Below are 57,671 nucleotides of genomic sequence, written 5' to 3' on the forward strand. Positions count from 1 at the left end.
AACTTTGTCGGCCTGCTCGTCGCTTGGTCACCCTCGCAAAGCCCCCTCAGATATCGTCAGAAGATTTGGAGTCCAGTTCTGTAAGGAGCGAAACAGAGTTGACAGTTCTCACCACACCCGCTGCTATCCGAACAAGCGCTGGTGCTATAACCCAATACACTCAATACAATTTAATATTTGATACACCATGCCCATCAGCGCTGATCGGTTCGAGACAATTGACGATGGCAACGATAGTCCAAGTCCAGGGACAAACGCCTACAAAATTCTCTCATTCTTAGAGCAGAATGCTGACCAAGCCTTCACACAAGGCGAGATTGTCGAGCGGACATCTGTCAAATCTGGGTCGGTTGGCCCGACTCTCGTCAGGCTTAGAGAACGAGGTCGTGTCGAGCATCGAGGTAAGTACTGGCGAGTTAGTGACCACGTCTTGATCCTTGATGCTGCAGCCAACCATGCTGCTGCAACTGCAGCTAGTCGCGAAGAAGAACCATCCGAGTACGACGAATGGCAAGAACACGCCGTTGACCCACGAGAACAGCGTGACTGATACACTCGATTCAAGAAAGGCGACGTATTCTGGGCACCGGATCCATTCCGGCGTGGGTCAAACCCACGGATCTGGTTAATTCTTGCCGCTAGCTCACTTCCGTACCCTGAAGAAGAGTATATGTGTGTAGCTCTGACGACGAGTAATATTCCGCGGAACTTCGAACTTGGAGATAGCTGGGTTAGTGGTAAAGACCCAAGCAAGACCTCGTATTGCTCCCCATGGGTCGTCGCTACAATCAAACATGATACAGTCGTCAACCCACAGAGACAAGTGGCTGAATCATTTGCCAACGAGATGATTGCAGGGTGTAAGCGGTATCTCGGCCCACAGTGAACTGCCTCGGGGTCAAGTGGTTCGAGACGCGAAGCGTCTCGTCATCACGGAAATCAAAGATTTCCGTACGACCCCGAGGCTTCCCGTGGATTAGTCGGATACCCCCACTCGACCATCGGCCTGATAGCCTCGAACGGTCGGTTGGGTCACGGTCGGGGCGTCCACAGCCCCCGATGCCTGCCGTCTCAAAGTCACAGAGTGACTTTGCGGGCTGCACAAGAGCGCAGCTCTTGTGAACGTCGCACCTTCCGAACAACGGGAAGGCTGTTGAGAGCAGGCACATTCCAATCGAGTTTCTTGATGCCTTTCACGGCGATGTTGACGCTTGCACCACGGTCGCTGTGGTCTTGATGCTCACAAGACTTGCACTTGAACCGCTTCTTGTTGCGGTTCGCTCGCTCTGTGTGTCCGCACATCGGACACCGTTGGCTCGTGTACGCGGGGTCAATCCACGCAGTCGGGATGCCCTCGAACGACGCCTTGTACGACGTATAGAACTGGAGGGCACGGAACGGGAGGTGGTGCAAGCGTCGATTCATCCGCGTACCGTAGTCGATACTGTTGCGCATCTCTTTGAGGTCTTCAAAGACGATACACGGTTTCTCGAACTGCTGGCTCCACTCCACGATGTGACGGCTCACCTTGTGGAATCGGTCACGGACGAACCGTTCCTCACGCCCTTCCAACGTATCGTGGATGCTGTCCTTCCCCGCGTTCTGCACGCGCTTTCGCATCGTGAAGTAACGGTGGCGCTCGAACTTGATTTCAGGGAATTCGATGACCAACGTATCCTCAACGCCACCCTCGGAGAGCGCGGTGAGAGCCACGTTGTCCTCGTTCACGTCCACACCGACGACCGTCTGCGAGTCCTGCTTGTCACGGACAGTTTGCTCGGTGTTGGTGACGTTGACGTGCAACTCAGGGTTGTCGTTGTGGAAAAGAGCTTCTGCCGTCCCAATCTTCCACTCGTCGCTTTCGAGTGCGGTTTTGAGAATATTGAGGTGGGCGTCACTCCCTTTGAGGACGCCCTTGACGTGCTTGTACGGCTTTGCACTGATTCGGAACGCCACGTCGCCATCGTCGGTGAGCGACAGGTTGTACCCCTCCGTGAAGTTCGCTCGGAGCGGGTACGCACCGTCCTTGGTGTGACTCGGCTGGTTGAAGTCGTCGTACTCGTAGTAGTTCTCCATCGCGCCGAGTGCCTTCGCAACAACGCGCTGTGTCGTGTTCTTCACGAGGTTGGCGTCGTCGGCTACTCGGTCGGGAATCACATCCCAGTCCACGCCTTCTTTGGCGAGGCGGATGGTTTCGTTGTACACCGAGCGGGATTCGAGTGTGGCGTCGTACAACAGGCTCTCGTTGTCACTCTGGATGTCGAGTTGGAAGTCTAGCGTCTTGACGAGGGCCTGCGCGTCGGTCATTCTTCGTCTTGTTCGGTGGGTTCTGTGGTTCGGACGACTTTCACGTCGGCTCCACGCCAGCGTTTGGGGACGGTGACGTGGGCGCTGTTCCCGAACGGTTTGACTTCACCGTCGAGAACTTCCTCGCCGTCGATTTTAAAGTGATTCGCCATATCTGTGTATATCCCTTGGATATACCTGACTGTGTTGGTGGAGTGGGTACGATATGGGCGAGAAGCGGTCGAACCACACGGTGTACAACGTCAACTACCACTTCGTGTGGTGTCCCAAGTACCGACACGCCATCCTCGAACCAATCGAGAACTCGTTGGAAGCGAGTTTCCGCGACGTATGCGACGAGTACGGCTACGAGATACTGTCGTCGTCCGAAAATCTCCGATTTTCGCGATCACGAGAGACGAAGTCTCTCGAACGACTCCACATCTCACCCGACCACGTACACCTGTTCCTGTCAGCCCACCCGAAGCACGCACCGAGCGAGATTGCACGGACGGTCAAGAGCATCACGGCGCGGGAGATGTGGGAACAACACGAGTCGTACTTGGAGGAGTATCTGTGGGGCGGTGGGTTCTGGGAACAATCGTACTACATCGGAACGGCTGGTCAGGTATCCAGCGAGACGATTGAACAGTATATCGAACGTACAGAACACGTTTGAGTGTCGGCTTCACCCTCGGGGTCAAGCCCCGAGGCACTCGCCTCGCTTTCTCTGTAGAGTGGACCTCCGAGTGCTCGTACCATCCACCCAGTCTCGAGCCCTTCTGCGCTGTGGGCAGTAAGTGAATTTGTATTCTCTCCTATCCAATAATACCAGTGGACCTCGATAGACCTCACTGTTTTCGGAGGAAAATTTCCGGCACTCAGCCGATTAATCCAAGCGGTTCAATCTCGTCGCTGAGGACCTGAATCGCCTCACGTGCAAAGTCCATCCCCAAGCACACCAAAGTTCCCAACGTCAAACCCAAAGGGACGTCCAAGTCGTTCAACTCTCGTTCACCTCTCCGCTAGACACTCTCCGTGTTTGAACAGTCGAAACTTGACCACTCGGAGCAACCAATGCGGTTACCTCAACCACACCAACTATCACATTTCGTATATTTGCAGCAGACCTGCCACTTCTAATTACAGTACGGAGGTATGGTTCGATATTTTTCTAATCAACTCGATAATCACGCCACAGTGGTGCGATTGATGGGGTTCATAATCACTCCCCGAAATTGGCGCTGAATTCTCCGTAATTACACTACGGCATCGAGATACGGCCAGTCGGTGATCACATCGCTAATTACAGTACGTCCCCCGAGTTCAGGGATGTTGTAATCAAACTGCTCCAGCAGAGGTTGCCACTACAACTGGACTTCGACCGGTAGCTAATTACTGGACGGCGGTTGGTTTGACACCACTAGTAATTACTCACCTAATCACGGTACGGGGTTGTGATTTGAGGGGTTCGTAATCAGCCACGTTCTCAGCGACAATCACACCGGTAATTACCATGCGGCGTGGTGATTCGCATTCTCTGTGATTACTCTTGATCCCACCGGCCCAATTTCCTAATCACAACACGGGGACGCGGTTCGGGGGATCTGTAATCAGGACAAACCACCGCACGATTCTCCCTGATTAGGCTATTACGGTGCGATAGGTCTTTAGGGATCCTCTAACATGGTCGAGAATCGCTCCTGATTAGGCTCGACAGTTTACACAAATAGGCCCAAGGGAAGAGCCTACACAGGGGTAGTCACGTAGTGGGGGGTTCAGGCGGAGCCGAGGGGAGGCAGGGATCAAGTGGAGAGCATCGAAAGGAATTACTACCAGACTTCTTACAGGTATGAAGGACAAGAGGTGATCTGCGGGGACGGCACGACAGTATCAACGACGACCAGACATGAGCGACATCAGCGGTTGCGGCGACGGGGGTCAGGAGCGAGACACAGGAGGGGAGCTCGGGATGGGACGCGATGGGATGGAAATCGGGGTTGCGTTTCATCTCGCAGACGAGCTATAACGACAATTTCGTCGCCCCTGTCTACAACTTGGACGGCGGCAGTCAGCTCATCACTGTCAATAAGACCAACATCTTTCGCTCGTGAGATACTCACGAGTGCTGATGACCCAGTTGAAGTCACAGACAGACGGTCCAGCGCAATTATCGCCCCTTTATCAGGTATGCTGAATCCTGCCGAATATGGGCATCAAAAGTCCGTTGGCAAATCTGAATCACTGACTATCGGTCAATGCTGCCGATACCGAAGAAGGGCCCCCATTGCGAGTGAGGGGGGTGTCTGCGAGTGTACCCTCTTCTGCGAGTGAGGCAGTGGCTACAGTATAAAAACACCCCCATTGCGAGTGAGGGGGGTATCTGCAAGTGTACCCCCCTTCTGCGAGTGAGAAATAACACACCCATGCAGAATCGATTCCTCTGAAAACCGGTTTTGTGACATCCCCGGACTAAACTCTGGGCTCACCGAGTTCATTTGTCTAGTTTGGATAATTACTACTCACCGTTTGTGAGTTCAAATGGAGCGAACAGAGTACGTCGAGTGCACTGATGTTGGGGTCTCGCTGACCGTGAAGCTCAAGTACGGAACTAGGACACGAGATGAAGACCAGATCAAAGCCAGGAGAAAGCGAAAGCGCTGGAAGACGCTCGCCAAATCCAGCCAGCAGACCTACACGAAGAGTGATTCTTTTGTCTGTTGCACAGAATTGTGTAATCATAGGATGTACGAAGTGTGCGGTGAGAAGGAACTCAAGGTCATTCTCGCGCTTGACCCAGGTGATTCCATCTCGGGCGTCGCACGGAAAATCGATGAAAACCGGGAGACGATCCGACGCGTCGTGAATCGCCTCGAAGAGGCGGGATACGTCGTGCACGACGATGGTCTCCGGCTCGTCGACCAGACAGTCCGAGACGCCGGTCTCGAGTTCCTGACGGCGGCAGTAGACATCTCACCGCCGTCGATTTCGGAGGCGTACGTCCTCCCGGAGTTCGCGGGTATGGAGTATGCATTCACTGCCATCGATGCGGTCTACGTCTGGACCCTCGGTGGCTACCAAGTTGCTCGCAACCCAGATGACTATCCGCTGTTCATCGCCGTCCACGAATCCGAACTCGACGCTTGGACGGAGTTCTTCGATCGGTTCGGAATCCCGGCTTCGGAAGAGCGCCAACCCACAGAAGATCTCGACAGCACCAACCAAATCGTTCTGAAGCCACAGTCACAAATCGATGCCGAGATGGTCGACGGACGGCCCGCCATCCCACTCGAAGAAACTGTGGCGTTCGCAAACGAACACTACGCAACCTTCCAGTCAGCGCTCGACATGCTCGACCGCATGTACGACAGCGTCGACACTGACGCGAACTACCGTCCAAACTGACCTGGAGTTCTGACAAGGAATTTCTCCGACCAAGAGGGGCCTAGCCGCTGTTTGCTGTCGCCTTGAGAGAGCGGAGGCGGACAAAAGTGAGCGACTCGTTGAATTCATCCATCGAACCAGATCGTCTCACACCGGAACAGCGTCTTGAACCGCCAAAACATTCGACCCATCAATGCTGGTATCGCGACGATTCACGACATTGAGACAGTCTGAGCCTGCATCGCCTACGAAAACGTGAACCAGCAGCGCGTCTAGATTCTCCGCTAACCTGAACGGAGAGTGCAAAAAACCGCTCACAAGAGGAGTGAACTAGCTCGTAATCGTCGTTTTTCCAAAGACTCCATTAGGTAGAGATACGATCCAGATAAGCGATTGTCCAGATATCAACCTCCGGCATCAGACAGCATTTGGAAACGGTGACCCCTCCCCGGCGTAAACGCCGGGGCTTCCCACACGGTGGGAATGCCAGTTAGTCGTCGCCAGAGTCACGGCATGGCTCTGGCTGGCCCGAAGATCACCAGTCTGTCGAACGTCACCAGAACTGGTGGTTCGGGTTGGTTTACGAGACTCATGGAAATGCCAGTCTGGGCCTTAGTTGGTACGCCCTCTATCTCGCATCCAATATGTGTCTTGACGGGTCAAACGTGGCGCCGTGGCTGTCCTGCAGGCCCGCCCCGAGGTTGATCAGTTACGGAGGCTCAGACACGAGAGGTGGGACGAATGAATCTGTTTTTCGTCCTTACAATTACAGTCGTAGCCCTGTAACTGTCTATCCGGAAATAATGCTCAGCGAGCCTGAATGCAACAGGTAGTAGAATGGTTCGCTACTATCTCCGAATCGCGTCGCATGTCACCGCTCACTCCGCGGATTCGTCATCCGTGTGTTGGGCTGCACCGCGTCGAATTGCGTCTCTGTGCTTCTTCGCAATTGGCGACACATCACTACGTGGCACTGGGCCGCTCCGCCCGGTCTCCGGTTCTTCGATCAGCGCCTCCATGCGGTCGATAATCTGTTGTGGGGGAACTTCGGGCTCGATAATCATCTTCCCGTCTGCTTCGGAAATCGTCACTTCTGTTCCAGGTGTCAGCCCAAGTCGGTCGCGGATCGACTGTGGCAGGACAATTCGACCGAGTGAATCCACCGTGACCATGGTCTGTCTCAGGACCGAACAGCAATGGATATTTTGTCTCTGTCATCCCGACCCCGCAAGCGCCGCGGGCACGAGGAGCGCAGCGGGGTTCCCGCGAGCGGAGCGAACGGGTGCAAGCGAGACGTAGTCTCGCGTGGTCACGGGATACAGAGCAGCCAAGCGTTTTCATCCAGTCTGCTCGCGTCCTCGACAGAGTCCGCTCTGTGTTGCAAAATACCGAAGCGATTTATATATTGGTTCGCTAGTATGCAACAGTATGCTCACAGAAGGCGAAGTTCGCGCCCTCACTGCCCTCCACGGTGAGCAGACGGTCTCTGAGCTCGCAACGAATCTCGATCGGAGTCTCAGCTACACCTCAGAGCTCGTCGAACGGCTCGAAACAGCAGGCCTTGTCGAGACACGCCGACAGGGGAAAACAAAGCGGATTCGACTGTCGGACGCAAAGGCCCTCGAATTACTCACGGACCTCACGCAGCAGTATTCACACATCGACTGGTCGGAGCTGTTGTCAGGGGCAGCCCTCCGTGTGTGCTACTATCTCAACACTCCACGGACAGCGACAGAGCTCGCACGTCGCGCCGATGTCCACCGAAGTACCGTTCACCGTACGGTTGCCCCGCTTCAGCATCGCGGACTCGTCTACCAAACCGACGACGGGGCGTACGCACTGAATGACGGGTTCGAACAGCTGAATGCAGTCGCTCGTGAGCTTGCCCATCACGTCCACCGCCAGACTGTCGAAGCACAGGCCGACACCTACACGATTCTGTGGGAATCTCTCGACGAGTTCCTTGTGCAGACGCCGACTGAAATCACCGACGAACACTTCATCCCGACAGGTCCAGACCAGTTTCAGCGATACGGCCTCCCGCTGTTGGCACGTGACCGTCGGTACTACCTCTATTCGGAGACGACAGGCGATCTCTCCCCGGAGATGTTGTGCTGCCATATGCTCGTGATTGATTCCGGCCCACGAACGCAGTCATACTGCCTGCTCCTGCTCAGTCACGTCGACATCAACCACGACGAACTCCGAGCCCAAGCCACTAAGTACGGCGTCGACGACGTCGTCGACGACCTCTACACGTATCTCGACACCAGCGGTGCCCAGCGGACGTCGCGACTCCCCGAGTGGGAGGACTTCCAGGAACTGGCTGAGGAGTACGAGGTGACGCTATGAGGGCGCGATTTGATAGCGCATACATTCGCTCAGAACTCGAGCGCATCGGCCAGCAGCTGGACAACCCACTTACTGTCTTCTTGATTGGCGGTGGGTCGATGGCCTTTCGCGGACTCAAGGAGACGACCAAAGATATCGACCTCATCGTCTCCTCCGGCGACGATCTGAGTCAGCTCCAGGCAGTGCTCCTCGAACTGGGATACGATATCGTCCGAGAGCCGGACGAAGAGTACGAAGAACTCGGTGCCCAGCGCATCCTCGAGAACGATGACGGATGTCGCATCGACGTTTTCAACCAGCAGGTGATCGGCAAGCTGATCCTGTCTCCAGGTATCCGTGAGCGGAGCGAACGCTATCTCGACCCGGGGAATCTCGTGGTCGAGCTCGTGAGTCCAGAAGACATCTTCCTGTTCAAAGCGGTTGCCGGTCGGGTGGACGATATCGAGGATATGTTCTCGCTGATGCAGACCGGCCTCGAATTCGACGTCGTCGAAGCAGAACTCGAGATGCAGGTCGAACTCTTGGAGCAAGAGCTGTTCGTGACGTACGTCAACGAAGCGTTGACCGATCTCACGGAACAACACAACGTGACGACACCGTTGCACGACCCCGTGGCGGAGATCACTGAGCGCGTCTACGAGGAGCTCGAAGTGCTGCACGCGCTTGACGAACCGAACTCGGTGGCTGACCTACAACAGGAGCTCGACTGGCCTGCAGCAGACGTACAGGAGATTGTGAGCCGATTGGAAGAGAAAGACGCCGTCGCCGTAATCGGTGGACGCGTAGAACGTCGCTCAACGACGATCTGACCCTAAGGATGAAGTGAGGCCCTAGGTCTTTGCTGAACTCCCCAGATTATCCATCCCGAATAATACCCAGTCACCGAGAAGAAATTCTAGGGGCGAGGACATCAGGCTTCAGTTCTGTTAGCAGCGACCTCGCGGTAGGCCTGCTTAACATCTGCCCACTTGAGGCGACTCGCAGTACGCTCTGCTGCAACGAGTTTAGCTTGGTTACTGAGTGCAGTCAGTTCAGCACCGGACCATCCGCTAGTCTTCTCTGCGAGGTGGTCAATGTGTTTCTGATTGAGATTATGGGGGACTTCGAGGACGGTCAGTTCGATAATCTCCTTCCGAGCGTCCAAATCAGGGAGGCCGATCTCAAATTCACTGTCAACCCGACCGGGGCGAAGGATTGCTTCGTCCATCCCGTCTCGCTGATTCGTGGTAAGCAAGATCAAGAAATCCTGTTCTTCCTTGGTGAGCGCCGACAGGAACATGTTGGTGACTTTTTGATCTTCAGCGTGCGCGTTCCTCGCGCTCGACCGGTCGCCGAGTAACTGTTCTGCTTCGTCGATGAAGACGACCCCGCCGATCTGCTGGGCTTCAGCAAATAGCTGCTTGATCAGCTGTGGACTCTTGTTGATGTGTTCGTGCGTCAGGTCAGCCTGCGAAAGCTCGACGAACGGTCGGTCGAGCGCGTTTGCAAGAGCACGGGCAAACAGCGTCTTCCCAGTCCCCGGTGGACCATGGAACAGGAGACCCCGAGCAGGTTCGACATCAAACCGCCTGTAGCTCTCGTTGTCAGATTGAAGCGGGTTGATGACTTGGCTTGTGAGTTCCTCCTTGGTGTCGTGATACCCACCGATATCGGCAAATCGGAGCTCTGGCGATTCCTCCCAAGGGAACATGAATTCTTCAACACTCTGGTCGTCTTCTTCCTCATCACTGGCCATGTTAGGGTTGTCGAGAGGTGAGTCATTCTCGTCACCATCTGTTGGGGATTCATCTGTTTCTGAATCGCCCAGGTTTGCACCCTGAATCACGTCGGTGTCTCCATTCTCATCCGCAGCAGATTTTTTAGATCGACGTTTCTTGGACTTCTCAGAGAGCTCGATGCTGTGTTCTAACTTGTTACTGCTAGACTTTTGCTTGGAAGACGTTTCGCTGCCGGACGGTTTACTTGAGCTCGGGTTAGATCCACTTCCCGATGTCCAGCTAGAACTCTTCGATTGCTTCTGGCTGGATTTTCTACCTCTGTGAGATCCAGTTTTGCGGTAGGGGTGGCGATCTAGCTTGATTGACGGTTCCGGTTCACGGAGTCCAGAGGTGATGAGTACCCACTGAACCGGGTGGCCTTTCCATTCGGTAAGAACTGTTGCTAAGGCCATAACAACACCAACAACTGTGAACGTTAGTATCTCTCCGCTACCAGTGACCCACTCAACCGCAGTGTAGCCATTACTCATGCCGTGGATAACGACTACCATTCCCCCGATCGCCCCAGCGACAACGCCGGAGTGAACAGATTCCCAGGCATTCACGTTCAGGTGGAGGAGAGAGCTGATCAAGACAAATCCCAGTAGAAGTGCAGGGCTGTTCGTTAAGGCGGCGAACACAGTGAGGAGCGTCAATTGAACAGCAGTTCTCCAGTATGGTGGGTACATAAATTCCTTGTCGTAGAGGAGCCACGTGTAGCACATCCACAGGTACACGATAGTGAACAGTATGAGAATCATGTTGTTATCCTCGTTGAGTCCGATTGAACAGGTCTACACTCTCTACTCGAACCGCAGGGGAGAGCACGTTGAGGGTAGCGCGTTGGGCTTTCATCTGTTCTTAGTACTGATTATTTGTTTACTGTTATAAACTTCCGCCTCTGAGCAGAATCTCTGAGAACATACCAACTCGAATATATTGTGGATGAAAGCACTCTCGTCAAGAGAGGTCAAACAAACAGGTCAATGGGACAAGAGTAAGCTGTTGCTTTCACACAGAATCCATATAGGACTCAATAACGTTAGAAGCCTTTTCGTCCGTGAGACTGTACATTCCTACGACTGCATCAACTAGTTCACTTCTCGGTTTTTTCTTGAACTCATTCGATAACCAGTCTAGGGCAGGACGAAGATATTCGGTTGTTTGGTCAACTGACAATCCATCTGGAACATAGTACTGTACTTCGTACCCACGGATTTCTCGGAAGGTTGCTGGTCTTCCAACATCCTCGGGGAGGATTTCTCCAGAGTCTAATTCAGCACGGAACACTCGAGGTTCTTCAATGACAACAGTAGGGTATTCGTGTTGGATTGCGTCGATGGCATCGAAATCAAGAGGTCCATCGCCCACTGCAGCAACCATGTTTACGTACAAACTCCGAACCGGAACAGACCAACCTTCGCTGGTCAAAATACCATGGCGTCGATATACCCTGTCTTTTCCCGGTCTCCTATCACCAAGCTCAAACCTATACAAGCCGAGCATTTTGTCTGGTGGGTCTGTTGATTCTGGGACGTTGTGGTCATCAAAAAATTTGGGCCGAGGAAGTTGGCTAGCTTCATCTTGGTCCATACTTCTCAATTATACAAAATTTGGTATAAACAAACCGCCGGAATTCTCGTTTTGTGATAACGACAGTTGGGTTCGAAGCCCACAATACGTGGATATACCTGAGACACACAGACGTCAACTGCCTCGGGGTCAAGCCCCGAGGCTTGTCAGTGGACTCCCGCTCTAACTGCGTAGTGCAGTAGGTCGGAATCGACCGTTCGCGTTCAACGTCCCTGACTTCAAAGCCAGTTGACTCGTGGCTCGTCCAGCACCAGACTTGAGCCAGTGCTGAACAAGACGCCCCCCGATGTTCCGAGCGGCGTTATAATCGCTATGCAACTGCTTCCCGCACTTCAGACACTCAAACTCATCTCCATCACGATTGTCCTCGTGCGTGAACCCGCATTCCGAGTGGCTGCACCGCTGACTCGTGTACTGCGGTTTCACATCGTCCACGTCGATACCGTGTTCTTCGGCTTTGTATTCGGCGTGACGTTGCAGTTCTCTGAACGCCCACTGCTGGAACTTCGAGGCGTTCGAGATACGCTTGCGAATATGCTTCAGGTTCTCGAACGCAATCGCCGTACAACCGTTTTCAACGGCTTCTCGAACGATTGCTTTGGAGATTCGATGCAGATAGTCAGCGCTCCATCGAGCGAATCGTGACCCGATGCTCTTGATCGTGAGGTGTGCCGACCGAGTGCCTGTCTGTTGTAGTTTTCCACGCCGACGCTCGTATTCGTCTCGTCGGTGGTTGAGGTAGTCGGCGTTGCCGAGGAATGCTCCCGTACTGGTAACGGCGAGGTATCCGTCCACGTTGAGGTCGACACCGAGAACCACTCCGTTCTCGGATTCTTCATCGCAAGAAGGTTCTACGTCTTTCTTCACGGCGACGTGGAGGTAGTACGTTCCGTCACGTTTGTGGAGCGTTGCTTCGGCTTTCCCCCATTCGTCAGTCCAGTAGTCCTCGAACGGCGTTCCTTTCTCGTTGACGGGCGTGACGTATTCAGCGGTCACGCGCTTGTCGGTTGTGGCGAGAGATACGTGGTCGTCGTTGTATGTGATGGTTCGACCGTTGTACACGACAACACTTCCTCGGAACTCGGGCTTGCTTGCGCGTTCACCGTTGAACTTACGGTCTTTGCAGTTGCCGAGTGCGGTGGCCGCGAGGTTTCTCGCGGATTGGACGAGACTGGATTGTAGGGAGAGTTCGTCACGAACGTCGGAATACGTCTCTTTGTGGAGTGTGTTCTTGGTGTCCGTGATGTTGTAGGGGTTGTCGTCCCATCCGTGGTCTGCGACGTGTTGGGCCGCTTGTCGGAACTGCTCGAACGTCTCATCGAGGACTTCAGCGTCCTCGTGGGAAACGTCGAGTTTGACTTGGATGTTCCGAACAACCTCTATACTTCATTAGCATGGAGAGAGATACTTAAACCTACATCTTGGGGTGGGAGTCGGGCTTGCTATCGAGCGTGGTTTGAGGAGGGTAGTGTCAGCTTCCTCCCCGAGGTCAAGCCTCGGGGTATCCGTCTTGAATCTGTCCAATTCTTCCCTGAAGACTGACTCCACAACAGTGAAGGAGTGGCTTAGGACCTGATCTCGAGGTAGTTTATTCAAGCATGTCTTCGTTTTCGAGTCGCCGCATCACTTGCTCGTGTTGTTGTTCAGCGGCATCTTCAGGGGTATAGCGGTCACCGCCTGTGTAATCGCTGTCTTCCCACGGCTTGTCAGGGTCAACACCGACTGGGGGCGTGTCATCGTGAGTGGTGTCACACGTGAGGCAGGTCCAGAGTGCGGCACCATCAACGTGGGTCGAAGGGTGGCCACCATCATATCCGTCGAAAACATGCTGTGTTGCCTCACTACAGTTCGGGCAGGTTCGGTTTCGAACTGTTTTGTCGGTGGTGTTGTGCTTGCGGTCGTAGAGGACTGCAGGAACTACCCAGTAGTCATGACTCTTACAGTGTGGTTGCTCGTCGAAGTCTGCCAGTTGGTCCCTATTGACGAGTCCGTCACCAGTCTCAGTGAAGATGTGCGGGTTGCTATCCGAAAGAGATGAATCAGTTACATCGCGTGACTGTTCGACAGAGAGTGTCGTCTCCCAGTCGGTCTTATCAACTGCAGTCTCGAAAAGTCGCTGCCCATCGTTAGAGTCCAGTGGAACTGCGTCGGGGATGCTACCCCACCCAGCGGTCAGTATTCGGGCAGGGTCATCGAGGTCGTAGAACAGTTCATAGCTGCTACGCGACTTGTGGCCTCCGTCTCGAAGGCGGAACGATGAACTTCCGATGGCGATCGCATGGTAGCGATTCGATGCCGGGATGACGGCGATTGCAGTCTTCGAAATCGACCACTCGTAGTCGGTGGGAGCAGCTACTCGCGGCGATGTCTCGCGGTGGCCGACACAGCGAGCGCGCGTCGGTGGTATCGACGCGGCACAGACCTCACAGCTCGCTGGGCCGGTCTCGACGTCGTAGTTCACAAATTGCCACCCATGCTGATGATACTGTCTCCCGGTGTGATTTGGTCCGCCTGCTGTGCCTGGGAGTCCCTCTCGTGGAACCCGACCTTCGTCGTCCATCAGGTTCCCATAGAGTCGGCTCGTATTTATGTTATGGACATAATATGTCCGAATAGAGTATACGTATTGATATTGAACCAATTCCAATGCCACCGAGTGATGACCACGATATTGGTGACTCACCCCCAGTTCCCTCATGGGTCTCTGACGGGGAGACGGCTACCCCAGACATTATCAACGTTGATTCGAAGCAGGATTCAGCAGAATCGTCTCACTCACTGACCAGAGGTGTGAGTCCAGTCACTGTTTCTGACCTCGACAGAACATGGACACCCTACTTTCGCTACGAGTCTGTCTACCAAGACCAGATTGATGCAGTTGATACGTTCCTTGAACTCCTCTCTGAAAACGGCTATTACGTTTTTGAGGGTGCGTGTGGAACAGGGAAGACGTTGGCAGCCGTCACTGGCGGGATTCACGCAATCCGCGACCAGTCGACACTGACGGAGACCCTTGACAACGTTTCTGGAGACTTTCCAGACTACTCACGACTGTTCGTGGTTACGCCACTCAAACAGCAACTCCACCAGTTCGTCCGAGAAATGAAGGGTATCAATGCGTCCCTTCCTGAAGCTAAAGCTCCCGTCTCAACGGTCGTGATAAGGGGTCGAACCGACATGATGCCGTATGCGTACGTCGACCTTCCGCCGTTTGATAGACACGGTGTCGGTGAGAAGATGGACGACCTCAGGGAGATGACGCGAAAGCTCATCAAGTTCGATAGCGACATCCCATTGGACTGGCCGGAGGACATGTCGCCACCAGACTTCTCAAAGGTGGATTACAATTGGGACGAAGCTAGCTTAACAGCAGAAGATCACCGTGAACAGTTTCGATACGACCCCGCTCGAGCAGAGGCAGTCACCCGAATTGTCAATGACATGGATCCAAGAGGCGATGGCAGTTTCGACCGCCTAACAGTCAATGGTGTTGAGACACCATATCCAGACCTTGTTCCTCATACGAACGACGTCGTCGATACAGACGTACTTCAGCGACGAGGGACGGGGCAACTTCCAGTTGACCTGCAAGGTAAGTTCGACCCGTTCTATGCTGGTGCGTTCAAGAAGGGAGGCTTGCCGTTTGACTTCCATCATGCGGACAACCACGTATTCGACCAAGAGACACTTTTCCAGACTGCGGCCTCGCGCGGTATCTGTCCACACGAGGCAATGGAGATGCTGGCAGAGCGGGCGGAAGTCGTTCTCGGGAATTACTACCACCTCTTCGACCCCCAAACCAGACTACTGACCGACGATAAAATTGGTCTACTGGACTCGGAAACTATCGTTGCCGTCGACGAGGGTCATCAGATTGAGGAGCGGGTCCGTGATATGCTCTCGATGTCTCTGGATATCTACACACTTGACCGGGCGATTAACGACCTCGAGATTGCACGAAACTACGCTGTTGGCGACCTCGCAAAGACGCCAACACCGAATCTCGGTACTAGCGACGCAAGAACGGCCGAATCACTGGCTGATAGCGCACTCGGGACGGCCGGCAGCTACTCTGTGACTCCCGAGGACCTTGCTGAGGTTGAACAGCTGCTCCGATTCGCCAAGCAAAAACTGACTGCTTACGGTTCAGACGCGGTGAGCGAGCGCTATCAGGACCACTCGTGGCAGGAAGCTGTCGAACGGTGGGGTGCAGACCCTATTGATAGCGCTCTCTGTGACCCGGAGAGTGATGACCCTGACAAGTTCCTTTCAGACGCTGTCGCTAAGGATAACTTCGATACGCGTTCGTTCCTCAAGGTCTATCCAGCGATGTTGGGTGTGAAGTTCGTGTTCGAGGCACTCGAAGAAGCAGGTATTCACGACCGAACACCACAGGGGGTAGAGGTCGGGAAATTCTTCAAGCGTTGGGCTGCTGAGAGTACTGTTGAGTATTACCGTGAGGTCGTCCTCGACGACAGACAAAAGGAAACTATTCCGGCGGAGTTCCCCGACTGGGTGAAGGCGTGGACTCCAAAATTCCAGCTGTTTAACTGCATCCCGCGAGATGAGCTTCGGGCAGTCTTCGGAGAACTAGGAGGGGGCGTCCTCATGAGTGCGACCCTCCAACCCGAGGAAGTCTTTACTGAAGCGGTCGGCATCAACGACATCCCGTATCCCAAAGAGGATGAAGAAGACGATGATAATGGTGGGGAGAGGGAAGTTGTGGCGAAGCCTTCTGCAGGAGGACAATCTGGCGACTCTGACGTCCGTCCAACTGCGTTTGAGCAGTACCCGCTGCGGTTTCCTGAGGAGAACCGGGCGTCCCTTATCGCTGACCTTCCGAAATTCACGAGTCGGAATCGGGGGAAGCGAACGACCAACCCGCGCCAGATGAAGCCAGTCCGTAAGCAGTACGCTGATCTTCTCGAAGAAGTGGTAGCCAGTCGTGGGAATATCCTGGTCGCGATGCCGAACTACCGGGAAGCGAAGTGGGCCCATGACTATCTCAAGAAGCGTGGGTCATCCAAGCGGTTCCACCTCGACCAGTCGAGTTCAGCGTTGGAAACTGATGAGACTCTGGAATCGTTCTTTGCTGATGGCGACGCCGTCATCTTCACCAGTGCGCGCAGCACGATCACGGAAGGCGTCGACTACGACGGCGAGAAGTTGCACGGGTGCGTAGTCGTTGGTATTCCACTTGTTCCGGTGATCCCGGACAAAATCACACGCACTGATGCCGTTATCGAGGCGTATGATGAGTGGATCGGTGCTGGGTCTGGGTTTGAGACAGCCTTGACGATTCCGGCTGTTTGGAAAGTCCGTCAGGCGTTCGGACGTGTGATTCGGGGGACAGATGAGGCTGGCTTCCGACTTCTTGCTGACGAACGCTATGGGTCGACAGATTGGGACGGGGTGAATGAATATCTCTCCGAGCAAGAAAGGGAAGAGTTCCAGTCTGCAAGCCCTGAGTTCATCAGCCAGATGCTCTCGACGTTTTGGGACGACGTGGATGAACGGGAACGAAAGCGAGAGCAGGAGGGTGAGCAAAATGAGACCGATATGGAGACGACGACGGAGACCGTGTCGTCGAACGATGACAAGACTCAGAACTCTGCAGTGACGACAGCATCGAGCGGGGTCAATCAAGAATCATCGACCAAAGTAACAGCAACAAGCGACGTCTCGGAAACGTACTCGAAAATCTACTTCGGTGATGGTTCAAATCTATCCAACTGGACGCCTATCAGGACCGACATCGCCGAGAACGAAATCATCCCCCTCGTGCGTGAGCACACGGTTGATGAAGAGAGTGGCACGGAGTATATTCAGCTCAACTTCGCGAAAGAACTCTCAGTTAGTGGTTGGACAAAAGTCGATGCAGAGATTGTCCATGCGAAAATTGAGCCGATAGCAAAAAGGGCAAGAAAGTAGCAAATCGGGGAGTTCCCCATCCACTGTGAGCAACGGTGTGATGCAGATACGATCGGATGTTCGTCTCTGGGACTGTCGTGAGGGCGTGGGTTTCCTGATCATTCGTGGTTCGCCCGTCTCTCGGTTTGACTACTCCACTGTATGCGGTATCTAGACTCCCCCTTGGCATTGTTTTCAGGCCGACAGTTACAGGGCTACGGCTGTAATTGAAAGGCAAAAATAGGTTCTTCGTCCCTCCCCCTCGCGTCTGAGACCTCATGATTGAGAACTCAAGACGAAGGCTCAGGGACAGCCACGGGGCACTGTCTCACCCGTCAAGACGCACACGATTGGGGTCGACATGGAGAGAGTTCCCTATCAACGCATGAACTGGTATTCCTACTGTGTGTGAATTCTTATCGTTTCCCCTGGGAGGCACTGTCTAGTTAACCTCCTGAGCTGGCGTTCTTCCGTCGAGCGACTGATGCGGTCGCTGAAAATTATAGTAATGGATGAACACTGCAAGCCATTGGCAGACGCCCAGCCGACTGCCTGCCCATGAATTGTGGAAACAGTCAACTCTCATTTTGAATGTGTGAAACCATTTTTCAATCAGGTTTCGGTCTGTGTAGTCAACCCGACCGTTCAACCCTAATCGAGAGAATACAGTCCGATATCCGAAGACATCAGCCAGAAACACCGTCTCTGAACAGTCGTGTTTCTCACAGACTCCGTGGAGAAACGCAGCCGCCGGATCGGTTCCATGACGCTTGAACAGCGCATCGTCAAGAATCACTTTTGTGTCGATTTCTATTGCAGCGTACTACCAAGACCACTCGCCGTTGATTTTGACAGCGGTCTCGTCGACCGCAACCCGCTTCGGCGTTGCCCCAGGCGGGTTGTGTCCGCTGTCAGCAAGCCGATGTACCCACTGCCAAACAGCTTGGTGAGAGCGTTCAACGCCGAGATATCGAAGAATCTGTTTTGTTTCTCTGAGTGAACATCCGGTCGCGTGGAGCTGGACAGCGAACGCCCTGACGGGCGTCCTCAGAACGCTCCGCGTTCTGATGGGCTGCACGAGAGCTCTGCTCTCGTGAACGTCCCCAGAAATCGAAGATTTCTGGTGTGCGAACGAGACGCGAAGCGTCTCGTCACGTTGCCGTCCGCTCACGCTCCCAAGTTTCTTCTAAATCCGTCGCAAAGCACTCGATGAGCAGGTCTGCGAGCATCTTGACCAACTAACTCAACGACCTGCTCGTTCCTCAAACTGGCTTAACTAGACAGTACCCTCAAGAGCAAATATGATAAACATTTGACTAGAATACTGCTTAAACCAGTTCCCGTGAGACGACGTTACGACGACGCCTAATCTCTCTATCGAGCACCGCCTCGTGCCGCAGTAATCAGGTCGGCGACGTGGTCGGCGTCGTCAACGAACACTATCGACTCCCGGTAGAATCGGTAGGGCTCCTGTTGGTCGGAACTGCTGGTTCGTTCGATTTTCACTGTTCCAACGTCGGTCCCCAGCGGTGAATCGAACCACCCATCTCGAACCGACACAGACGCAATGGACGCGTACGGGACAGACCACTGCACGGCGTCAAGTCGGCGGTCGTATGCGACGAGTGCATCTTCGTACAATCGGTATTCGGTCGTCCCAAACACAATGTCGTAATGAAGGGCGCCAACGAGTGCAACCCCTCCCAAGTAGAGTGCCACAAAGCTGCTGGTCAGGTCGAGGAACACCCACGGCGACGCAACCGACAGCAATTCGTGGCTGAGAACGGGGACCCCAATCATCAAAACCACGAGAATTGCACTCTGTCCAGTGATTCGGCGGATGCTTCCCGCAGCGTGTCCAACTGGAATGAGGCTATCGATTGCACCGCCGATGTGGACTGCACGTCGCGTGGGACGAACCACAGTTTCGGGGGGCACCGATGGCAACGAGTTCGCGTGTCGTTGGGTCTGTTGCTCCGGAGTTTGGCTCGTCTGTGTACTGGGTTGTTCTGCGGCACCGAACTGCCGAGTATCGCGAATTGTGTGGACGACGACGAGCCCAACTGCGACGACTGCCAGGAGCGAGTCCACACTCGGCCCGGCAGTGTAAATCACTGCCAATCCCCACAACGGTACCCAGTAGACTGCCCAGATTCCGAGTCGCCACCCCGGAAAGACACTGTCCGCAGTGGGGTACGTTGGCGTCCGCTGCAGTCGGGCCAAATCAACATGTTTCACGCACGCTGCGAGGACCCCTCCTGCAACGACGAGGCGGGTTGTCGATGTCCAGAACCCGGCCATCACTGACGATGTCGGCTCGGCCCACGTGGTGGCCAATACTGGAAGTGGCAGTAAAACGACTCCGAGAAGGAGTGTATTCACAAACGGACGGAGGTTGTGCACCGCTATCGGTGGGAGGCGTTCAGCTAGCGTTATCGAACCGACCTTGGGTGTGAAGAATCTGAAGAGCCCCATCTCGTACGGTGAAAACGTCGAATATCCGCTTTCTGGGGCTTTGGACTTTCCCGTCGGCGTCACTGACGGTCGATGGGATGCGAACAACAGCAACCCGAACCGACGAACGAGCGAGACGCTGCGGTCGATCCAAAAGAGAACAAGAACGGTGTACAACGGGCGGGCAGTAATCGCCCCGCCAACACCAGCGGTCAGACCAACACAAAGCCGTGTAACCCACCGAAACGGGGAGTTGTTCACGTGTTCTGATGCCAATTTCGTGATAATATTCTCACCGATTTTTGTGGATTAGTAGGGATGTCGCGTCACCGCGAAAAAGCACCCCGCCGACGCACTGCTGTCCGAAGAATTATATCACGGTCCCTGAAAATGAAGACAGTACGAATCTCACGCCTACGCTGGAATGCGGGCGGCCGAGATGTAACACGGAGGCGCTTTATCCATGTCGAGAAATGAGTCAAAACCCGCCCTGATGTCCTCGTCCGCGTGTCGATACACGTTCGATCCGTCGATACAGACGGATGCGCACTTGCAAACGACGTGGGAGTGTCCCCACGAAGCCCACCCGGAAAGCGAGTTCTGTGTGTTCCACATGACTCGCGACGAACGCGCGTCGCTCGACGTGACCGCTGACGATATCGTCGATGAACTCCGGGCAAACCTTCAGTCTCCCGACACTCGTGTGAACGAGTACATCGGTGCTGACCTCCCGCACCTCTCACTCACGTACCAGGATATCAACGGCAAGACGAACCACGTCCTGAACTTCCAACACGCCGATATCGACGGTCTAGACCTGACGCATGGGAAGCTCGAACAAGGGCTGATTCTCCGCGAGGCGACTGTCGGGAAATTGAAACTCGAAGAAGCTGTGCTTACTGGCACAGTCGACGCCGAGCGGCTGACGGTCCGCGACGAAGTCAAAACCAACGAAGCGACCTTCGAGCAGGAAGCCCGGTTCGACGGCGCTGTCTTCCGTGGCGACGTGCGATGCGATGAGACGACGTTTCTGGCTGACACGAGTTTCGCGGAGACGACCTTCCACGGGGCCGCGTACTTTCGAAACGTCGAAACGAGCGGGACCAGCCACGTCCTCGACGACCACATCACGTTCGAGAACGCTACCTTCCGCGACGACGCGAGTTTCCGGCAGGCAACCTTCGACTACGTGACGTTCGAAGGAGCGCAGTTTACTGCGGGCTCCGACTTCGAACACGTCATCTTTGGCGGCGACGCTCGGTTCGACCGGGTCACGTTCCAGGAGATGGCAGACTTCGACGAAGCGCGGTTCGACGACGACGTGAGCTTTGCCGACGTCCGGTTCATGCAACTCGCCGAATTCCGCGGCGTCGAGTTCAACGGTGGGAGTCGAACCACCCACGACGACGTGACCTTCGAAGGGGCAGTTTTCGAAGGCGAGGCCGACTACAAACTGGCGCGCTTCCGCTTTTCGGATTTCAAGGATGCGGTGTTCAAAGGTTCGGTCAACTTCGACCGAGCGACCTTCACCGCGCGGACTGACTGCCACCGCTTGGTGGTCAGCGACGAACTCGACCTCTCGTTCGCGACGTTCCAAGGCGGTGCCAACTTCGACGAGAGTCGGTTCCGTGGGGACGTCGTCGCCGACGGGACGCAATTCGGTGGCGACGCCTCGTTCGACGACGTCGAATTCGAGGCACGTGCACGGTTCGGCGAGGCACGATTCGACGAAGACGCGAGTTTCGAAACTGCAACGTTCCACGGGCCGGCCGAGTTCCGCGGCACCCTGTTCGAGGGTGAGATGCAACATCTCGGTGCGAACGCCTCCTTCAACGAGGCAGTCTTTCAGGACGTCGCCGAGTTCGAAGCGGCCAACTTCACGACTGCGTCGTTCTGGGAGACGACGTTCCACGACCAGGCTGACTTCCGCCGGTCGGTCTTCAGCGAGACAGCACGCTTCCGCGTTCACGGTGGCGACCGAGACACGTATCTCGACTTCACCGACGCGACGCTTTGCGGGGGCACGATTTCGCAGGTCGCTGGCGAAGCGACGCCGTACGACCTCACGCGAGCGACAGTTGGTGACCTCCAACTCGAAGGCGACGGAAACGAGCACGAACTGCTCGACCACTTCCGGTTTTGCCTCACCGATTTCGATTGCTTCGACTTCAGCGACCACCACGGCTACCTCGAACGAAACGACTGGACCATCCACGACTTCGTGGGGAACGCTGCGACGGGCCAATTCGCCGTCGAGATGTCTCCCGAGATAATCGAGGAGACCTACCGGAAAGCACAGGATAGCGCCAACGCCGTGGGCGACACACCGGCGAGTCGGGAATTCGAGTTCAAACGCTACTACTACAATCGTCAGAAGAACTTCGACATCATCATCAACGAGTACTCACTGAACGCCTGGGCACGCGGCAAAAAGGTCGCGAGCGTGGGACTCAACCTCTTGATGCAGGTGACGTGCGGCTATGGGAACCGCCTCCCTCGAATCGCTGCGTTCACCTTCCTCTTACCTGCGGCGTTCGGATTGGCCTACGCTGTTGGCGGGCCGTTCTTGACGCAAGCCGGGAGCGTCTTCGACCCGAGCGCAGTAGACAAAACAGCGCTCGAAGTCCTCTTCGATAACGTCTACTACAGCTACATCAGCTTCAGTACGGTTGGCTACGGTGACATCAACCCCCTCGGTCCGGCAGCGCGCGTCCTCGCTGCCAGTCAGGGGATGCTGAACGGGTTGTTCTTCACCCTTCTCACGTTCACGCTGTTCAAGCGGGTACTTGGCGGGAACTAAGCGTCGGGATTCGACCGATTGAAGCCCGGGATTCGACATCCGGGATTTTCACTGAAGACGACCACCCCAGCTAGTAGTGAGCTGTTGGTCTTGTGTCGAGTCCGCAAAGTGATAGCTGACTGTCGAGTCGTCGATAGTCGATACTGGTGTCTAGTGAAGTTGTGATAGGTGGACAAGTCACCCTGGAGAACAGACTGATGGGGCTGTCATACTGCTTATTAATGGGTCTAACGGCACTGATGAGAATAACATATCAAAACATGGTAATTGATAGTGGTGATTAGTTAGAATATTGATTGTACCTATCATTACTGCTGTACTCTTGTTCGCCTTCATAAGTCGTGGATGCGAAGACGTTGCGAGTATTCGAGTTTGTCCGCGCGGGGTGTTCGCTAAACACCACCTTGACTGTCGCATCCAGTGACTCGTGGGACAGGGCGAAAAACTAGTCAGCGAGTGAACCTAGTCCACTACACCAAATCTCGAACTTTTCCGAGTAAGCTCTGTTCTTCTGGGTCGTGATACTCCGGATAGATGTCCATGAGCTTGTAGGCGGCCGTCGATTCGAACCGCCCCGTTCCCAGCACGCGGAACGGTTCCGGTGGTTCGGCACCCATCCGAACGAAGCAATCTCGCACTTGGCACTTCAGGTGATGGTCGAGGAACTCGCGGAACTCGTCGAGTGGTCCCGGTTCGACTGGTGGAAGTTCGATGTGCGTGTCTGGCTCGCGCTCGAACGGTGATTCGTCCGGCTCGGTCACGACGTATTCGTCACCGCCGACGTACGAGGTGTACAGCGACGAGACTGCATCGACGTACACACCGACCATGAGGTCTGCTTCCGCCTCGGAAGCGAGGTCGGCAAGGTCGCTCCCGAACGACTCCCAATCGGTGAGTGCTTCTGTCGAGAGCGAACTCACAGCCTGCTCGTTGAGCGCGTCCTCGTCGAGGTTGATGCCGTGGGAGGCTGCGAGGTTGACGGCTGCGTCTTCCAGTTCGGTTTCGGTGGGGTCCACACCGAGATAGACGTCTTGGCGGTACAACACGCTATTCGGGCCGGGTGCACCAGCGGGGATGTCGATAGCGCGGGGCGTCTCGTCGTGATAGCTGCGCATCTGCTGGTACAGGTCGCCGAACAGCGATTCGAACTCCGCATCAGAGAGTTCCTGGATAGCGAGTCTGACAGCGTTGATTCGGACCGGGTTGTCCGGAGGCGAGACCGTTTCGTACCCACGGGTTGCGTACACGTAGTATCGTGCAAACGCCCGAGCCTGTTCGACGTGCTCGTTGCCTTCTCGTGTCCGTTTGGCTGCCTTGTCTGGGTAGCCGTCTTGCAGGTGACCATCTATCTCTCCATCATGGCAGACTCCGATCTTATGATCTACCCCATTATTATCGGTTACAAGCAGGCCGAAGCCGTCGTCAGTCTCTTTTTTAATTTCTGCATGCATGGTTAGAAGTTGGTTTTGTTACTCTCCGTACCAGTCTTAGAGTCCCCGAACGCAGCGTTCAGTTTCTCGTCGATGAGTTCCTCGATGTACTCTTTGGCCGCACCCATTTTCTCCGAGACGACCTCAGAGCCTTTGTCGTAGGCTTTGCCGGTGAGCGACTTGGTGACGTCGCCAGCAACTCCTTTGGCCATCTCTTGGCCAACGACAGCGCCACCGATTGTGCCGATACCGGGCATGAACGCTGAGCCTGCGACGGCTCCGAGTAGTCCACCAACGGTGCCGACTGTCCCTTGTACCGCCGCCTTTCCGACGGCCGACGCTGTCGATTCGCTACTGTTGACAGTCTCTTCGACAGTGGTCAGTCGCTCGTTGATCTGTTCGACTTCTTTGGCTAACACCTCTGGATCAGACGATATCTTGTCTTCGTCGTCCTTCGAGGCGCCGAAATTGAGTGGGCCAACATCGTAACCGAACCAGTTTCCGTCACTGTTTGTGGCCGCCCGCTGAACGTGGACACCAGACTGCTGCATCCGATAACCATCCAGCCTTCCACCGCAGGCCACGTACCTTTCCGATTCTTGCTTGGGACACGGACGGGGGGGTCACACGAGTCGAACTAGTTCAGGTTGAGGGGTTCGACTCGATGAGTCCATCCTCGTGCCACTGGTCGAAATCGATGGCGTCGGAGGTGAGGTCGTGGAGGGGTGGATAGAAATCTAACTGCTTGTACCGAATCGCATAGTGGTAGAGACCCGGACCGACGACACGGAACTCGTGTGGCGGTTCGATTCCCATCCCGACGAAGCAATCCCGGACTTGGCACTGTAGGTGATAGCACAGGAAGTCTTTGAACTCCTGAACTGCGTCCGGGTTATCGAGTGCACCCGTGTCGAATGGTGGGAGTTGCACCAGTGCATCTGGTTCGCGGTCGTATGGAATCGCTCCCTCTTGGCGGCGCTCTTCGACGCGTTTGTTGATGAGACCAACCTCGTCTTCCCAGCGAACGTGAACACCAGAGACGGCATCGATTTCGACGATATCGGTGATATCGATGTTTCTCTCATCTGCTTTCTGAGTCAGGTGTTGGACCGTCTCCCCGGTGAGCGTTTTCTGCCCACCGTCAGTACCAAGGACGTTTTGAACTCGCTCCAGTGTCCCTTCGTCTTGTTCGAGTGCTGCTTCGGTGAGCAACTCACTCAGGTCTGCAGCTTTTTCGTCGAGGCGGTCCTGATCGATATCGAGGTAGATGCCGAGTTCGTACTGGAAGTAATCATCCTCGTCAATGCTTTCTGGGAGTGAAACAGGCCGAGTGACTGAGTCGTCGTAGTGACTTCGGTGCTGGCGACAGTATGCACCGAACAGGTCGAGAAAGTCGTCGTTAGAGAGGGCCGAGAGCGCATGCCGAGCGGCGTTGATTCGGTCTGGGTTTTCGTCCTGTGTGATGGTGTCGTATCCACGCTCACGGGCGACGTAGAAGCGAGCGTAGTTCCGCGCCTGCATCACGTTTTGGCCTTCCCATGGCTCACGCTTCGAGGAATCGTCTGGATAGCCGTCTTGCTGGTGTCCAGTTATTTCACCATCACTCGACACCTCGATTAAGTGCTCCACGTCATTGTTGTCGATGACGCTGAGTCCGACGATACCATCTCCTTCTCCAGTAATTAGTGCATCCATAGTTAGCGACCACCTCTGTTCTGTGCTTTCCCTTCGAGATCCGACCCAGTATCGTCACTACTGAAGATACTGATGTTGGATAGACGTTCTTTGATGCTTCCGTAGCCGTCCTGAATCTGTTCACCGAGCGCAGTGAAGCGGTCTTTCGCTGCTTTCGCACCCTGCTTTGCGCCCCGGATTGCGTCGTCACCGTAAGCACGCCCGAGGTTTTCCAAGCCGTGGACGCCTAGACCGACCCCACCGGCGATGAGTGCAGCCGTTCCGAGGCTTACCCCGCCGGCTGCAGCACTTCCACCAGCTATGAGACTCGTTGCAACTGTCCCGGCACTCGTTTTCGCAGCGTCTGTGACCCCTGCAACTAGACTCTCAGTGGCGGCTTCGCCCCCAGTCATATCCGAAATCGCGTTCTGGACGCTGCTGACTTTCGTTTCCAGTTCACTCACGCGATTGGCTAAGCTCTCGACTGTCGGACTCGCATTCGCGTTCTGAACTTGTTCGAGTTTTTCGGCGTCTGGCATCCGCTGAACGTGGACATCAGACTGCTGCATCCGATGGACACCAATCTTCCCGCCACGCATCACGCGCTGGGCGGTTTCTTCTGCTTCCCGCTCCAGACGCTCGTCGGGGTCAATCTCTAATTCACCCTTCTGCGGGAGCATCGACACCGCGCCCCCGGTCTGCTGGCGAACGTGCGCTAACTCGTGTGCGAGGACGTGCTGTCCCTCTGCACTCGACGGGTCGTACTCGCCGTGGTTGAAGGCGATGTGATTTCCGACAGTAAAGGCACGGGCGTTGATGTCCTCACACGCTTTCGCAGCACTTGGGCCCGTATGAATGCGCACGTCGCCCAGATTGTCACCCATGCGCTCTTCCATCGCGCGCTGAATCGAGGTGTCGAGCTGCTGGCCGGGAGCAGAAATCACGTCTCGAACCGAATCAGGAACCTGCGCGTCGCCAGCTTTCGACGCTTCGTGATGCGCGCCGCGACTGCGCTGGACAGATTTGGCGTTCCGGCGCTCGATATCCTTCGGAACTTCTGCGGGGCGTTCTTCTTGGCGGTCGCGGAACTGGCGCATGTCCCGCGGCTTGCCCATCGTCTCGACGGTCATGCCTTCGTCGGCCCACTGCCGCACTTGGCTCGCGCCGTGGCTCTGGACGAGGCGTTGAATCTGAACCTCCATTCCGGGGCGATACGCTTCGAGGCCGAACCGTCCCGCAGCGTCCTGTGACGTCGGCGACCCACCGCCGCGATGACTGCGGTCGGAACCACCCGTTAGCTCTTGAATCGACGGGACGACCGAGGACTGTTGGCCCTCGCTCGTCTTCTCACTCGCAGAGCGAAATCCCATCTTACCACTGACTTGATAGCCATCCTATATATTGTTTGTTGCCTAGCCGAATACCCAACATATATCTCGGTGAATTATTAGTGCTCCGACACCTCGACGCAGACAATGAGTTACGAGGACACGATTGAACACCTACTGGACGAACTCGGGTGCCTCGACCTGCTCTTGCGCGAGCACCTCGGGAATCGTCACGAGGAACTCCCGCGTTCCGAACTCGGATTGGCCGACCGCCTGCAGTCCGGCGCGTCGCACACGCCGCCGGGCTCGACGCAGCTGGTGGTCCCACCTCGCATCCGCGACGAGTTCGACCGATACCGAGGGACAATCGAAGAAAAACGCACGGCCGCCGTCGATGCGGGTGTTGAACTCCGGCTCCAGACGCTCGTCGATGCGTTCGGCCTCACGCGGCAACACCTGGACGTTCTATTGCTAGCGCTCTTCCCCGATATCGACCCCGCTGGTGCCGAGCTATTCAGCGAACTCCACAACGACGCGAGCAAGCAACGTCCGACAGTCAGTCTCGTCGCCGACCTCTTTTCGACCACGCCCGCGGCGTTTCTGACCGCGACCGACCTGTTCGGTCAGGGGTCACCACTGTCCGAATACCGTCTTCTCGTCCTCGAACCACCAGAGGGGGCTGGACGGGCTGGCTCGAAACTCGACTACTCGCTCCGCGTCGACGACCGAATCTACGCGTTCTTGCTCGACCACGGGACTGTCGACGTTGGATTGCGCTCTCCGTCGCCTGCACAGGGTTCCGGTGCGGCCGAGACGTTCGTCACAGAGTCGACTACCGACGCCACGCTCGACGACCTGCTCGTCGAAGACGACACGTATTCGACGCTCGCTTCGCTCCGCGACAGCGACGAGACTGGGCGTCGCCTCTACTTCTACGGCCCACAGGGGAGTGGTCCCCGACGGGCTGCTGAAGCTCTCTGCGACGACGAGACGTATCTCCAAATCCACCTGCCGACGGTGCTGGAGGCTGGCGTCCTCGATATCGTCGTTCGCGAGGCTGCCCTTCAGGCACGGCCGGTCGTCCTCGCCGACGCTGACGACGTGACGAAAACGACGACAGGCGGTTCCCAGTCGCTAACGTCGATTATCGAACGGTTCGACCCTGTCGTGGCCGACGTGTTCCTACTCGGCGAATCGTCGTGGACGCCAGCCGGAACTACCCGACAGGTCGTAGACGCACTCGTCGGGTTCGACCGCCCCACGATTCCGTTGCGGCGGCGATTCTGGCGGACACACGCCGACTCGCTCCCTGACGACCTCGATGCCGAACACATGGCCAGCACGTTCGACCTGACGTTGGGACAGATGGAGTCCGCGCTGGCGGCGGCGAACACGCTCGCCGGCGACGACGAACTGACTGCCGAACACGTTCGAGAGGGCTGTCGTGCGCAATCGTCCAGCCAGTTGGCCGAACTCGCCCAGCATATCACGCCGTCGGTGACTCGCGAGGAAGTTATCCTCCGAGAACGAACCGACCAGAAACTCGACCAGCTTCAGGCGCACATTTCGAACCGAGGGCGAATCTACGACGACTGGGGCTTCCGTGACACAGACAAGAGTACCGGCGTGGTCGCCCTGTTCAAGGGCAAACCGGGGACCGGGAAGACGATGGCTGCCGAAGCGCTCGCCAACGAGGTCGGTATGCACATCTACAAAATCGACCTCTCCAGCGTCGTGAGTAAGTACATCGGCGAGACCGAGGAGAACCTCGAACAAATCTTCAAGGCGGCCGAACAGTCGAACGCGATTCTTCTCTTCGACGAGGCTGATTCGGTGTTCGGCGACCGGGCGGAGGTGTCGGATGCGACGGACCGCTACGCTAACGCGGAAGTGAACTACCTGCTCCAGCGCATCGAGACGTACGACGGCGTCATCCTCTTGACGACGAACTACGCCTCGAACATCGACGAGGCGTTCACCCGACGTATCAACCACACGATTCGGTTCGAGAACCCGAAAGAAGAGACCAGAGAGACGATTTGGGAGGCCGCGTTCCCTGACGGGACCCCCACAGACGGTATCGACGCCGAGTGGCTCGCGCAGTTCGACTTGAGCGGGGGTGAAATCGCCTCGCTCGCCAAGCGAATCGCCGTCGAAGCAGCGAGTTGCGGTGCCGACTCGATTCAGATGAAACACGCCGTTCGCGTGCTCGAACGCGACTACCGAGACTCCGGTCGCGTCGTCCGAAAATCGGAGTTCGAACCGTACGCCGACGCGCTTGCAGAGCCAGCACAGGAGTCTGAGAGTCGCCGACGGAACCGACGATGAGGTCGGAACCACCGACGAGTTCGGAAGACTCGACGCCCTCGGAATCCTTTTTCGAGCGGTACACGAACGGGCGACGTATGCGACTGTGTGAGACGCCGATGTCACCCCGACGTTTGGAGAGAAACCACCGATGACCTACGAAGCAATTCGATACGTGAGTGAAGCGCTCGTCGACCTCCTGTCCGATACTGCCGACTATCCAGAGCTCCCTGTCGCCCCCGACGAAATCGAACTCGTCTCTCCGGAGGACATCGGCCCCAACTCGACCGTTCGAATCGGATTCTACCCGTATCGCGTCCGAAAAGACGGCTCGGTCGGGTCGATGAACACGACTCCCGTGGGCGACTCGTCACGACGCGACCCGCCGTTGCCCGTCAGTATCGAGTATCTCGTGACGGCGTACCCGCGAGACGACGAAGACAACGTCAGCGGCACGCTCGGCCAACAGCAGGCGCTTGGACTCGTTCTCCAGACGCTCAACGACGTGAGCGTACTCGAACCAGCCGATGTCGAGGGAATCGACCAAGATACTCGAATCGCGCTGTCGATTACGGACCCGCCGTTCGACGAAGTGCTCTCGCTGTGGGCGCGGTTCGACGCCACGTATCAGCCGTCGGTGACGGTGGAAGCCTCGCCAGTGATGATTCAGTCCATCAACCAGGAAGCGTTCACGCGTATCGCAGAACGCGACGTCGGTGTGCAACGGCGTCCAGAACGAGAGTGAGGTAGCGACCGGGTTTACTTCGGTGCGCCGGACAGTTTGTTGAACTGCTTGTAGGCGAGTTCGATGGTCTCGATAGCGACACCACCCTGGCGGCCACCGATGAGGTCGGGACCACGCCACGTCGTGGGGTACGCGCCGAGGAACTGCCAGCCCCACGTGTTCGGCCCCATGTAGTTCTCTTGGACTTTGACCGTCACGTTCTTTCTCGTCACGTTGCCACTCATCACGTCCTGTATCCACTCCCAGAAGGTGACGTCGTCTGTCAATCCTCGTTGGAGGACCAGGTTGGCATGAGCGAACTGGTCTGGAAGCTGGTGGACGTACTCGTCGACACCGCCTTCTCGGTACGAGACGGTTTCTAACTGCATCGCGATTCCGGAGACTTCAGAGAAGCCGGCGACAGATTTCCCGTCGATCAAGACCTCGAAGTTGTATTGTCCGTAGGGAGATTGTGATTTTTTTGCCATGGTTGAATGAGGAATCTCGTGGCGATTACCCGTCGCGTAGTTCGTCTAACGACTTCGAGAGGACCTTGCCGCCGTCCCCAGTATCGAGGAAGTTCGGACGTTGCTGTTCGGGTTCTTGCCCCGACGCAGCGCCGTCGTTCCTGTTCATCTCTTCGTTGATGTCGCTTATCTCCTCGCACCACCGCTGACGTTCCCAGTGGGACATTCCCAGGACGTCTTCGCGGCTCCACCCGAAGTGGTACGCCACGAAGGCGACTTCCTCGAACAGCACGTCAGGGTCGTGGAGGTGAATCATTCGGCTGGGTTTCCCGGTTCTGCGTCCTCTGCGATGGGCTCGGGGTCTTCCTGTGGTGTCTCAGACACCGTGGAGATGTCGCGGACGCCGTCGGAATCGTCCAGAGACACGTCCGACTCCGGCGTCGCAATTCCGTCGTCGGTCGCGTCCGTGACGTGTGCGCCGGTTTCGACCTCGACGGTGAACGGCTCACCACACTCTGGACAGGCAGTGTCGACCGCGTTCAAACCGCTGTTGTTGATGCGTTCGTACATCACCTGCAGGTATTCGAGGTCCGACACGAAGAGACTCTGGATGACGTTCTCGTCGACGGTATCGAGCGAGCCCAGCTCCGTGACCGTCCGCGCGAGCAACACAATCGTCAGGTACGACGAGTTCGACTGAACACGCGGGTTGTTCAGCGGTTGAATCTCGTCTGCGGCAGTTGCGAGCCGCATCCGACCCTCCTTGTGGAGGGTTCCCTCGTCGTCGACGTATCCCTTCGGCAGGGTAAACTCGAATTCGGTCTGGAGCGTCTGATTAGTCATCTGTTACCGGCGTTGTCCTTTCGTGTTGATAATTATTCTGTTGACGTGTGCCGACGCGGTCCCGGTGTGGAGATATCCCTCGGAGTCGAGATGACACTCCTCCCGGAATCGGTCGACTGCGTAGCCGTCCGTCGGGTCAGTTGTGTGAGTGCCCATTACGAGCGGTCGACCTGCATCGTGTCGAAGTCGACGACGTACGTCTCGACAGCAATCTGGTCGCCACCGGGGGTCGCGTTCAGCGTCGGCGGGCTGTACTGGATGACCATCGCGCCCTCCATGTTGTAGCGGGCAACCGTCTGACCGGTGCGGTCCTTGAGGAGCACTGCAATCTGCTTTTTGGCGTCCTTTTCGCGACCCTCTTCGGCGGCCTTCAGCCAGTCGTCGAGCGCCGAGTTCGACTTGTCGGCGGACCGTGCGAATTCGAGCTTGGTGTAGGTGACTTCGCCCAGGTGCTTCGTCCCGGAGGCGATGTCGGTACCCTCACGGTAGTTGTGCGTCTGGACGTTCTTTTCGGGGAGTTTGACTTCGACGACACCGGGGATGTTGGTTCCGTCGAGCTCGACATCGAATTGCGTGTTGGCGATCGGTTGAGACTTGGACATTGTTGGATGTTGTTATGGTAGTCGTTTGGTTACGTTCGGTTTCGGGTGATTCGTTAGGCCTGTTCGGTGTCTTGGCTGATACGGAAGATGACGAACTCGGCGGGCTTGACCGGGGCGACGCCGATTTCGACGATGAGACGACCGTTGTCGATGTCGTCTTGTGACATCGTCTCTTCGCCACACTTCACGTAGAACGCGTCGTCTTCGCTTTGACCCTGCAGACCGCCGTTTCGCCAGACCGTACGCAGGAAGTTGTTGACAGACTGCCGGATACGGCCCCAGGTGTCCTGGTCGTTCGGCTCGAAGACGGCCCACTGGGTTCCTTCTTTGATGGACTGTTCGATGTACAGGAACAGGCGACGGACGTTGAGGTACTTCCACTCAGGGTCAGACGACGTGGTGCGGGCACCCCACACGCGAATGCCACGACCCTGGAAGCTGCGGATGCAGTTGATTCCCTTCGGGTTGAGAACGTCCTGTTCGCCCTTGGTGATGTTGTGCTGCAGGCCGACGATGCCACGCAGCGTCTCGTTTGCGGGTGCCTTGTGGACTCCGTGTTCCTGGTCTGTCCGCGAGTAGATTCCCGCGATGTGACCACCTGGCGGGACGAGTTTCTCTCGGTTCGTGACGGGGTCGAGCACCTTGACCCACGGGTAGTAGTACGCCGCGTACGAGGAATCGACGGGCGTCTCGATCTCGGAGATCGGACCGGGGTTCTGCGGAGACTGCAGAATCGCAAAGCGGTCGCCCATGTTCTCACAGTGGGCGACGAGCGCGTCGGTCAGGCCCTCGACGTCGTTCTCGTCAGGAGCACAGACCATCGAAATCTCGTCGATGGCTTCGAAGGCTGCGAGCCCGGTACGGAGGCCGGGCTTGTTGACGCCTTCGTAGTCCTTGAGCGTGACTTCGCCGTCCGCTTCCGGCTTCTCGGTGACGATTTCGGCGTCGACCTCGCGTTCACCTTCGCGGACCTCTTCGAGTTCGACGACGAGGTCGTCTTTATCCGCGCCGTCGACTTCGAGTTCGAGGGGTTCGGCGATGCTTTCGAGACTTTCCTGTTCGAGTTCGTCGAGGTCTTCGGGGATGTGGACGACGGTCTTTTCTTCGTCCTCATCTTCCTCTGCTTCTTCTTCCTCTTCAGCCTCGACGACACCACCGTCGGAGTACAGAGTGGGTTGACTGTCGCGGTGCAGCCAGGTGAGACCTTCGACGGGCATGCCGTCACCTTTGTACTCGATGTTGACGAGGACCGAGCTTTCGAGCTGCTTCTCGTAGAAGTTGCTCGACTGCATGTCTGCCGACAGGCCGTCGAAGACTTCCTCTACGTCAGGGGACGGGTCAGGACGGTCGCCGTGCGGTTTCTTGACCGTTTCGAGGTCATCGGACCAGTAACGGACGACGATGTCGAACTGACCGGGGTACTGGCTTTCTTCGACGATGACTGCGACGGATTCGCCCCACTGGCCGGGACCAATGGCTTCGACTTCGGCGACTTCGTTACCCTGGTCGTCGGCGAGGATACCAGTCGCTACGTCGTTGACGTCGGCACCACAAACACGTCCGACGTAACAGCGACTCCCGCCGTTCTTGAAGAAGCCATCGACAGCCGAATCGAGGTTGGATGACTTCGGACTCGAACCGTAGAGTCGCTCGAAGTCGGAGTAGTTCGTGATGAGGCGAGGCTCGACAGGACCGCGCTCGGTCTGACCGAGGAAGCCAGCGGTGCTAGTGCTGACTCCTTCGACGGATTTGCTTCCGCTCTGCACCTCTTCGACGTATACGCCTGGAGACTGATATTCACTCATTTGTTTGCTGACTCCAACAGTGTCAATAATCCAATCGGTTACTGATAAATGTTACTATTTGATAAATTAATTTAAATATGGAGAACAGCGGCTATCCAACCGGAAATGTGACCGGAGAGGCTGTCAGCGCCGGTTCGGTAGTGTGGCGATTACCGCTGGGTCAAATCCTTGTATTCGGTGAACTGGTCTGGTTCGTTAGTTTCCATCCATGGGGACGACGTTCAGGAGTACTTCGAGGGAGTCTGCGGCTTCACACACTTCGTCGTGCGCGTCGACCTGGTCCAACAGCGAACGTCGTTCTTCGACGGCCGCTTGCATGTTCGACACGGCTCGCAAGTAATTCTCGAGACTCTCTTCGGTGGTTACTGGTTCGAGGTGGTCTCCTAGCTCGACCAGCGGGTCGATGAGTGCGTCCAACTGGTCTTCGTAGTCCTCCTCGCGAACACGCACCGCCTGCAGGTCCTCGCGGGAGCGGTCTACGATACCCCGTGCGAGTTGACTCGCTTGACCGCTCTGTTCTTGGACTCTGTCGGCCAGTTCCTCGAAGAAGCGAATGCGGTCTTTGATGGTCTTCCGCATGACGTATCTCGTCAGCGACCGGCGGTCGTCTTGCAGCGTCTCGACTTGTGTTTGGAGTCCTTCCAGCGCATCCATGATTTCGTCGACGTCTTCGGGGACATCCATCGGCTCTTTCGTGACTGGAGTCCGGTGTGGATTGTCGGTGTCTGCAACGTGGTCGACGAGGACGCTAAACAGGAACTCGCTGTCGAGCACGACGGGTCGTGCTGGGGCGTCGTCGATGGGAACCCAACTTCCGTCAGGGGTACGCTCGAAGGCACCAATAAAGACGGCTGGCCCCGTGGTTCCCCGAGTCCACTGCTTCTGCTCGCACTGCTCGGCGAGCAGTTGACGGAGCGTTTCTGGAGTAAAATCGTCCGATTGGAGGTTGGGAATCTCGACGTCCGGGGTCGCCGCTACTTCGTCCGGTTCGGTCTCGTGGTACGTCAGCGTGAACGATTCGACAGCGCGGTTGGATGCTGTGTCGTCGGCGACTGCACCTTCCGTGTCTGGCACTGGAATCGTCTCCATCGCGGCCTCGGTGAATTCGAGAAAGAGGTACACGGAGTCGTCCGCCGGCATCGGTACGGATTTGGTCGTGACCTGCTCGACGACGATTGGCCGACCGTTCCCGTCGAGCGCCAATCCGGGTGTCAGGGTGACGTCGAGGCCGTCGCCCGTCTCTGTCACAGACTGCACTTCGATGCCGTGAACGATTCCCTTTCCGTTGAGGAATCGGTTTATCGTATGTAACCGTTCGGCGTGATACGCCTGTTCTGCCTCCATATCACGGGGGGTCATCAGCTTCCCCTTGAAGAAGCGATTCTTCTGGAACTGCGTCAAGTCAGGCGTATCCGAGTCCGAATATGTTTCCTCGCGTGCCATGCGATGAGTAATTATGCTGACTGTAACACTGTTTTCATATAAACTGTTTGGCCGATAGACAGGATGGTCACATTCAACACCCCGCATCCATTACCAGATTCCACCTCGGACGAACGAGCCGACGTAGTCTCACAGGCCGACTACGAGAAAAGCGTCGGCAGCTCCCAAAGACCCCGCATTCACAGTATGAAAGTCACCGAACACTCCGAAACGGGTCGCACAGTCGAGTTACGAATCACCGACCACGAAGACACAGCACACCACCTCACACTCTCCGCGGACGGGATGGTCGAGGACCACTGGCACGACCAGTCCCTCCCCGACGACCACTCTCGGTCCCTCGATGACGAAGAACGACTTGCTCGTGTCGAGCGATTCGCCAAATACTACCTCACGCGTACGACCGACACCGACGTACTTTCGCCCTACAGCAGCACCGACCAAATCGCCGACCCGGACCGACTCGCCGTGACGGCACTCCTCGTCGGCGCGATGGCCCAAGACACACTCGCCTCGCACCTCCAGCCGTGTTACGACCAACTCACCGCCCACCGGAGGAACGAAGCGCCACCAGTTACACCGCCAGAGCCGACACGAGGAACCCCGTTGGAACTCGTCGAACAGGACATCTATCTCACGTTGGATACCGAGGAGATTCGGCAGCTTTCCGACGTACTCACCGAACTGAATGGCCTCGGTGAGATTCGACACGCACTCGACGTCCGCCCCGACCGAGACGATTCCGACCTGTTCGCGCGCTTGAACCGCCTCCTCTCGACTGCCGGGGGGACATCTGCCGAGGATGTGTCCAGCGAGCGGTTCCTCCGTGTCTCCTCCCCACTCAGAGTTCACTGGAACGCAGACGGCGGGCCGACACGCGTCGAGTACGGCGACAGCACAGAACCGGATGACGACGCCACACTCGCTGCTCGCATCCAACTCACGCCTGCTCACACGCCGATTATCTCGATGGCTGCCTTCCAGCGCACTCTCGTCGACCATCTCCGGTGTCAAATCCGGGATTGCTACGTCGGCATGGGGCTTCGGCCACCCGCGGACACACGAGTGACGGGGCACGGAATTGCAGCGTGTACCGACCGCTACGACCGTGCTGGCCAACTGCAGAATTATCACAACGACCACGCGATTCTCGACTGGGCGGGGCTTGCACCGCGGCCGGAGTTCTAACCCGAATTCTTCACCTTCGCGTACAATAGGCGGGCCCGAATCGAAGCTCCTCAGCCTCGCGCTCCAGCCGCTCGTCGGGGTCGATTTCTAACTCGCCCGTCTGCGGCAACATAGACACTGCCCCACCGGTCTGCTGGCGAACGTGCGCGAGTTCATGGGCCAGCACGTGCTGACCCTCTGCGCTCGACGGGTCGTACTCACCGCGGTTGAACGCGATGTGATTCCCGACGGTGAACGCGCGGGCGTTGATATCCTCGCAGTCCTGCCCGTGGACTACTTCGGTTCCCACGACTGGATATCTGCTGTCGCGTCCCAGTAGTTCTCGTACTGTGGTCTGAACTTCTGCTCGTGGAACGCTCGGTATTTCCCCCAGCCAGTCTGTCGGAACGCCACCGGTGGCTTCACTCCCATCCGGAGGAAGCAATCACGAATCTGGTAGGCCAGATGTGAAACGACGTAGTGATGGAATGACTCTATCTCGTCGGGGTCGAATGGGACGAGTTCGATGGTCGCATCTGGTTCGCGTTCGAGTGGGTCCGCACTGCGTTTTGTCTGCTCACTACCTGGACCATCCATGTGCAGGTAGTGCATGTCCGAGACCGCTTCAATCTCGAAATTTAGCGTGTCGAACTCGGTGCTGTCGAGTGTTCCCTTCGATGGAATCTCTGGCGAACCCGATTCTTCCTCGAAGTGGCCGAGGTACTGATCTAAGACTGGTGGCTCGAACTCGACTGGGTCGGGTTGGACATACACATCTTTTCGGTAGACGAGTACGTCGTCGGGGTCAGCATCCGGGAACGGGAGATCCACTGGAGTATTGTCATAGTGGCTTTCAATCTGGGCTTGTAAATCGCCGAACTGCTCATTGAAGACATCCTCTGGTAGTCTCGCGATGGCGACAAGGGCAGCTAGAATCCTATCCGGATTCTCCGGTGGGGTAACAGTGTCGTAGCCCCGCTCACGATAGACGTGCCACTTCGCATAGCGACGGGCTTGGTTGACGTGTTCGTTACCTTCCGGTGTACGTTTGGTTGCTTTGTCTGGGTAGCCGTCTTGTAGGTGCCCGTCAATTTCACCATTATGACAGACTCCAATTTTGTGTTCTACTTTATTGTTATCGACTACTAGAAGACCAAAACCATCGTCAGTTACCTTCTTAATTTCTGCCTTCATGATTAGAAGTCCACCTTCTCGCTGGTCGTACCTGTGTCGAACTCATCAGTGATTTGCTCCTTAACCTGTGCAAGCCGTTCAGTTAGCGAGCCATCGGTCTGCTCCCAAAACTGACGCAGTGCCGTCTCACTGACTTCGTAGGCGGCCATAATCGGACCCATTCCAGGGACGAGCGAAATGAGGCCCTTGACGGCAGTCCACCCGAGTTCCGCGAAGACTTCTCCACCATCGAAGTCGTTGTCGCCGTACAGTTTCTCACGTTGCTCGTCAGTGAGTGCAATCTGCTCGGCGCGCTCGCCAATATGCTCGTATAACTCTGCGATGCGGTCTTGAATCGATTCTTTCCCCGCTTCCAGGTTCACCTCTCGCTTGGTGTCGCCAGCGGCTTTCGCATCCAGAATCTTCTCATTCTGTATGTTGAGTGCCTCGTCGTGTGATTTGATGTTGTCGATGGCCCACTTGACTTCCTCTTCGATGAACTCGATGCGTTCCTTGTTCTGTCGCTGCTGGAATGACCCGATAGAACCCTTCTGGTTCTCCGATTTGAACATCTCCAGTGCATCTGGGACCATGTCGGCAGGCATCCGCTGAACGTGCACGTCGGAGTTCCGCATCCGGAAGATACCCAGCCCCCCACCACGCATCACGCGCTTGGCCGTCTCCTCAGCCTCCCGCTCCAGACGTTCGTCGGGGTCGATTTCGAGTTCACCCGTCTGCGGCAGCATCGACACCGCCCCGCCAGTCTGCTGGCGAACGTGCGCCAACTCGTGTGCGAGGACGTGCTGACCCTCTGCGCTCGACGGGTCGTACTCGACAGTGCTGGACACATCGCAGCCAGAACCACACGCCAAACAAGAAGAAGTACCGGGACTTATTCGTCGGCGAACGCCGACAACAGCGATTTGACCTGTCCTTCGATTTCTGGGTACTCTTCGAGGCCGAGGCCGACCGTGTAGCCCGGAATGTCGGCGTCGAGACGGGTGTAGTCCTCGTACAACGAGAGGTCTTCTCGCTGATAGAGCGAGGCGAATTTGTACTTCCCAAAGCCCAGTTGGCGATACTCTTCGGGTGGTTCCTCACCCATGACGATGTAGCAGTCTCGAATCTGGCAGCTCGTCTGGTGGACGACAATGGGCTGGAGCAACTCGATTGATGGCAGCGGCATCGGCGTCAATTCGATGCGTGCGTCAGGTACGCGGTTGTTGTCTTCCGGCGGTGATTCGAGTTCCTCTTGCCAGTCGTCGGTAGGAATTATCTGCCGCACCTCTGAGGTTGCCTCAACTTGTCCGTCGTTGTCGAGGTACACGTCGATGTAGTACGCGTTGGCCTTCTCTTGGATCGCCGCAAAGAGAGCTGAGATGTCTCCCCCACTGTCGAGGCTAAGCGAGCCAGCAACCGTCTCGTAGAACTCGCCGAAGTAGTCCTCGAACTCCTCGGTTGAGAGGTTCTCGATGGCATCACCGACGGCTTCGATGCGACCGATGTGTTCGTCCCATGGGAACGTCTCGTAGCCGCGTTCGTTGTACACGTGATACCGAGCGAATCTTCTCGCTTGGTTGACGTGTTCGTTACCATCTGGTGTGCGTTTGGCCGCCTTGTCAGGGTAGCCGTCTTGCTCGTGATATGCTATTCCACCGTCAAACTCTATCTCAATCCAGTGTTCAATACCGTTGTTATCGTAGACATATATTCCAACCCGCTCCTCGTTTTCCCCAGTGATGTTTGCTTTCATTTGAATCACTTCCCGAGTTCGTCACCTTGCGAGTCGCCTGCTCCGGTATCGTCCTCAACATCGTAGTCAGTGGTTATGGTTTTGACGAACAGCGCTAGGCCCATCGAGACGGCCATGACGATTGCACCGGCAGCAGTCGACGCTTCTGCCGCGCCCATCTCTTTTGCGAACAGCGCCGAGAGGCTCGTTACGCTCGTCGCAGCCCCTGTAAGGTTGTCCAGCAGCCACGTAATGGCCAGTTCGGCGACGGGGGTGTCGAATTGTTCGGCCAGCTTCTGCTGGAGTGACTTGATTTCGGATTCCTGAGCCGCTGTCAGCCGGATATTCTCGTCGGAGAGTAGGGAACTCAGTTCGGCGTCAAGTTCGTCGAGCGTCTTTTCGACCTGTGCCTGTTCGTGAACGACATCCATCGCCGATTTCTCCCCGTCGGTGAGGCTATCGATGTTCCCGGATTCATTGTTTCCACGCACCAGATCGGACTCTGCAAGCGTTTTGTTTACCTTATCGACAGCGCCGAGTTCCTCGGCTTTTTGTTGGGCTTTCTGCTGGGCTTTTTCGAGTACCTTCACGTTCAATTCGTCGTGGCCCTTCGCCCCAGCGTAGTCTGTTCCAGCCACGTCCTGCGCCACTTCGTCCTTAATCCGCTTGACATCGTCGTCCGTGAGAGCTGACTCGCGCTTGATCGCGTCGATGACGCCCTCGTAGAATTCCGCTGTTCCCTCCGGAATCCGCTGAACGTGCACGTCGGAGTGCCGCATCCGGTGAATACCCAACTCACCACCACGCATCACGCGCTTGGCCGTCTCCTCAGCCTCACGCTCCAGCCGCTCGTCGGGGTCGATTTCTAACTCACCCGTCTGCGGCAGCATCGACACCGCCCCGCCAGTCTGCTGGCGAACGTGCGCGAGTTCGTGAGCCAACACGTGCTGACCCTCTGCACTCGATGGGTCGTACTCGCCGTGGTTGAATGCGATGTGATTCCCAACAGTGAACGCACGGGCGTTGATGTCCTCACACGCTTTCGCGGCCTGCGGACCCGTGTGGATTCGAACGTCGCCCAGATTGTCACCCATGCGCTCCTCGATTACCTGTTGAATCGAGCTATCGAGTTGTTGGCCGGGCGAGGAAATCACGTCCCGAACCGAATCGGGAACCTGCGCATCCCCGGCCTTGCTTGCCTCGTGGTGCGCATTCCGACTGCGTTGGACCGACTTCGCGTTCCGGCGCTCGATATCCTTCGGCACTTCCGCAGGGCGTTGTTGCTGGCGGTCGCGGAACTGTCGCATGTCCCGCGGTTTGCCCATCGTCTCGACGGTCATGCCTTCGTCGGCCCACTGCCGAACTTGACCTGCGCCGTGGTTCTGAACGAGGCGCTGGACCGTCACCTCCAGTCCGTCTCTGTACATATCGAGGCCGAAGAGGTTCTCGCACTCCGTCGCCGACAGGCGGGGACCTCGCCGACGGCGCCGGTTCCGCGACGAATCCGCTTCGTCACGATTCCAAACGGAGGACCGCTCGGCCTCTGTGGTGCTCTCTCGTGCGGTCCGAAATCCCATCGTTATGACGGATTGACATTCACGCTATTAATTCTTTATTGCTGAAGCGAGTGGGGGAAAATCAGCGACCGCCGACAATCGAGTCGAGTTATTCCACAGCGCCGCGCGGTGTAAGGACGGTATCCTCACCCAGTCGGGCTTCGCCCATCGAGAACTCCCGCGACGCCAGATGGCTGTTGAGGCCGAGGAACGAACTCTCGCCGAGGGTGAACTCGTCTTCCATCTCGACGACGGTTCCGTTGACGTGTGCCGGACTCTCCGCGTCGATGATGTCCTGCAGCGCTTCGACCTGCTCGTCGGAGTCGAGTGAGCCACAGAACAGCGCGAACGACCGACTCCCGGAGAGGAACGACCCGTACTGTCTGTCGACGACGTCCTCGTCGAGCGCGCCGAGGTCGGTCTGTTCCACGAAGAACAGCCGATAGTCCGAGACGCCGTTCTTCGGAGTGGTTTGGCCTGACTCGGAATCTGACTGCGTGTTCGTTCCGGAACTGGCGCGGACAGGCTTCGATGCGTCGGGGAGTGACTGCTGCAGTGGGGTACTGACTCTCGGGTTCGTATGCCGGAGGTACAACTCGATTAGTTCGATGAGTCCGGCTTTCGTCCCTCGCTTCTTGTACAGCTCTGGGGCGCGAGCCAGCAGTTCTCGCCGGGCGCTCTCGGGCCAGTTTTGCCCGAGGTCTGCGGCCAGCCATCCTTCCAACCATTCGAGAGATTCGCTCGCCACGCCATAGGGGTCGAAGTGCGTGCCGATAGACTCGATCTCTGACTCGATATCGACGAAGGAACTCTCCATCACCGAGAGGTACCGTTCGAGGAACGCCGCAGACTGCTCGTCCTCCTGGTAAATCTCGGGCATGTGGCGGAGGTACGACGTCCGCGGGCAGTACGCCCGCACCGAATCGACCAGTGGCGACGCGTCCGGCGTTCCGAGCAGTTCGACGGCGACGTACAGGTACCGCCCGTTGGCGTCGTCCAAGAGGATGTCTTCGGGGTCGATAACGTCGCTCGTCGTCCACTCAGACGCTGCGTGCGAAGCCAGCGCCGTGCGTCCCGCTGCTTGCCACGAGTGGATGTCGTTCCGGGTGAATGCTGCGTCCTGCGGCACGAGGGCGTCGGGGTTTGCTGTGACGAACTCCCACATCGACTCGATGCCCATTCCGCGCACCGCCGAGGCCTCGGCTTGCGACATGTCCTCGAAACAGTCGGCGTCGAACTCCACGACAGGTGGCTCGTCGGTCGCTCGGTATCGAATTCGAACCTGCGTACTGGCAGATGACCGAATGATGCCGAGCGTCACCCGATGCCAGTCGATGTCTTTCGTCCCCGAGTCGTACCGGAGTATCGCGGTTCCGACGTGGCGGTTCTGTCGAGGGTGGTTCACGTACTGGTCGAGCGCGCGGAATCCGTGGCACGTACGCTCTTCGCCAGTCACGACGTGGAGTGTCTGGGTGTCCGAATCTCCAGACTGTGCGACCATCTTGCGAGGAGACGCTTCGAGCGCGACCCGCTGGTCGAACGTTTCCGTCGCCGAGTCGTAGACGAATATCCCGTGTTCCTCACCGCCTGCGGCGTCGATAGGGCCCGAGACGGCAGGTTTCTCACCCAACGCTGTCACACAGGTGGGAGTGAACGCTTCGTCACTGAAGTCGAACGTTCCGTCGGGACCCAGTGTCGAATCGGCGGTAGTCGACCCCGAGGGTCCAAGGACCCGAAGAGATAGCTCGGCGTCTGTGAGTTCGCCCGTCGTGTCGATAGCGCCCTCTGCGCTGATTTCGTTCGTCGTACCGGCATCGCCACCATCTCTGTCCAACACGTAGAGCGCACCCTCTCGGGCCGCGAAATCGACGGGATTGGTGAGTTCGTCACCGAAGGTGGTGTCTGCTGTTCCGCCCCGGTCGACAGCGACGAGTCCGTCCGCAGTGAGTGCATAAATCGTCCCGGAAGCGTACGCGAGGGCGCGGGGGGCATCGAGGTCGGGGTGGAGCGTCCCGACGACACGGTGGAGTCGCGGTGAGAGCGCCGTAATCGTCCCATCTGCCGCATCGCACACGAACACTCTGTTCGAACTCGCGCAAATTGCACGCGGGTCTCGGACCGCTCTGTCCGTCCCTTTGAGCAGTCGTTCTCTGAACTCGGTCGCTGGGTCGTACCGATAGACGGCACCGTTGGTTCGGAGCGTGTACAGGATTCCGTCGGGGTCGGCGGCGATGTCGCGGACCTCCGATGCGACCTCGGTTCGTCGAGTCGTCGTCTTCGTCGCGAGGCGGACACCGCCGTTTCGGAGTTCGACGTTGTCCAGCACGCCGTTCGACCAATCTGCTTCACTCGTCGTCGTCGTATACGAGAAGTTCACGGGTATCGTCCTCCATCGTCCGCTTCGGGAATCGTCAAGTTCGTCGAGACGTTCACCACGGAAAACAGTTCTTGCTCACCGATTGCGACGGCGTCTTCGAGTGCTGCTCCACCGTGTGCGGTGATGTCGACGTCCGAGACGTAGTCGATGCCATCCAGAGATGCAACGTGGTCGGCTATCGCTTCGGTCTGCAGACTACGGCCAAACGGCCATCCCTCCCCGTCGAAGCCGATGAGTGGGTGGACGTAGGACTCGATGACCGCCCGTACGTCTTCTTCGTAGCCGTTCTCGGTGTATCTCGGGCGTGCCTGTCCAGAGACGGTGATGTCGAGGCCAACGTATGTCGGCCCGGTGACGGTCACTCTGTCACCGAGCATAGCCCGGTCGGTGACGTGGCGACGGACAGCGTCGAGAAAGCCATCGCTCGGCGTCGGGCGCGATACGTCCGGGGGCGCGTACGGAACCACGACGACGATGACACGGTCGCCATCGACGAGGACGTTCGTCTGACCGACCCTCACACCCGGCGTCCGCGACGCAATCGCCTCGTAATCGTCGACTGTCACGCCGCGGTGAGGCGTCCGAAGGTCCTGACGAACGCGTTCGAGCGCTTCCGAAATCGTCTCGCGGTCGCTCCCGCCTGTGGCAGCACCCGCCGCCGTGAGTTCGATGTCACCTAGCGACGTCGTTTCCGTGAGTGACTTCGTCGGGTCTTCGAACTGCCAGCCTGCACTGGGTGAGACGTTCCCGTCGGAACCGCCGCCGTAGACGTAGTCTGCGGTGATGGTCGCGCTGGACGGCGGTATCCGGCCGCGTTCGCCATCACCGAACGTGATTTCCCCCGTCTCCCGGTCGAGGACGTAGTGTGGGTCAGTTGGCCCGGACGCGTCGAAATCCGGCACTTCGACGAATCGCTCTCCGTCGACGCGAACGTCAGCCCAGAGAATCGGTGTGTGTTGGGTTTCGTAGGTCTGCCCATCGAGGGCGGTCGGCTCGCCGAGCGCCGCGACCTGTTCGAGCACTTCGTTGCTGACGGTTGCACGGTGGCTCGCCTCGACGACGTTCGGTTCGATTCGGTCCACTTGGGGTGGAATCTCGTAACCTGCGGTCTCCACACGGCACCTGAACCACGCGAGGTCCGACGACTCGACGTCGTTCGGGGCCTCGGCAGTCTGTCTGGGGGGGCCGTGGCTGTCTTCGCGGCGTGCCAGCTCGATTGCACCACCCTCGTAGAGGGACTTCGTTCCGTCCGCAACAACGTCGAGTTGTACCCAACTGTCGCCGTTCGCTGGGCGGTACTCCCACTCCAATTCGACCGACGGCTCGAAGAACGACTCGCCGGTCGGACTCGCCGTGGGTTCCGGGAGGTCGTCGTCGTGATACTCGACGACGAGGGTGAACGAATTCGACTCGGCGAACGGGTCGCCATCGAAGCCGATATACATCGTATCCCCGCGTTCGACCGTGTTTCCGAACGCCCGATAGAACATCCCGTCTGTCGCGTTTTCTTGGCTGTTGTCGGTTTTCCCGCTCTCGTCGACGGTGACGATTCGGTCGAGTGTGGCGTCGGTGAGCACGACGTCGTGGTCCGTCTCGAACCGGTAGGTGTCGTTGGTTCCGTCGGTGACGAGGAACCTCGTTCCGGCCGGGAGTCTCGTTCCGGACGCGGCTTCAGGCGGCGACAACGACAGTCGCGCCGACGCGGCTTCCTGAAGCTGTTTTCGGTGGCCCATCAACTGGAGGTACTTCTCACGGTGCTCGTCCGTGATTTGGTCCAGTTGGTAGGTGTACGTCTCGGTGACCCACGCGAGGACTTCGAGCATGGTGATGCCCGGGTCGTGTGGGTTGAAGTCCGTCCACTCGTCCGAGTAGGCCGGAATCAGCTTCTTCGCCTGTTCGAGATACTCTTCGTAAGACCTGTCGTCGAGGGTTGGGGTGTCGATTCCCATCGTTAGTACTCCGTGTCCATGGTGATGCTGAGGTCGTGTTGACCACTACAGACGAGCGTGTTCTGCGGCAGTATCTTGTCTGTCGTCCGTCCGGTGAGTGCCCGACGCTCACCGTTGAGTTCGACGTACGTCGTCGCTTCGAGTGTCTCTTCGACTTCGTCGAGTCGGTCGAGGCGCTGCACGAGCGTGTCCGAATCGGGGAGTTCGCCGAACGACCAGCCTCCCCCGTCCCTCCCCGTGAGTGGGTGGAGGTACTCGTCGAGTTCCCGGCGAATCGTCTGCTTGAGCAGCGACACGCTCTTGACGTTCGGCGCGTGGACCGTCGCCTGCACCGATATCTCTGCGTACCCCGGCCCTCGAACGACGATGTCCGTGTCGTCGGACTCGACGACTGTCGCGGGTGCACAGTCCGTCAGCACGTCTCTGACCTCGTGTTTCAACGCCATCGACGGAACGGGTTTGTCGCGCTCGGTCTCGGGGACGATTATCACGACCACCCGTGTCTCGTCTCCGTTCGACGTCGTTTCACACTTCACGGTCGAGAGCTCTCTGAACTCCGAGAGCGCGACCTGTTCGTAATCCGACGGCGTGACCGCCCTCCCACGGTGTTTGACTCGGTTCGCCGACCGCGACACCAGGGCGTCCATCGATTCGACGTCGGCCCCTCCGTCGCCGGACTCGGGATTCGACACGTCGTCGACGAGCGAAATCGAACTCTTCAGGTCTGAAACGGTCCCGGCGTCGATGTTCCCGTCGCTTCCACCGCCGGTGGTGTACGTCGCCCGGACGTTGTCCTGTCCGTTCGGTGGGATTGCTCCCTTCTCTCCGTCGCCGAACGTGATGCTTCCGGTGGTCTTGTTGGCGACGTAGTGGCGGTCTGTCGGTCCCGAATCGAGAAAGTCCTCGACGCGCGTCCATCGCACCCAGAACTCCGCGAGGTCGCCCCGGTCGTCGAAGACGCGCTCGACGTCGTCGGGTCGTTCTTCGAGTAACGTCCGTTGCTCTCCTGCGGACAACGTCGCACTCTCGTCGACCCACAACTCGATGCCAATCATCGGGGCGTGAGCGCATCTGAACGACTGGTCGTGTGAGCCGTCTGACGACCCGAGAATCTCGTCTTCGATGGTTCGCTTGTTGTACGCCCATCGCGTGTTGGGGTACAGGCCCTCCAGAAGCGGTGGTGTCGTCGTTCGACTCGACCGGTCGGCAACACGCTGGGCAGTCGCGGACCCGTTTGCTTGGCGAGTCGCGTCGGGGCGTTCGAACTCGTCTTGCGTCGTTCGGATTCGAATCCAGTGCCGCGTCCGTCCGAACAGGTCGAACGCTGTCGTCTCTTCCGGGAAGGTGAGCGTGACGATACCGCGCTCGGTGAAGCCACCAGTCCGGTCGCGAACGTCGAGTTCGGTCCACGAGAACTCTGTCGGGCTCGTGCAGTACTCCCACTCCATTCCCGGGTCGAACGACTGGGGATACGTCGTGTCGTCGATGGGAACGAACAGCGTCAGTGGCCCATCGTGCAAGCTGTCGTCGAATCCGAGATACACCGTTTGGCCGTCGTCGGGGAGGTCCTGGAAGGGAGTGTACGCCTCGATGTGTTCCGTGAGGTCGTCGCTGTACGAGGCGTTGTTGTGTCTGAACACCGTGTCGAACGATTGTCCTCGGTGTTCGTAATGAATCGAGATGTCACCGAACACCGGTGGGTCTGGCTCGCTTTGGAACCCGTCGAAGGCGTCGTTGTCCGGAATCGAAATCGACGGCTGTCCGTAGTTCCCGCTGACGAGTCGCGCGCGAATCCAGACGTTTTCGTGTCCTGAGACGGTCGTCGGGTCGATGTCGTCCGGGACGTGGAACGTGACAGTCCCCGCGTGGTCGAACGTATCCGTCTCGTCTTCGACGGCGTCGAGTTGGGACCAGCCGTCTCCGTTCCAGTACTCCCAGGACAGCCGTGGGTCGCCTCCGATAACTCCGATATCGGCACCGCGTCCAGACGCGGTGGTCGCTTCGTCGGCCGCGTCGACATCGTCTGTGTCGTCACCGCCCGCGTTCCCATCCGCTTCCGGCGGGTGGAATTCGAGGGTGACGGTCCCGCCGGAGTTGGTGAACGCTTCCTCGCACGCGACGTAGAACGAGGTCGGTGGCTGGGGGAGTTGCCCGAGTGGCTTGACGTCGCCGTCGTCGGTCGAAAGCGGGATGTCGTTCGACAGCATGAGGTCTGGCTCTAATCCGTTTACGTCGTCGGTGCTCCCCACGTGAATCGACAGGTCTCGAATCGACGTGGAAAACAGTTCGGGGCTGGTATCAGTGAGTCGGCACCGAAGCCAGCGACTCTCGACCCCGTTTACCGACCGCTCGACGATGGCTCCGGGAACCTGGAAGGTTGCTTCGTACGTCGACCCATCGCTCGCGGTCCCTCCTGATTCCGACTGGACACCGGCGAGCGTCTCCTGTTGTCCCGACCCGCGACCACGAAGTTGCTCTCTGACCGCTTCGATGCCACTGTCGGGTGTGAGCGTGTTGGACCCCGTTCGTGGCGGGACCAGCGGGTGCCACCCTTCTTCCCCAGACTCGTCTTCACCGTAGTACTCCCACACGACGGCGTCTGCGAACGCGTCGGCATCGACGTCAGTCTGTGCAGTAATCGAGAGCGTCGACCCCGGTTTGAGGTTCAGCGCGTTCTCGTTTGCGACGTAGAGATGGTGTTGTTGCAGACTGTCGCCGACGAACAGTTCGACCGGGTCGTCCGAGTCGAGTACGTCGGAGTGGTCGACGATAGCGTCTGCTGCAGGGTCGACGGCGATAACGTCGGTCAGGGACGCTCCCGTCGCTTCGAACCCCTTGTCACGCGGAATCTCGAACAGTTGTGAGGTGTCGCCTGCTCTGGCGACCGCTTGGGTTCCGCCGGGAATGACGACGTTCCGGTCGAGGTCACTGGGTACGTGAAACGTAAGCGGAACCCGGGATGCTTTCGGGGGGCGCCGGTCGAAGCCGAACGCGTCGAGGAACGCGATGCGATGTTTCTGAGGGACGCTGTTGAGGCGGTTTCGGACGTCGGCTTCGAACGTCGAGAAGATTCGAAGGACGGTCTGGCCGGTGTCCGGCGTCCGAGGGTCCCAGCTATCGGTGTACACGTCGGCGCGCTCGACCAGTTCGTCGAATAGCTCGTCTTCTTCTCTGTCGTCTATCGTCGGCGGTGTCTTCATCCATCACCCTCCGTGATGTGGAAGGGGTAGACCATGTTCGCGAGCGCGTTCGTGGTTCGAACGCGGTAGTCGATGGCGATGAGTATCTTGTTCGGGTCGTCCTCGTCGGTGTACGCTTCGACGTCTTCGATGTCGATTCTGGGCTCCCAGCGGACGAGTGCTTCTCTGACACTCGTCTCGATGACGTTCAGCGTGGCTGGTGTCGCGGCCGAGTAGACGTGGTCGTGGATGTCACACCCGAACTCGGGACGCATGATGCGCTCGCCTTTCGCAGTTCCGAGGATGATACGAATCGACTCTCGAATGTCCTCGTCGGTCTCCGAGAGTTCGATGTCGCCTCGGTGGTCGGGTCGCACTGGGTAGGCCCAGCCTTTGCCGAGAAAGTCTTCAGACATGTCCGGTCAGCCGATGAGGACGGTCGTGTCGCCACTGATGATGGTGTTCGGCGGTCCGCTCTCGATGACTTTGTCTCCCATCCGCACGGCGGGCATCCCGTTGATGAGGACGCTCGTGCTTCCCTTGGCGACGACGCCGCCGACGTGCGGAACGGTTCCCGTGACGAGCGGACAGACGTGCATGTCCATTCCGGCGCGCCACGCTGGCTTCCCTCCGATGAGGACGTTCGGACTCCCTGTACCGCCGCTGAGTGGTTTGCCGTGAGCGGTCGAATCGCCGAGTCTGGCTGCTGGTTTCATTGGTTGGTTGAGTCGTTGTGGTTGTGTGGCAGTGTGTCGTCAGTTCAACTGGATGAGAGCGCCTTTGATTTGAAGCGGGCCAGTCGCGTTGACGCTCATCAGGCCGTTACTCTTGATATCTAACTTCGCCTTACTGGAGAGCTTCATCTGGCCTTTGCTTGCGACGTTGACGCCTTTGTTCCCCGAAATCTTGACGCTCTTTTTACCTTTTATCTTTATATTTTGTGCCGACAGTTCTATCTCCTTCTTGGCGTCGAGTTTCACCGACCCGCTTCCCGAGTCGATAGAGAGACTGTTGTCGTTTTTCTCGTCGCGGACGACAATCGTCTCGGAGTCGCCCGAATCGTCTATCACGATTTCGTTTCCGGCACTCGTCTGAATCGTGATACTCCCTTTTTTCGCGTCGTCGAACGCGATTTTGTGGTCGCTTCGGGACCGGATTTCACGGGTGTTGTTCTTCCCGTCGCTGTTCTTTTGCGGGGGTTTCTGCTTCCCGTTCCAGAGCGACCCGATGACGAACGGTTTGTGGATGTCTCCGTTTTCGAACGCGACGAGCACCTCGTCTTCGACTTCGGGGAGGAAGTACGTCCCGTACTTTTTGCCCGCCATCTCCGTCGCGATGCGCGCCCAGTAACTCTCGTCGTCGGCGTCTCGCCACGGGAACTGGAGTTTGACCCGCCCGAGGTCTTTCGGGTCTTGGTTGTCGGTGACGATACCGACTGCGACGCCACTGATACCATCGTTTCCGGACTGTTCGGACCCGAACAAGTCTGGATGCGTCATCCTGCCACCTCCGTCGCCTCGAACGTGGTTCGATATCCGCTCGCCCCCATTCGGTGAGTCGCGTTCGTGATGTGGTATTTCCCCGAGAACCGCTTTCCGAGTTCTTCGAGTTTCACCGTAACCCCGGCTCGAAGAGCGGGAATGCCGTCGGTCTCACCGTGAGCCCGAACGATTCCGTCTGAGAACTTCCCGAGTTTCGTCTTGGCTATGTGTTCGGCTTCGTCGCGTGACATGGCTGGAATTCTGAATACTTCTTTGTGTTTGGCGCTTCGGCTGCCCGCGGTCGCTTTGATTTCTTCTTTCTTGTGGATGTCCCACGACCGAACTTCTACTTGATGGCTCTGTCGCTGCTCGGTGATTTCACCGAAGAAGTCGTGGAGGTCTTCGCCGTACCACAATTCGGCGACCGGCTTTTTGTCGTTCGGCTGTGACGACCGCGGGACGAACTTCACCGTGTCGCGTTCCGCGTAGAACTCGAATCCGTAGGCCGACGCGAGTTGTTCGACGAACTTGTAGTCGCTGCGGTCGTCCTGGATGAGCTTCTCTCGTTTGATGTTCGCTTTTTTGACCTTGGTCGTCGAAAACGAGTACGACGACAAAACGTCCTTGACCGCGTCACCAATCGTGGTCTTCTCCCACGAGTCCGAGTTCGTTCCCTGCATCATCTCCCAGAGCAGCCCGTATCCAGAAATCTGGACCGACGGCCCTCTGTCGGTCGTGAACTCGGTGTTGATGGAGTGAATCTTCCCGGTCAACAGGTCTGTGAGCTGTCCGTCGTCGCCGTACCCCATCGCGATTTCGACGTCGGTGCCGATACTGAACAGGTCCCAATCGAGTCCGGCAAACTGGTCTCGTTCCTCGTCGAAGGGGTAGTTCAGCGTGAACGAAAACCGGTCGGCCCCGTCGAACGTTGTCTCGACGACGAGGTCTGCAATCCGACCGCCCGGTTCTTGGAACTTCTTGCTCCCGACTTGCACCTTGAATCGCGGCGAATAGGCCGGGTGGTTGTTGATGGGCGGTGCCATGCTTACAGTGGTGGGAGTTCGAGTTTCTCCCCTGCTCGGATGTCTCGGGGATTATCGAGGTTGTTGTGCTCGGCGATGGTTCGCCAGTGCGCCGGGTCGCTGTACTCCTCGGACGCGATGAGCCAGAGCGTGTCGCCCTCGTTCACGGTCCACACCTTCGTCTTGTCGGTCGATTCCGGGGAGACCTCGGACTTGTGGTAGTCCGCCGTTTTGAACTCCTGAAAGACGATAGAGACGCGGGCGCGGACCGGCACCCCGCTGGGGAGGAACTTCGTAAATTGCTTGTTCGCGCTGTGGACGAGCGCCGTGAAGTCGATGCCTTTGCCCCAGACGAAACGGCACACTGGGGGTGCGTGAAGCTCACCGTCGACCGAGAGCAGCAAGTCGATATACTTCGTGTACTGCTCTCGGACGTCGACTTTGTCGACCGATTTGGCGTTGTCGACCTCGTCTGTCGTGTCGAAGAACAGTTCCATCGAGAGTCGTTCGGCGTTTCCGTCGACGAACTGCTGGACGGACGCACCTGACCCTGTCGCTTTCAACTCCCCGTAGTTGACGCTCTTTTCGAGCGTGTAGGAGTTTGGATTGAACTTGCAGTCGATAGTCGTGTTCTCGTGGTTCCCGTTTAGGATGATAATCTGTGCTTTCTCGAGTTTCCCTGATGCACTCATTTAGAATCCTCTCCGTTGTCGTTCCATCCGATGTTTGCGTTCGAGTTTCCGGTACAGCACGTCGACCAGTCGGTCGACGTCGGCGTTGAGTTGCATCGACTGTTCACCCAGTTGAACGTCGAGGTCGTCGATGCGACCCTGTGCACGTTGCGAGTGGTTGTCTTCGGAGGGCTGCCTGTGGTCGCCCGTCGGTGACAGTATCGAGTCGGTGTCTGGGTTCTGTAGACGTCTGGTCTCGAATGGAGAACCGCCTGTCGAATCACCGGCACGGGACGCGGAACGATGTTGCTGGCGAGGGGACTGGTTCGAACCGGCCCCCCGTGGTCCGTGGCTGGGCACCGACCCAGTGTCGAATCCGTCTCGATGGGCAGGTAGATTTGCCGAGCCAGAGTGATGCTGAGCGAATTGTGTTCGGCTTCCCATCGACGCGCCTGCCTGCGAGGCGTGTTGCATACCGCTGGCTACGTCGTCGTCGGTAGCAGACGGACTATCCTGTCGATAGACGAGCGAGGGCTTGGTCTGTGGTTCCAGCATAGTGTTCCGCGTGACGCCACTGGTTCCTTCGCGCTGTCCTTCTTTTGTGGTGTCATATTCAATATTCTTATTCCGATATTTGATTCTTTCGACAAATGATGTTGTCCCCCGGAATGAAGTGTCACTGGAGCGGACGCCAGCGTCCATAGACGGACTGGCGCTGGCCGAATCGACAGCAGTCGATTCAGACTCCCCAGTCGGGTTAGATGGTTGTACGCGTGCGTTTGCCCCCGAGCTATTCTCACCCCCTGACTCGGTGTTCGTCGTCGAGACGATGGTACGAGCCCGATTGGCTCGGGCAAATGCCTGTCCCGACGAGGAATCGCTCGGTGCGCTCGCATCCACCTCCGTTCCCTCGATGGCTCTGCTCGAACGCTGACTCGTCGGCTGGGGAACTGCCCCACTCGCACCCGCCACCGACCGTTGGTCAACAGTCTCACTACCGCTGTTGGCCTCGACGGGCGATGCGTTCCCTTCCCGTTTGGTCATCTGCTCTCCAGTAGCTACTCTCGGTGTGAGTCTGGCAGTCGACCCTATCTGAGTGGGGTCGGGGGTGGCTGACGAAACACTCGGCGACCAGTGTTCTGTGGAGAACGACACTCTCTGCGAAGCTCGGGGGGTCACGCTTTGACTCTGTGAGGAACGAGCGGTCACGCTTTGCGAATCTGGGGAAGTCGAGTTCTGTGATACCCGGGAAGTTGCTCCCTGAGCTTCGAAACTCCAACCCTGTCCTGCTGAAACGCCTCCAACCTCAGGTTCGTTCAGTCCCGACTCGTACCTCGTCGGTGACGCGGTTGGTCCACGCACGCTAGCCTCGCCCTCGACTTCACCACGGGGCGCGGACGCCTCCGATTTGCGAACGATTCGTTGCGGGTGCGTCCCTGCTACGTCAGACGCACCAGTCACACGAGATGGGGCTGCACTACCACGACCCTGTTGGACACCAGCAATTCGCTGGCCAACACTGTCGATTCGTTGCTGCCCGCTCGTGGTGCCCGGCGTCGAGTAGCTGTCCGGCGACTGTTCCGCTCCGACCGCTCCGAACTGTGTCGTCTCGGCGACCCACCCGAGCGCCGGTGTACTAATCGCAGTTGGTCGATGTCGCTGCACCACCGCTCTCTCGAATCTGTCGCCTTTGGTCGCTCGTCCCCGAAGCGTTGTCCCACTCGTCGGCAAGGACCTGTCGGTCGTCTCTCGGTCGTCTCCCTGACCTTGGTCTCCCGACCGAGTTGTCGCCGCCGACGCGACACGCGTCTGGGTGGTGTCCCGAAGTGTTCTCGACTGCTCGGTGTCTCGCAGGGGGTCCGACTGCCCGACTTCGACTCCGCCCGTGTGCTGTCTCGCAGTCCCTTCGACTGCATCGCTCTGGCTCGTGTACTGGGTGGCAGCGTCGCCGTCGACGCTGGCTGGGACCGAGCTCACAGTCTCGCGCGGCACGGAACTCGAAGCTTCGTGCTGCATCGAATTCGGCGTCTCACGCTGCCCGAGGGTCGATTCCCTACGTCGTGCCGAACGCTGATGACCTCCTAGTGCCGTCGCTGTATCGTCGGTCGGTGACTCGCTTACAACCTCGCCCGACAGCGTGCTCGTGTCACGCCCTTCAAGCGAGTCACCCTGCCAGCCATTCGTATCGAGGGCTGTGCGTTGTCGTGGTGCAGTGCTGTCTCGTGACTGTGTTCCGGGAGCGTCGCGACTCAGCGTGTCTGAGTAGCGTTCGCCATGTGTTGGTGCTGCTGTCGCCGCCTGTTCAGGCTGGCTGTCGCGGTCGGCTGCCACAGCATCGACACCCTCGGAGTGTGCCAGCGCACGCGACTCCCCCGGTGCGACAACGAGATTCGGACGTCCCGTTTCCGAATCGGCTGTCCTTTGTTCCACCGACTGGCCCGTGAGTTGGGTGGGTAGTGTCGCGAATGTATTCGTTGCCCCGGATGTCGGTACCCCGGCGTCACGTCGTGGAGTCACGTCTCGACGTTCTGGACGGGCCGACGGTCGTTTTCCGGATGGACTCGTCGAAGGTACCCGACTCCTAATCTGATCGAATTGACGCGCACGTGCGAACGCACCCGCTGCAATCGGCGAGAGGCCGACTCCCTCAGACGGTCCCCGTGTAACCGGCGGCAGTCCAACACCGCCGGTCGTTCCTGTGCTGGTCTGAGACTCGGTGGACTCTGTCTCGATGTACTGCGTAGCCATCTCGCCCGTGCTGGACTGTGGTCGGTCTCCAACGTTGGAGGAGTGCTGTCGGTGCGTTCGTTCGACTGGCCGCTCTCGGTAGGTGTCACGTTCTGCGGATGTGGATGTGGGTGCGGGTTCGGATGTGGATGTGGATGTGGATGTGGGTGGTGCGGATGTGGATGTGGATGCAGATATTGTGGATGTGGGTGCGGGTGCGGATGCGGATGTGGATGCAGATATTGTGGATGAGATTGCGGGCTCTCCTGCCTGCAACCGGTCTCCAGTCACGCTCTCTCGTCCGTGGTCCACCGGCGAGTCGGTCAAATTGGACGGAGACTGGGCAGTCGGTTGCTGTCGGAGACGTGGCATCCGAGATGCGGATTCAGCCGGGGTGGACGACCACGTATCCGCCGCCGACACCACATCGTAGGCCGGAGCGCGGTCTGGTGTCGACGAAGGTGCTTGCTGCGTTCCTCGCGGGAACGCCTGCTGTACACGCTGTGTCGCCGACGCGTTCTGCAACCGACTAAGACGTGTGCTGCCAGTGGAGGCCCTCGGAGTGTCTCTCGTGAGGTGGGTTTCACTGTCTACAGTTGCTCCCGCTTGAGTCCCGAGGTTCGATGCACTCGACGTTCGGAGTCCAGACTCGACCGTCGGTAAGTCGACGGTTCGCGACCCAGTGCGTACTGACTGCGTACCTCGTTGGCTACGAACGATTGTCGACGGTTGGACCTGGGTTTCGGTTGCATCCCGTGTGTTCTGCTCTCCAAGGCGGCCTTCGACAGCGGTACGGGACGCTGAATCACCACCACTATCGAGGGCCCGACCACCTGCTTGCGAGGGCTGACTAGTGGCACCGAAGGAGTGAACCGGACTAGAAGCGGCGCGTTGTCCGAACTCCAACGAATCAGTGGTGGGTACCTGGTTTCTGAGGGTCGTCGTGCTCGCCTCCGCTGTTGGGTGCTCAGACCGGCGACTCGTCGCTTCCATGGCTGCCGAGTGGGTATCCGATTCGATTACACTGGGCCGAGTTGCTGGTGAGATTTCGTTCAGCGCCATTCGGGTGACTGACGACTGCTCACCCGGACTGTCTCGATTCCTGTCCGACGTGTTGCTGTGTTTCGCGTCGCCCGGTGGACTGATTGGCTGGGCACGCCCTGTTGGAACAGTTGTGGCCGACGATTGAGTCGGCAGGCGGTGTACTGTTAGTCGGGCTATCGTGCCGGGTACAGTTGACTGGTGCTGGACAGCAGGGCGTTGCGATGTTGGGCGTGGACCGTCTCGACCGGTCGGTCTCGGCTGCTGTCTGTCGAAGCTGTCACTCGATACTGGTGAGTTTGCGGCTGTTGGTCGTGTGGCTGTCTGCAGTGTGGTTGTGTCTGCCGACAGTGTGTTCGTGGCTGTCGAAGTATTTGTCGATGGTGTCGGTGTCCGCCCCGCTGTTGGTACGGTGGGGTTCGAGCCACCCTCTGCAACGTTGGCGTTCGTATGGAGGGGCCGCTCCGACACCGGGGATGAACTTCTGATTTGGCTCTTTGGGAGGTTCGTGGTATTCGCCTCGGGAGAACTAGACACCGACCACGCCGACTGAGACGGTTTTTCGTTCGTATTTACCGACTGTGGGTTCGTATCGAGTGCTCTCGTAAGCGTTCGTCGTGGTCCCTGTGTCGATGAACTCGTAGAGGACCCTGGATTCGGTGCCGTCGACTCGCTCGTCTGGGAGTGCAGGTCTGTGACCGTGGCTCTAGTGGTCGCTTCTGCAGGTGCCAAGTCGTTAGCGACTGGGTTGTCTGCAGTTGAGTGACGGCGAGTTTCCGTCGTCGTCGCTGTCGTCTGTGGGAGATACCGACCCGTTTCAGTGGATGCCGAACTGCGGGCTTGTTCCGTCGGACCTGTGAGCCTGCCTTCTGTGTGACTGGAACCTGCAGAAGTAGTCTCAGTCAACTGAGGACGTGCTTCCGAAGCCGGTGCGGAAGATGAAGCTACTTCGGGGGTGGGCTCTGGGCGTGTGGAACTCGGATTTTCGGCAGCGAACACACGTCTCCGCGCACCTGTCACCGACCCAGAGCTAAATCGCTGCACTGCCACTTCTCGATTATCTATCGCATGCTGTGCGACTGAAACGTCGAGTACCGTTGTTGGTGCTCTCCCCAACGAAGGTCGGGTTGGTGTCGGTGTGGTTCTCGCCGTCGCTGGTTGGGCCGAACCAGTTGTGGTCGTCGACGAGTCGCTCGTATTCGACACCACATCGGAGGGGGTCTTCGACGAGTCAGATGGAGTCGATACCGAACTCTCTGGGTACCGAGCCGATGCCTGACTCGCTCCCGTCCGAATTCGACTGGCTGACTGCCCGGCTCTCTCGTGGTCAGAAGCGGCCGACCTCGTATTCGTGCGCTGTTGATGAGCCGAAACGTCCAGTACCGTCGTCGGTGCGACCTCCAGCGATGGTCGGCTCGGTGTGTTATCTCCCGTGCCTTGGGTTGGGTGGGGGGAATCTGTCGTGCTTCGCGAGGTGCTCGTCGCCCTCAGTGGGCCACTTGTCCCCGTCGAAATCTCGTCCCTCGCTGTCGGTGGAGTGGTTGCAGTTTGGTCGCTTGTGATTGGATTGCTTGCGGTTAGGTCGCTCGTGGAAGTGTCACTCGCGGTCGTTCCTGACCCGGTCACATTCGCTTCCGCATTAGTCGTGACTGGTGCCGACTCGTCCGAGAGCGTGGTTCGTTCGCGATTACGGAAAGTTCGACTTGGACTCGCTGGGCGCTGTGCAGTCCCTCTGTTCGAGGAGTGCCCGGTGGCTCGCGTCGTCGCCCGCGTTGGTGCTCTACTATCGGGCCCCGGAATCGTGGACGCTGTCACGCGGAGCGAAGCACTCGATGCGATGGATTCGTGTACCCCGGACTGTGGGTCCTCCGATACCGAGTCTGGAGTCGTCTGACGGTCTCTTGCGGTCGACGTCTGTATTGACGATTCTGGCTGTCGAGTTGTCGATTCCGTGCGCTGTGCTCGGAGCGACGAGGACTCCCCAATCGAACGCTGCATAGTTGCTGAGCTGAGGGTCGCGTCGTCAGTCGCCGAGTCTCCCGGTGCAACCGCCGGTTGCGACGCGTTCGAGGACCCGACCTCGTGAGATTCGTCTGTCGAACCCTCCATTCCACCCGAAGACCACTGCGACTGGGTGGTATCTGTCCTCTGCGCTGTCGACGAGGGAGTTTGACTCGTGTGGTGTTCAGACACCGAGTCGGAGAGTGAAGTCGGTCCTTCCGAGGTTGATTGCTGTCGGGCGTCACCCTCGACGACAGGGCCACTGTCCGAGGTGGTGGGTGATTGGTCGGTCCGGTCGACGAGGACCGTTCGTGTTCCCGAAGCCCGGCGCGTCACGCGATGAAGTTGTTGCTGCGCCGCTCGAATGGTGCGATTAGTTCGTTCCGTCTGCCGTCGATTGATGGTGCCACGGCTGTTCTCGTGTCCGTCGCTGGCG

The 57,671-nt window shown here is 57.8% G+C and carries 42 protein-coding genes and 7 pseudogenes; 14 read left to right on the forward strand and 35 right to left on the reverse strand.

The genetic code is table 11. The features are described from left to right. The first annotated feature begins 187 nt into the window (after positions 1-187). Both KU306_RS17235 and KU306_RS19090 read left to right on the forward strand, forming a co-directional pair. Positions 188-550 (forward strand): MarR family transcriptional regulator, encoded by a 363-nt coding sequence (locus KU306_RS17235; RefSeq protein ID WP_258303531.1) that lies wholly within the window; start codon positions 188-190, stop codon positions 548-550. Then, positions 456-886: pseudogene (locus KU306_RS19090) on the forward strand (hypothetical protein). The gene KU306_RS17235 and the pseudogene KU306_RS19090 overlap by 95 nt, the downstream one beginning before the upstream one ends. Positions 887-976: 90 nt before the next feature. Here KU306_RS19090 and KU306_RS17240 read toward each other — a convergent pair. Both KU306_RS17240 and KU306_RS17245 read right to left on the reverse strand, forming a co-directional pair. Further along, positions 977-2,307 (reverse strand): annotated as a pseudogene (locus tag KU306_RS17240) (RNA-guided endonuclease TnpB family protein). Beyond that, entirely contained in the window at positions 2,304-2,459 is a 156-nt protein-coding gene (locus KU306_RS17245; RefSeq protein WP_258303532.1) for a DUF2080 family transposase-associated protein, read from the reverse strand. The pseudogene KU306_RS17240 and the gene KU306_RS17245 overlap by 4 nt, the downstream one beginning before the upstream one ends. Before the next feature lie 53 nt (positions 2,460-2,512). Between KU306_RS17245 and tnpA the strand changes: the two genes are divergently transcribed. The 3 genes and pseudogenes from tnpA (at position 2,513) to KU306_RS17255 (ending at position 5,691) form a co-directional block, all read left to right on the forward strand. Continuing rightward, positions 2,513-2,965 carry an IS200/IS605 family transposase gene (gene tnpA, locus KU306_RS17250; protein WP_258303533.1) on the forward strand — a complete coding sequence of 151 codons (453 nt, stop codon included), beginning with the start codon at positions 2,513-2,515 and terminating at the stop codon, positions 2,963-2,965. A gap of 1,862 nt (positions 2,966-4,827) precedes the next feature. Then, positions 4,828-4,994: pseudogene (locus KU306_RS19095) on the forward strand (DUF7389 domain-containing protein). A 37-nt stretch (positions 4,995-5,031) separates the two neighbouring features. Continuing rightward, complete coding sequence (locus KU306_RS17255; protein ID WP_258303534.1) at positions 5,032-5,691, forward strand: helix-turn-helix domain-containing protein; 660 nt, start codon at positions 5,032-5,034, stop codon at positions 5,689-5,691. A gap of 857 nt (positions 5,692-6,548) precedes the next feature. Here the strand turns inward: KU306_RS17255 and KU306_RS17260 are convergent. After that, positions 6,549-6,842, reverse strand: a complete 294-nt coding sequence (locus KU306_RS17260; RefSeq protein WP_258303535.1) for an AbrB/MazE/SpoVT family DNA-binding domain-containing protein — start codon at positions 6,840-6,842, stop codon at positions 6,549-6,551. A 256-nt stretch (positions 6,843-7,098) separates the two neighbouring features. On the opposite strand from KU306_RS17260, the gene KU306_RS17265 reads away from it, so the two are divergent. Both KU306_RS17265 and KU306_RS17270 read left to right on the forward strand, forming a co-directional pair. After that, a complete protein-coding gene (locus KU306_RS17265) occupies positions 7,099-8,022 on the forward strand; it encodes a winged helix-turn-helix domain-containing protein (protein ID WP_258303536.1) in 924 nt (307 codons plus the stop codon). Continuing rightward, positions 8,019-8,831 (forward strand): DUF6036 family nucleotidyltransferase, encoded by an 813-nt coding sequence (locus KU306_RS17270; protein ID WP_258303537.1) that lies wholly within the window; start codon positions 8,019-8,021, stop codon positions 8,829-8,831. The genes KU306_RS17265 and KU306_RS17270 overlap by 4 nt, the downstream gene beginning before the upstream one ends. Before the next feature lie 101 nt (positions 8,832-8,932). Here KU306_RS17270 and KU306_RS17275 read toward each other — a convergent pair whose 3' ends face one another. From KU306_RS17275 to KU306_RS17290, 4 genes are all read right to left on the reverse strand, one after another. Beyond that, positions 8,933-10,540 carry an ATP-binding protein gene (locus KU306_RS17275; protein ID WP_258303538.1) on the reverse strand — a complete coding sequence of 536 codons (1,608 nt, stop codon included), beginning with the start codon at positions 10,538-10,540 and terminating at the stop codon, positions 8,933-8,935. Positions 10,541-10,790: 250 nt separating this feature from the next. Next, positions 10,791-11,372, reverse strand: coding sequence for a hypothetical protein (locus KU306_RS17280; protein ID WP_258303539.1), 582 nt, complete (start codon positions 11,370-11,372; stop codon positions 10,791-10,793). A 162-nt stretch (positions 11,373-11,534) separates the two neighbouring features. Continuing rightward, positions 11,535-12,755 (reverse strand): RNA-guided endonuclease InsQ/TnpB family protein, encoded by a 1,221-nt coding sequence (locus tag KU306_RS17285; protein ID WP_309138758.1) that lies wholly within the window; start codon positions 12,753-12,755, stop codon positions 11,535-11,537. A gap of 205 nt (positions 12,756-12,960) precedes the next feature. After that, entirely contained in the window at positions 12,961-14,025 is a 1,065-nt protein-coding gene (locus KU306_RS17290) for a hypothetical protein (protein ID WP_258303540.1), read from the reverse strand. Between KU306_RS17290 and KU306_RS17295 the strand changes: the two genes are divergently transcribed. Then, positions 14,019-17,303, forward strand: coding sequence for a helicase C-terminal domain-containing protein (locus tag KU306_RS17295; protein WP_258303541.1), 3,285 nt, complete (start codon positions 14,019-14,021; stop codon positions 17,301-17,303). The two genes, KU306_RS17290 and KU306_RS17295, sit on opposite strands and share 7 nt — an antisense overlap. 421 nt (positions 17,304-17,724) lie before the next feature. Here KU306_RS17295 and KU306_RS17300 read toward each other — a convergent pair. The 3 genes and pseudogenes from KU306_RS17300 to KU306_RS17310 all read right to left on the reverse strand — a co-directional run. Then, a pseudogene (locus tag KU306_RS17300) lies at positions 17,725-18,327 on the reverse strand (IS6 family transposase); the annotation flags it as partial. Positions 18,328-18,439: 112 nt separating this feature from the next. Then, a pseudogene (locus KU306_RS17305) lies at positions 18,440-18,511 on the reverse strand (IS6 family transposase); the annotation flags it as partial. A 145-nt stretch (positions 18,512-18,656) separates the two neighbouring features. Further along, complete coding sequence (locus tag KU306_RS17310) at positions 18,657-19,397, reverse strand: PH domain-containing protein (RefSeq protein WP_258303542.1); 741 nt, start codon at positions 19,395-19,397, stop codon at positions 18,657-18,659. Positions 19,398-20,229: 832 nt separating this feature from the next. On the opposite strand from KU306_RS17310, the gene KU306_RS17315 reads away from it, so the two are divergent. Further along, positions 20,230-22,536 carry a pentapeptide repeat-containing protein gene (locus tag KU306_RS17315; protein WP_258303670.1) on the forward strand — a complete coding sequence of 769 codons (2,307 nt, stop codon included), beginning with the start codon at positions 20,230-20,232 and terminating at the stop codon, positions 22,534-22,536. Positions 22,537-23,006: 470 nt separating this feature from the next. On the opposite strand, the gene KU306_RS17320 is transcribed toward KU306_RS17315, so the two are convergent. The 4 genes from KU306_RS17320 to KU306_RS17335 form a co-directional block, all read right to left on the reverse strand. Beyond that, on the reverse strand, positions 23,007-23,987 hold the full coding sequence (locus KU306_RS17320; RefSeq protein WP_258303543.1) for a DUF7958 family protein: 981 nt from the start codon (positions 23,985-23,987) through the stop codon (positions 23,007-23,009). Positions 23,988-23,989: 2 nt separating this feature from the next. Next, the gene (locus KU306_RS17325) at positions 23,990-24,517 is read right to left on the reverse strand and encodes a hypothetical protein (protein ID WP_258303544.1); all 528 of its coding nucleotides are present in this window, start codon (positions 24,515-24,517) and stop codon (positions 23,990-23,992) included. 91 nt (positions 24,518-24,608) lie between these two features. After that, positions 24,609-25,661, reverse strand: coding sequence for a DUF7958 family protein (locus tag KU306_RS17330; RefSeq protein ID WP_258303545.1), 1,053 nt, complete (start codon positions 25,659-25,661; stop codon positions 24,609-24,611). 2 nt (positions 25,662-25,663) lie between these two features. After that, positions 25,664-27,010: an eCIS core domain-containing protein gene (locus KU306_RS17335; protein ID WP_258303546.1), complete on the reverse strand. Its 1,347-nt coding sequence runs from the start codon at positions 27,008-27,010 to the stop codon at positions 25,664-25,666. A 105-nt stretch (positions 27,011-27,115) separates the two neighbouring features. On the opposite strand from KU306_RS17335, the gene KU306_RS17340 reads away from it, so the two are divergent. Both KU306_RS17340 and KU306_RS17345 read left to right on the forward strand, forming a co-directional pair. Beyond that, the gene (locus KU306_RS17340; protein WP_258303547.1) at positions 27,116-29,296 is read left to right on the forward strand and encodes an ATP-binding protein; all 2,181 of its coding nucleotides are present in this window, start codon (positions 27,116-27,118) and stop codon (positions 29,294-29,296) included. A 130-nt stretch (positions 29,297-29,426) separates the two neighbouring features. Further along, positions 29,427-30,020: a Pvc16 family protein gene (locus KU306_RS17345; RefSeq protein ID WP_258303548.1), complete on the forward strand. Its 594-nt coding sequence runs from the start codon at positions 29,427-29,429 to the stop codon at positions 30,018-30,020. A 14-nt stretch (positions 30,021-30,034) separates the two neighbouring features. Here the strand turns inward: KU306_RS17345 and cis5 are convergent, their stop codons facing one another. The 7 genes from cis5 to cis13 all read right to left on the reverse strand — a co-directional run bounded on the left by cis5 (position 30,035) and on the right by cis13 (position 35,159). Then, positions 30,035-30,487, reverse strand: coding sequence for a CIS5 family contractile injection system inner tube adaptor (cis5, locus tag KU306_RS17350; RefSeq protein WP_007542059.1), 453 nt, complete (start codon positions 30,485-30,487; stop codon positions 30,035-30,037). Between the two features lie 25 nt (positions 30,488-30,512). Then, on the reverse strand, positions 30,513-30,782 hold the full coding sequence (locus KU306_RS17355; RefSeq protein ID WP_007542061.1) for a DUF6760 family protein: 270 nt from the start codon (positions 30,780-30,782) through the stop codon (positions 30,513-30,515). Next, positions 30,779-31,309 (reverse strand): hypothetical protein, encoded by a 531-nt coding sequence (locus KU306_RS17360; protein WP_258303549.1) that lies wholly within the window; start codon positions 31,307-31,309, stop codon positions 30,779-30,781. Before KU306_RS17360 ends, KU306_RS17355 begins: the two co-directional genes overlap by 4 nt. Before the next feature lie 3 nt (positions 31,310-31,312). Continuing rightward, on the reverse strand, positions 31,313-31,465 hold the full coding sequence (locus KU306_RS17365; protein ID WP_007542065.1) for a hypothetical protein: 153 nt from the start codon (positions 31,463-31,465) through the stop codon (positions 31,313-31,315). Beyond that, the gene (gene cis1, locus KU306_RS17370; RefSeq protein ID WP_007542067.1) at positions 31,465-31,911 is read right to left on the reverse strand and encodes a CIS1 family contractile injection system inner tube protein; all 447 of its coding nucleotides are present in this window, start codon (positions 31,909-31,911) and stop codon (positions 31,465-31,467) included. The genes KU306_RS17365 and cis1 overlap by 1 nt, the downstream gene beginning before the upstream one ends. Before the next feature lie 53 nt (positions 31,912-31,964). Beyond that, positions 31,965-33,716, reverse strand: a complete 1,752-nt coding sequence (locus KU306_RS17375) for a phage tail sheath family protein (protein WP_258303550.1) — start codon at positions 33,714-33,716, stop codon at positions 31,965-31,967. A 195-nt stretch (positions 33,717-33,911) separates the two neighbouring features. Next, complete coding sequence (gene cis13 / locus KU306_RS17380) at positions 33,912-35,159, reverse strand: CIS13 family contractile injection system protein (protein WP_258303551.1); 1,248 nt, start codon at positions 35,157-35,159, stop codon at positions 33,912-33,914. A 186-nt stretch (positions 35,160-35,345) separates the two neighbouring features. Between cis13 and KU306_RS17385 the strand changes: the two genes are divergently transcribed. Next, complete coding sequence (locus KU306_RS17385) at positions 35,346-36,347, forward strand: DUF7958 family protein (RefSeq protein ID WP_258303552.1); 1,002 nt, start codon at positions 35,346-35,348, stop codon at positions 36,345-36,347. A gap of 46 nt (positions 36,348-36,393) precedes the next feature. Here the strand turns inward: KU306_RS17385 and KU306_RS17390 are convergent. The 14 genes and pseudogenes from KU306_RS17390 to KU306_RS17455 form a co-directional block, all read right to left on the reverse strand. Further along, a pseudogene (locus KU306_RS17390) lies at positions 36,394-36,636 on the reverse strand (eCIS core domain-containing protein); the annotation flags it as partial. After that, on the reverse strand, positions 36,621-37,520 hold the full coding sequence (locus tag KU306_RS17395; RefSeq protein ID WP_258303553.1) for a DUF7958 family protein: 900 nt from the start codon (positions 37,518-37,520) through the stop codon (positions 36,621-36,623). The pseudogene KU306_RS17390 and the gene KU306_RS17395, both read right to left, overlap by 16 nt. 2 nt (positions 37,521-37,522) lie before the next feature. Continuing rightward, positions 37,523-38,332: pseudogene (locus tag KU306_RS17400) on the reverse strand (eCIS core domain-containing protein); the annotation flags it as partial. Between the two features lie 59 nt (positions 38,333-38,391). Beyond that, the gene (locus KU306_RS17405) at positions 38,392-39,252 is read right to left on the reverse strand and encodes a DUF7958 family protein (protein WP_484494628.1); all 861 of its coding nucleotides are present in this window, start codon (positions 39,250-39,252) and stop codon (positions 38,392-38,394) included. A gap of 5 nt (positions 39,253-39,257) precedes the next feature. Next, complete coding sequence (locus tag KU306_RS17410; protein ID WP_258303555.1) at positions 39,258-40,808, reverse strand: eCIS core domain-containing protein; 1,551 nt, start codon at positions 40,806-40,808, stop codon at positions 39,258-39,260. Between the two features lie 88 nt (positions 40,809-40,896). Continuing rightward, a complete protein-coding gene (cis12, locus tag KU306_RS17415; protein WP_258303556.1) occupies positions 40,897-43,164 on the reverse strand; it encodes a CIS12 family contractile injection system protein in 2,268 nt (755 codons plus the stop codon). Next, entirely contained in the window at positions 43,161-45,113 is a 1,953-nt protein-coding gene (locus KU306_RS17420; RefSeq protein WP_258303557.1) for a putative baseplate assembly protein, read from the reverse strand. The genes cis12 and KU306_RS17420 overlap by 4 nt, the downstream gene beginning before the upstream one ends. 2 nt (positions 45,114-45,115) lie before the next feature. Next, on the reverse strand, positions 45,116-48,313 hold the full coding sequence (locus KU306_RS17425; protein WP_258303558.1) for a putative baseplate assembly protein: 3,198 nt from the start codon (positions 48,311-48,313) through the stop codon (positions 45,116-45,118). After that, entirely contained in the window at positions 48,310-48,708 is a 399-nt protein-coding gene (locus KU306_RS17430; RefSeq protein WP_007542080.1) for a GPW/gp25 family protein, read from the reverse strand. Before KU306_RS17430 ends, KU306_RS17425 begins: the two co-directional genes overlap by 4 nt. A gap of 6 nt (positions 48,709-48,714) precedes the next feature. After that, positions 48,715-49,008, reverse strand: a complete 294-nt coding sequence (locus tag KU306_RS17435) for a PAAR domain-containing protein (RefSeq protein WP_007542082.1) — start codon at positions 49,006-49,008, stop codon at positions 48,715-48,717. 39 nt (positions 49,009-49,047) lie between these two features. Continuing rightward, positions 49,048-49,791 (reverse strand): phage baseplate assembly protein V, encoded by a 744-nt coding sequence (locus KU306_RS17440; RefSeq protein WP_007542088.1) that lies wholly within the window; start codon positions 49,789-49,791, stop codon positions 49,048-49,050. Then, positions 49,788-50,816: a phage late control D family protein gene (locus KU306_RS17445; protein WP_007542090.1), complete on the reverse strand. Its 1,029-nt coding sequence runs from the start codon at positions 50,814-50,816 to the stop codon at positions 49,788-49,790. The genes KU306_RS17440 and KU306_RS17445 overlap by 4 nt, the downstream gene beginning before the upstream one ends. Positions 50,817-50,818: 2 nt before the next feature. Continuing rightward, entirely contained in the window at positions 50,819-51,487 is a 669-nt protein-coding gene (locus tag KU306_RS17450) for a CIS tube protein (RefSeq protein WP_007542092.1), read from the reverse strand. Next, positions 51,488-52,021: a hypothetical protein gene (locus KU306_RS17455; protein WP_007542093.1), complete on the reverse strand. Its 534-nt coding sequence runs from the start codon at positions 52,019-52,021 to the stop codon at positions 51,488-51,490. It lies immediately after the preceding gene. 118 nt (positions 52,022-52,139) lie between these two features. Between KU306_RS17455 and KU306_RS17460 the strand changes: the two genes are divergently transcribed. After that, positions 52,140-52,400 (forward strand): hypothetical protein, encoded by a 261-nt coding sequence (locus KU306_RS17460; protein WP_152417733.1) that lies wholly within the window; start codon positions 52,140-52,142, stop codon positions 52,398-52,400. Between the two features lie 3,972 nt (positions 52,401-56,372). Then, entirely contained in the window at positions 56,373-56,513 is a 141-nt protein-coding gene (locus tag KU306_RS17465; protein ID WP_170836941.1) for a hypothetical protein, read from the forward strand. The last annotated feature ends 1,158 nt before the right edge of the window (positions 56,514-57,671 follow it).

The organism is Haloferax larsenii (assembly GCF_024730625.1).
GTDB lineage: Archaea > Halobacteriota > Halobacteria > Halobacteriales > Haloferacaceae > Haloferax > Haloferax larsenii.

What these genes read in the sequence shown, in the direction of transcription:
- KU306_RS17270 (WP_258303537.1), top strand. Translation starts at nt 8,019, where the DNA reads ATGAGGGCGCGATTTGATAGCGCATACATTCGCTCAGAACTCGAGCGC.
- KU306_RS17320 (WP_258303543.1), bottom strand. Translation starts at nt 23,987, where the DNA reads ATGCATGCAGAAATTAAAAAAGAGACTGACGACGGCTTCGGCCTGCTT.
- KU306_RS17360 (WP_258303549.1), bottom strand. Translation starts at nt 31,309, where the DNA reads ATGACTAATCAGACGCTCCAGACCGAATTCGAGTTTACCCTGCCGAAG.
- cis5 (WP_007542059.1), bottom strand. Translation starts at nt 30,487, where the DNA reads ATGGCAAAAAAATCACAATCTCCCTACGGACAATACAACTTCGAGGTC.
- KU306_RS17395 (WP_258303553.1), bottom strand. Translation starts at nt 37,520, where the DNA reads ATGAAGGCAGAAATTAAGAAGGTAACTGACGATGGTTTTGGTCTTCTA.
- KU306_RS17435 (WP_007542082.1), bottom strand. Translation starts at nt 49,008, where the DNA reads ATGAAACCAGCAGCCAGACTCGGCGATTCGACCGCTCACGGCAAACCA.
- cis1 (WP_007542067.1), bottom strand. Translation starts at nt 31,911, where the DNA reads ATGTCCAAGTCTCAACCGATCGCCAACACGCAATTCGATGTCGAGCTC.
- KU306_RS17280 (WP_258303539.1), bottom strand. Translation starts at nt 11,372, where the DNA reads ATGGACCAAGATGAAGCTAGCCAACTTCCTCGGCCCAAATTTTTTGAT.
- KU306_RS17260 (WP_258303535.1), bottom strand. Translation starts at nt 6,842, where the DNA reads ATGGTCACGGTGGATTCACTCGGTCGAATTGTCCTGCCACAGTCGATC.
- KU306_RS17405 (WP_484494628.1), bottom strand. Translation starts at nt 39,252, where the DNA reads ATGAAAGCAAACATCACTGGGGAAAACGAGGAGCGGGTTGGAATATAT.
- KU306_RS17335 (WP_258303546.1), bottom strand. Translation starts at nt 27,010, where the DNA reads ATGGGATTTCGCTCTGCGAGTGAGAAGACGAGCGAGGGCCAACAGTCC.
- KU306_RS17355 (WP_007542061.1), bottom strand. Translation starts at nt 30,782, where the DNA reads ATGATTCACCTCCACGACCCTGACGTGCTGTTCGAGGAAGTCGCCTTC.
- KU306_RS17330 (WP_258303545.1), bottom strand. Translation starts at nt 25,661, where the DNA reads ATGGATGCACTAATTACTGGAGAAGGAGATGGTATCGTCGGACTCAGC.
- KU306_RS17430 (WP_007542080.1), bottom strand. Translation starts at nt 48,708, where the DNA reads ATGTCTGAAGACTTTCTCGGCAAAGGCTGGGCCTACCCAGTGCGACCC.
- KU306_RS17315 (WP_258303670.1), top strand. Translation starts at nt 20,230, where the DNA reads ATGTCCTCGTCCGCGTGTCGATACACGTTCGATCCGTCGATACAGACG.
- cis13 (WP_258303551.1), bottom strand. Translation starts at nt 35,159, where the DNA reads ATGGCACGCGAGGAAACATATTCGGACTCGGATACGCCTGACTTGACG.
- KU306_RS17295 (WP_258303541.1), top strand. Translation starts at nt 14,019, where the DNA reads ATGCCACCGAGTGATGACCACGATATTGGTGACTCACCCCCAGTTCCC.
- KU306_RS17345 (WP_258303548.1), top strand. Translation starts at nt 29,427, where the DNA reads ATGACCTACGAAGCAATTCGATACGTGAGTGAAGCGCTCGTCGACCTC.
- KU306_RS17455 (WP_007542093.1), bottom strand. Translation starts at nt 52,021, where the DNA reads ATGCTGGAACCACAGACCAAGCCCTCGCTCGTCTATCGACAGGATAGT.
- KU306_RS17325 (WP_258303544.1), bottom strand. Translation starts at nt 24,517, where the DNA reads ATGCAGCAGTCTGGTGTCCACGTTCAGCGGGCGGCCACAAACAGTGAC.
- KU306_RS17255 (WP_258303534.1), top strand. Translation starts at nt 5,032, where the DNA reads ATGTACGAAGTGTGCGGTGAGAAGGAACTCAAGGTCATTCTCGCGCTT.
- KU306_RS17265 (WP_258303536.1), top strand. Translation starts at nt 7,099, where the DNA reads ATGCTCACAGAAGGCGAAGTTCGCGCCCTCACTGCCCTCCACGGTGAG.
- KU306_RS17450 (WP_007542092.1), bottom strand. Translation starts at nt 51,487, where the DNA reads ATGAGTGCATCAGGGAAACTCGAGAAAGCACAGATTATCATCCTAAAC.
- KU306_RS17440 (WP_007542088.1), bottom strand. Translation starts at nt 49,791, where the DNA reads ATGACGCATCCAGACTTGTTCGGGTCCGAACAGTCCGGAAACGATGGT.
- KU306_RS17365 (WP_007542065.1), bottom strand. Translation starts at nt 31,465, where the DNA reads ATGGGCACTCACACAACTGACCCGACGGACGGCTACGCAGTCGACCGA.
- KU306_RS17420 (WP_258303557.1), bottom strand. Translation starts at nt 45,113, where the DNA reads ATGGGAATCGACACCCCAACCCTCGACGACAGGTCTTACGAAGAGTAT.
- KU306_RS17410 (WP_258303555.1), bottom strand. Translation starts at nt 40,808, where the DNA reads ATGGGATTTCGGACCGCACGAGAGAGCACCACAGAGGCCGAGCGGTCC.
- KU306_RS17340 (WP_258303547.1), top strand. Translation starts at nt 27,116, where the DNA reads ATGAGTTACGAGGACACGATTGAACACCTACTGGACGAACTCGGGTGC.
- KU306_RS17445 (WP_007542090.1), bottom strand. Translation starts at nt 50,816, where the DNA reads ATGGCACCGCCCATCAACAACCACCCGGCCTATTCGCCGCGATTCAAG.
- KU306_RS17385 (WP_258303552.1), top strand. Translation starts at nt 35,346, where the DNA reads ATGAAAGTCACCGAACACTCCGAAACGGGTCGCACAGTCGAGTTACGA.
- KU306_RS17235 (WP_258303531.1), top strand. Translation starts at nt 188, where the DNA reads ATGCCCATCAGCGCTGATCGGTTCGAGACAATTGACGATGGCAACGAT.
- KU306_RS17245 (WP_258303532.1), bottom strand. Translation starts at nt 2,459, where the DNA reads ATGGCGAATCACTTTAAAATCGACGGCGAGGAAGTTCTCGACGGTGAA.
- KU306_RS17375 (WP_258303550.1), bottom strand. Translation starts at nt 33,716, where the DNA reads ATGAGTGAATATCAGTCTCCAGGCGTATACGTCGAAGAGGTGCAGAGC.
- tnpA (WP_258303533.1), top strand. Translation starts at nt 2,513, where the DNA reads ATGGGCGAGAAGCGGTCGAACCACACGGTGTACAACGTCAACTACCAC.
- KU306_RS17425 (WP_258303558.1), bottom strand. Translation starts at nt 48,313, where the DNA reads ATGAAGACACCGCCGACGATAGACGACAGAGAAGAAGACGAGCTATTC.
- KU306_RS17275 (WP_258303538.1), bottom strand. Translation starts at nt 10,540, where the DNA reads ATGATTCTCATACTGTTCACTATCGTGTACCTGTGGATGTGCTACACG.